The organism is Aquimarina sp. EL_43, assembly GCF_943422735.1.
Taxonomy (GTDB): Bacteria; Bacteroidota; Bacteroidia; order Flavobacteriales; family Flavobacteriaceae; genus Aquimarina; species Aquimarina megaterium.
On the sequence record NZ_CALSBR010000001.1, the window covers coordinates 4,556,046 to 4,613,716 of the forward strand.

Consider the following 57,671-nt stretch of genomic DNA (forward strand, 5'->3'; position numbering starts at 1 on the left):
AGATCACTTAGAAAAGGTTCAGACCGATCGAGAACACCCTGTACTACCTTTTCGCAATCCAGAAGAGGAACTATCCTACTGGAAACAAGATTTTGCATCAGATTCGGGAACACTAGATGTATTTAAAAACATTTTAGATCACTCGGTTCAGGTACATCACCCAAGATATATTGGTCATCAAGTTGCAGTTCCTGCATTGGTTTCAACTTTGGCAGGACTGATGTCTGATTTATTAAGTAATGGTACTGGTGTATATGAAATGGGAATGGCGGCTAATGCAATTGAAAAGATCGTTACTGATTTTGTAGCGCAAAGAATTGGATATACTGCAGAAACTTCTGGTTTTCTTACTTCTGGAGGTACTTTGGCTAATCTTACTGCACTATTAGCAGCACGTAAAGCTAAAGCTCCATCTGCTGTTTGGGAACAGGGGCATCAAGAAAAATTGGCGGTTATGGTTTCTGAAGAAGCACATTATTGTATTGATAGAGCAGCCAGAATTCTTGGTTTAGGAAGTGAAGGAATTATTAAAGTACCAGTAGATATAGATTTTAAAATAGATACAAGTGTGTTAGATACATATTTGGATAAAGCTAAATCTGATGGGTTTCATGTGATTGCACTTATCGGTTGTGCATGTTCTACAGCCACAGGATCATATGATGATTTAGAAGCATTAGCTGATTTTGCAGAACTAAATAACTTGTGGTTTCACATTGATGGAGCACATGGTGGAGGAGTGGTATTCTCAAAAAAATATCAACATCTAACCAATGGAATATCTCGTGCTGATTCTGTAGTTATAGATTTTCATAAAATGTTAATGACTCCAGCTTTAAACACAGCGTTAATTTTTAAGAAAGGAGAAAATGCATATCAGACATTTGCTCAAAAAGCTCAATATCTTTGGGATTCTCAGCATACCAAAGAATGGTACAATTCGGGGAAACGAACATTTGAATGTACAAAATTAATGATGTCTATTAAGGTATATACCATCCTTAAGACATATGGAGAAGAAATATTCGAGAAGAATATTGATAAACTTTATGATCTGGGTTCGGTCTTTGCAAAAATGGTAAGAGAGCGATCTTCTTTCGAGTTAGCCCTAGAGCCTGAAGCAAATATTATTAATTTCAGATATATCAAAACCGATAATAAAGATCTTAATGCTCTTAATAATGCAATTCGCCAATGGTTAGTGAAATCTGGTAAATTTTATATTGTTCAAACAACAATAGGTGAGCATCGTTATTTAAGAACTACAATTATGAATCCATTAACCGAGAAAGATGACCTGGTAGCTCTTTTGGACGAAATTGAACACATTGCAGAAACTTTGATTTAGTTTGGTTCTGATAAAATGATATGGTTGTATATTTTGATATTTAACATTTGTTAACGCAACGTATACTAAATGTAATTCATCTACTGTTATATAGTAGTAACCAAAAATAATAGAGATGAAACATTTTATTTATGTAGTATCCTTATTTGTCATAATAGGTTGTAGTGGAGATGATGATGATAACCCAGTTAATCCGCCTTCTAATCCATCTGGTTTAACAGGGATTTGGCATTTAGTAAATGTTACAGGAGGATTTTCAGGTATAAATGATGATTTTGAAAAAGGAGTCATAGTTTGGGACTTTGATGATACTAAAGAAAGAGTAGAAGTAACTAATAATAACGCGGCTAATTCTTCTACCGAGGATTTATTTCCAACAGGAATTTATACTTTTTCTATTGTTACCATAAATGGTAATAAAGAACTGATCGTCAACGAAAGAAATTTAGGTAATTTTGAGATTACAACTAATGAATTTATAGTTGACGAGCAGTTTAAAGATGGTTTTCGTTATACATTTCAACGTTAAAGATTAATTTGCTTGTTTTTTTGGGTATTTAACCTGGTAAAAGAATTGTTTTTCTGCTTTTTGGTTAGAAGAAATATTTAGTTTCCAGATCATAATACCGGTTTTGATATTTTACTTTTCGTTTCTCTTTTGATTTAGATAATGCTTCTTTTTAAAGTTGTTCGTTTATGTTTTTAGCAGGGGAAAAACCCCCTGAGCATTCTTAGTTAAAATCCCCTTACGCTGTATCGTTCTTATCTATACATTTGAAGTATCACATAAACACTCATAAAGATGAAACGGCTTTTACTACCCATAGTGCTTATTACCTTCGCTGTAATATGTCTTAGTATCGTACATATTGATAATATTAATAAGTTAGATGCTCAATCAAATGAGCTTAGAAAAAAATATCAAACTGAACATACGGTAAAACATAGAACAAATGATTCTTCGGTTATTATACCGGAGACTAAATGAAGGAATGTAGATAATGATTCAATTACTATTGATCTATAAAAAGAGCGTTGAGTTCTGGGGTTGGAATCATACAACTTTCTTTTTTACCAAACCACTTATATCTGTTTTTGGCAATAATATCGTAAATCCAATCTCTAAAGAATTTAGGTAAAATAAGAAAAACAGAAAGTAGGGGATATATACCAGAGAGTTGTTTTGCAATATGTAGAGCAGCTGTTGATTTATAATAGTAAGCAATATCAGGGTCAATTAATAATATAGAGTCTAATTTTGTAGAATCAATATTTCTCTCTGCGATTAATCTTTTACCAATTTTACTTTGTAATGGAGCATAGCGAAATACATCATTTTTATCTCGTTTAATAGTAAATAAGACTGCAGTGTTGCATAAGTTGCAAACACCATCAAATAATATAATCTTTTTTCCATCTTCAATCATAGTACAAAGATAATTGGAATATGTATTATTAATAACCAATTATCAATATATTAAGAATTATTTCGCAATTACAGAATCAATAACCTGTTGTGTCGTAATTTGAAGATTTTTAGGAAGTTTATTATCTTTTGGTAAAACAGCAAGATAGCGGTCATTATTAGAATCATAGACTTGCTTGAAAACCGGTTCATCTAATTGCAAGGCATCACAAATTTCTTTAATTAGATCGAGATGATAAATAAGATCAGTACTTCCAAGGTGAAAAACTCCTTTCTTATTGCGATTAATGATATAATGTATTTGTTGTGTTAATTTAAATATCGAAGTTGCATTAATAATAACATTAGGAAAAACTTCTATAGGTGCTTTTAGACCATGAAGAGTTTTAAGCTCTTGCACTCTTGGAGTAGTAGAGCCAAAAACCATGGGTACTCGTGCTATTACATACTTATGAGTAGGTAATCGCATTAGTGCGTTTTCAATTTTGATTTTGAATCTGCCAAAAACACTATCACTAAGGGTTTTATCATATTCGTATGATGGGTAATTGCTAAAAGAATCAAATACATTAGCACTGGAGATAAAAACAAGTCGACATTTATGTTTTTGAATCCATTGTATGATACGTTGATGTGCGTCTAATTGTGAATTAAAGTTACCTCTAAGAGCAGTAATAATAATAGTAGGTTTAAGATTATCCAATAAAATAGAGATATCTTCCAGTTCCATATCATACTGAAAAAACTTTTGATTTTTTTCAAAAAAAGGATTATCTGTATGGTATGTACCGTAGGTGTCAAAATAGGAATTAAGCTCTTTATATAGCGCATTTCCTATAAAACCACTGGCTCCTATGATTAAAACTTTCTTCAATGTTAGTTATGTGTAAAAAAAATTAAGTTCCAAATATTACTGCTGTAACTTTGAAACTTAACTATACTATTTTTATTGTAAAACTACCCTTTGTAGAAAGGTAATTTTATTACTGTTGCAGGAATTGCATTTTTACGTACCTGGATATTGATTTTACTTCCCGGTTTTGCAAAAATCGAAGGAACATATCCAAGACCAATACCTTTTCCTAAAGAAGGAGACATAGTACCAGAAGTTACTATCCCAATACTATTTCCGTTTCCGTCTACAATATCATAATCATGACGAGGAATACCGCGTTCATCTAACTCAAAACCAATTAATTTTCGCTCTGCACCATGCTCTTTTTCTTTGGCTAAGGCTTCTGCATTAATAAAATCTTTTGAGAATTTAGTAACCCAACCTAACCCAGCTTCAATAGGAGAGGTGGTATCATTAATATCATTGCCATAAAGACAATATCCCATTTCTAATCTTAATGTATCTCTGGCAGCAAGACCAATAGGTTTAATACCATAATCTGCGCCAGCTTCTAATACTTTACTCCAAATTTGTTCTACTTCAGAATTTTTGCAGTAGATTTCAAAACCACCACTACCTGTATATCCTGTAGCAGAAATAATAACATGTTCGATCCCGGCAAAATCAGACACTTCAAAAGTGTAGAATTTCATTGCTTCAAGATCAACAGAAGTTAAAGATTGCATAGCTACCGCAGCTTTTGGCCCTTGAATAGCTAATAAAGAATACTCATCAGACAGGTCACGCATATCAGCATTCATTGTGTTGTGACTACTTATCCAATCCCAGTCTTTTTTGATATTAGATGCGTTGACCACCATAAGATATTTTTGATCAGCAATTCTATATACGATTAAATCATCTACAATTCCACCTTTATCATTTGGTAAGTAACTATATTGAGCTTTTCCATCTACTAACTTAGAAGCATCATTAGAAGTTACTTTTTGGATAAGATCTAATGCGTTAGGACCAGTAATAAGAAACTCTCCCATATGAGATACGTCAAAAACTCCAACACTTTTACGTACCGTTTCGTGTTCTATATTTACACCTTCATAAGATACAGGCATATTATAACCAGCAAAAGGAACCATTTTAGCTCCCAAGGCAGTATGAATTTCTGTCAAAGCAGTATTTTGCATAATAGATGATTTATGGTTATCAAATAGACGCCGAATGTAAAAAACTTTGTGTCGGTATCCAATGCTTTTTTGTATAATCCTAATAAATTATTGATTAGACATTATAATGAGGATTAAAAATTTGAAAAGATAAAAGGTACAAAATAATTCAAAGAGCATTTCTGTTCTGGGTATTTAGTAACTTTGAATAGTGTCATTAATGTATTGTAAACACATTTTAATTATGCCAACAGGATATTCGGGTACACCTCTAGCCAAAAAATTAGGGATTAAGGATGATGATATATTAATGCTTTATAAACAACCAAATTATTATTATAGCCTTTTTTCAGATATACCAAAAAGAATTAGAGAGGTACAGCAGCCAAAAAATGAAAGTGTAGATTTTATTCATATTTTTTGTACCACTTTTGCAGAATTAAAGGAAGTAGCAGTTATATATAAGGCGGCTTTAAAAAAGAACGGAATGTTATGGGTAAGCTGGCCAAAAGGAAGCTCAGTAATTCCTACAGATCTTAAAAGAGATCCTATAAGAAATTATCTAATTAGTATTGGGCTGGTTGATGTAAAAGTGGCTGCAATAGATAAGGATTGGAGTGGATTAAAATTTGTATACAGAATCAGGGACAGAAATTAACGAGGTAAAAATTTCTTAATATATCTATTTTTGAAGATTTTATACCCAAATAATAAACTAATAAAATCCTTGGATATATGTATATATATCAAGGGTTTGTAGTTTATTTTGTGATAATGAAATTTTTAGTGTTAATTATTTGTTGTAGTATCGTTAAAAAAAAATATTTACCTTTATCATGAATTATTGTACTAGTGAAAAAGGAATCACAAATAACACAAAGCTTTTTCATTAAGAATATAAATGAAGGAAATGAAGAAGCCTTCAAGATTCTTTTTGAACTTTATTATAGTAAGTTATTATATGTAGCTCGAAGCTATGTTTCTAATAAGGAAGAAGCAGAAGAGATAGTACAGGATGTATTTGTGAAAATCTGGAAAAACAAAAAAAATATTACTACTAATATTAATGGGTACCTGTTTAAGAGTACCAAAAATTCCTGCCTAGATTATTTACGATCCAAAAAATATAAGCTTAATAGCTCAAATAATATAGTACAACTTGAAGCTTTCATAAACCATAATGCACTTGCAGATAAGGATGCTTCTTCTATACTAGAGAAAGAATTAGAACAAAGAATACAGACAGGTATTGAATTACTTCCGAAGAAATGTAAAAAAGTTTTTGTTAAAAGCCGAATTGAAGGTTTAAAGAATAGAGAAATATCTGATGAATTAGATATTTCGATTAAAACTGTAGAGAATCATATGTCTAAGGCAATAAAACATATGAGGCTACATTTACGAGAATTCTTATCTTTTTTTTAAAAAAACCAAAATTTTATTGGGGGGTAATCCATATTTGTACGTCTGTATAAATATAAGATTGTAATTAATGCAAGAAAAAGACCTTATAAAGTTTATAAAGGGAGATGCTAATCCTGATGAAAAGAAAGTAGTAATCGAATGGATTAAAAAAGATAGTGAGCATCAAAAACAGTTCAATTTACTTAAGGCAGAATATGTTGCCTCTAATTTGGATTCACTAAGTAATATGGATGTTAATGCTCAGTACCAACGTTTTTCTTCAAAGAGAACTAAGAAGAAAAGATACTATTACACAGCTATTGCAGCATCGATAGTAGTCCCTTTTATGATGTGGTATATATTTACACCTTTTCCTAATAACAATTCGGTTGTTGATACTACAGAAATCCTTAATTCTAATACTAAGCATGTAGCTACGAGCCATGGAGGGTACAAAACAGTAGTGTTACCAGATGGTTCTACGATTGTATTAAATGCCAATAGTAGTCTTACTTATCCCAATACATTTACAGATAGTATTAGAAAAGTTACTTTGGTAGGAGAAGCATTTTTTGATATAAAGAGGGATGTAACCAAACCTTTTATAGTAACTACAGATCATATCAATATTAGAGTTTTGGGTACATCATTTAATGTAAAATCCTACCCAAAAGACGAAAAAATTGAAACTACATTGGTAACAGGAAAAGTTGAAGTTTTTCAACAACAAAAAGAAGAACCCATCGTTTTGGAACCATCGCAGAGGGCAATTTTTGATAAAGAAAAAAGTGATATTAAAGTGGATAGAGTGGATTCTAAAAATATAGTTGCCTGGCAAGAAGGTAAATTAATTTTTGACAAAACCCCATTAAAACAAGTTGTATTAGATCTAAACAGAAAATATAATGTAGAGTTTACAATTAAATCTGATTCACTTCTACAATACAAGTATACAGGAGAGTTTGATAACCTTACCCTAAAAGAGGTTTTAGAACTCATCAAAATGTCTTCACCAATTAATTATAAATATGTAAACAACAAAGTCATGCTCAATTCAGAATAATATAATAAATAGAGAAGAGGATGCGGTAACATCCTCTTCTGTTAATCATTTAATTAGACTCAGAATTAGAATAATTAAAATCACACAAAATTATGAAAAAAAACCTTTCCGGAGTTTTCTTATCCAGAAAACATCTTATAAGAATTATGAAAATTTATTCTTTACTTATATGTATTACCATTTCAAAACTATTTTCATTTAATACATATTCTCAAAATATCTCAATCTCACTTGAGGAAGTTACACTACAAACTGCTATTGAAGAGATTGAACAAAAAAGCGAATTTCGTTTCTTTTATAATAATAATTTGGTCGATATTTCAAGAAAAGTGTCTCTTGTTGCGACTAATGAACGAGTAAAAAAAGTGTTGTACGGGCTATTTGATGATACTAATATAAATTTTAAGATATATAAAAATCAAATCGTTTTATTTCCAAGAAATGTAAAAACATCAGGTCTAGCTCTTAAAAATCTATTGGATTATATTGAAGAAAAGTCAATAGAGCAAACCAATAAAAACACAATTGATAATAAAACCAAAACACAGCAAAATTTTGTAAGTGGTACAATACAAAGTGAAGAAGGCTACCCTTTACCAGGAGTTAACGTAATTATTAAAGGAACAAATAAAGGAACGTTAACAGATTTTGATGGTAATTATAAATTAGAAGCTAACCAAGGTGATGCCCTGGTATTTTCTTATGTAGGTTTTGAAACACAGGAAATTATAGTTGCTAAGAATATTATTGATGTAGTCCTAAAAGAGGATATTAGTAATCTAGAAGAAGTTATTGTAACTGGATATGGTGTTCAGCGAAAATCTAGACTTACAGGTTCGGCGTTAAATATAGATGTAAAATCAATTACTGCCACACCCAGAGCAGCTATACAGGAGAGTATTCAAGGTAATATTGCAGGTGTACAGGTAACGGCTAGCAGTGGGCAACCTGGAGCATCTCCCAATGTGAGAATACGTGGAGTTGGATCATTTGAATCTGCATTTCCTCTATATGTTATTGATGGTTTTCAGACTACAAACTCTGCTGTGGTAACATCACTTAATCCAAATGATATTGAGGCAATGTCTATCCTAAAAGATGCTGCCGCTACTTCAATTTATGGAGTAAGAGGAGCTAATGGGGTAATCGTTATAAAAACCAAATCTGGGGTTTCTGGTAAGACTCAGGTTTCATATAGTGTACAATCTGGTTTGTCATCAGCGACTGTCGCAGAACGATTTAAACCATTAAACACCTCAGAATTACAAGAATTATTGGTAGAAGGAGTGCAAAATGCAGGAATACGTGATAATGATGCTGATGCACTAACTTTTTTAACCGATAATGGATTTAATCCTAATGTAAATACAGATTGGTATGATGAACTTACCAGAGATGGATTATACCAACAGCATAATCTTTCTGTGAGAGGAGGAGGAGAAAACACAAAATTTTACCTTTCTGGTGGATATTTTAATCAAGAAGGAATTATTCTAAATTCGCAGTTAGAGCGAATGAATACTAGGTTAAAGATCGACCATAAATTTACAGATCGTTTAAAACTAGATGTTAATATCTCTTATAATAAATCAATTTCCAAAGAAAGACCAAGAGGTGGTACATTTGCTAATCCCGTACGTTCAATATACAGAATTCGACCAGATATATCTCCTTATAATGAAGACGGAACATTTAATTTTGGGTTTAATAGTACCCATAACCCAATTGCACAGGCGCAAGATGAGATACGAAAAGATATAGATCATAGAATACTGGCTGGTGCAGGATTATCATATGAAATTGCAAAAGGTCTATCTTTTGAATCTTTGATCAACATGAATCAAACCTTTCAGGACGAATTTGTAAGATTGCCAGCTGGTTATGGAGATGGAAGACCTTTAGGTCGAGGAGAACAGGATTCTAATTTTTTGTTTTCCTGGTTGTTTAGAAACCTATTACGTTATAATCTGAATTGGAATAACAACAGTTTAACCGCATTCGGAGGGTACGAATTACAAAAAACCAGAAACAAATTTAGTGATCTTACAGTAGAAAATATTCCAGATGGTTTTGAAGATCTTAATAATGGTAGTACTCCAACCTTGGCTTCTACCAATAAAGCACAAAGTGGTTTAAACTCTGTATTTCTTAATGCAGAATATTCACAAAATGACAAATATTTGATAAGCGGTTCTGTACGACGTGATGGATCCTCAAGTTTTGGAGAAAATAATCAATTTGCAATATTTTGGTCAGCAGGTCTGGGATGGAATATTGCCAATGAGTCATTTATGGAGTCTGTTGGTTTTATAAACGACCTAAAATTAAGATCAAGTTATGGTGTAAATGGTAATGATCCTGAGACAGGAATATTTAACCTGTTCAGAGTTAATGATAGTGATGGTAATCCTGGTTTGATTTTTACATCAGTAGGGAATCCTGATATAAAATGGGAGTTAAATAAAGCGTTCAATGTAGGGTTAGATTATTCCTTATTAAATAATAGAATACAAGGTAGTGTTGATTGGTACACAAGAGAAACAACAGATCTATTAAGACAGAGACCTATTTCTGCAGCTAATGGAGATGGAGGAGAGAATGGTGGCCAAGGAAATAATATCGCAGAAAATATTGGATCTATGGAAAACACAGGGATAGAATTCGATATTACTTCTCGTAATGTAGTTTCGAATACTAATGGATTTACCTGGACAACAAATTTTAATTTTACAGCAAATAGAAATGAAGTTACCAAATTAAGTAGGGGTGGTGATCCTATAGTAGGTGGTACTAGTATTGTAGCAATAGGAGAGGATATAGAAACATTTTACCTGCCTAGATATGCTGGAGTAGATCCGGCAAATGGTAATGCTCTTTGGTATGTTGATAATACTAGAACAGAAGTAACTTCAAACTATAATAATGCAGAGCAGGTAATTATAGGAAATGCCACTCCAGATTTTTATGCAGGCCTTAGAAACTCTTTTTCGTATAAAGGAATTACTCTTAATTTTCAATTATATACAGCCTGGGGAGGTTTAGTGTATGATACATGGAATAGATTTACTAATAGTGATGGTTCTCGACGATTATCGTCTACCGGAAATGTAAGCCGTGGTACCTACGAAAGAAGATGGCAAAAACCAGGAGATATTACAGATGTTCCTGCTTTTGTATATGGAAATGGACAATCAGGAAGCTCTGCACTACGATCAAGTAGATTTGTGTATGATGGAAGCTATATAAGATTAAGAGAAGTAGCGCTTTCTTATGACCTTCCTTTAACTTCTATAGAAAGAATTGGGCTTTCTACGGCTCGAGTGTATATAAAAGGAAACAACTTATACACTTTTATCAAAGATGATCGATTAGAACGAGATCCCGAAGCCGGATCAGACGGTAGATTAAATCAGGAAATACCTATTTCAAGTACATTGTTTTTAGGTTTAGATATCACATTTTAAACGAATTATCATGAAAAAATACATTTATATATTTATTGCCGCAATACTCACCTTATTGTCGTGTGAGGATACTTTAGAGCAACGCTTTTCTGATGCTGTCGAAGTAGAAAATGCTATTACAGATATTAATTCTCTGAAACTGGCTACTAGTGGAGCATATAGTTTCTTAGCAAATTCAGCTCTATATAACAGAACTTTTACGCTATTGCCCGAAATTATGTCGGATAATGCTTTTATTGATGCTTTTGATAACACAGGAAGGTATTTAGAATTTGATGATTACATAGTTACCTCGAATGATGCCCGAACTAACGAGGCATGGAATATTATGTCTCGGATAATTGCCACCACTTCAATTGTAATTCGTGAAGCCAAGAAATTATCTTTTCCAGAGACAGTACAAGAAGATGCAGATCAGTATATAGGAGAAATGTATGCATTGAGAGCACTGGCTTTTCATAATTTTCAACTATTATTTGCTCAACCTTATAATTTTACTACAGATGCCTCTCATTTAGGGGTTCCAATACCAGATTTTGCACTGCTAGGTGATGGAGCAAACTTGCAAGAGCCTCCACGAAGTTCAACAGCAGCTGTTTATCAGCAAATAATTAGTGATTTACAAGAAGCTATTAATCTTATGCGTACAGAATCCAGGCCAACAAGGTTGGATATCAATGCTGCAAAAGCATTATTGGCGAGAGTATATTTACATCAAGAGAATTGGTCAGGAGCAAGAGATATGGCTACCGATGTTATTAATACTAGCGGTAAAAATTTACTAACAAGAGATAATTATATTACCGCTTGGGCAGAGGACTTTAGTTCAGAAAGTTTATTTGTTGTTGCTAATAATGAAACCGATAATTCGGGATCAAATTCAATTAGCCATTTTTATCTTAATTATAAAGATGCATTTGCTACAGATAATTTTAAAAATAATTTATCTGATACAGATATTAGAAAAGAGTTGTATCCAGCAGATGGAGCAGTAAATTTGATACAAAAATTCCCTCGTAATGACACTCAGGATGATAATGTACATGTTTTACGACTTTCAGAGATGTATTTGATAAAAGCAGAAGCGCATGCACAATTAAATGAAGATTCAGACGCTCAGCAAGCATTAGATATCATTATTCATCGCGCATTAGAAGCACCCATTCCTCCAGATACATTACCAGTATCGACAGAGACAGGGCAGGCATTGCTTGATAAAATTTTATTAGAAAGAAGAAAAGAACTGGCTTTTGAAGGGTTTAGGCTTTTTGACCTTACCAGACATGGTGTCACTTTTAATAAATACAGACAAGATGGGGATCCAATCGAGATTAATGCACCTGCGAATAGAACGATTTTACCCATACCTATCGATGAAATCAATGTAAACCCTAGTATTGCTAATCAACAAAATCCAGGATACTAAAAACAAAACAAAAATGAAAAGTATAAAATTTATATACCTCATAGGTTTAGTAAGTATCCTAGGTTGTGATACTGAAAACGATGTACTATTACCTTCAGAATTTAATTATATTTCTTTTAAAACTAATGAGATCAATGTCCTTGAGTCTGATATGGGAGCTGTTACTACTACGTTTACCTACTCAGGAGAGCTTCTTGCTACAGACCTGACTGTAAATTATACTGTGACATTTCCGGATCAGGATGCGGCTCAAGAAGGAGTTGATTTTATGCTTCCGGCAAGTTCAGGAAGTTTTGTTTTACCTGCCGGACAGTCAACAGTAGATGTAACATTGCTCGAATCTTTGGTTAATGATGAGCTTTCTAAAGGATCAAGAGCAGTAACATTTAGTCTTCAACCTATACAAGGCTATATTTTAGGAGAGCCAGATCAAAGAGAAAATAAAAGTGTAACCATAAATATAGGAGAAGATGATCTTTTCGAATTTGGATATACTAGTTTTGAAGAAATACCAACTTTCGGAACTTTAACCAGGTATCCGCGTCCGGCAGCAACACAAGATCCGTTACCAAATATTCAAGATACAGACCCGGGATCAGAAGTGCCTTATGTAAGTTATATAAGTACAGGTGATGAGCTGGGTTTTACAGCATCCTTTTTAGCTGCTAGCGTTAGTGCAATTGAACAAGAAATAATGGGAGTCTATAATACTACAGTTACTTCTGCAAACCCAGATAGTTTCGAAACTAATTTTATAGACGGTAATCAAGGATATGTTACATCTGATCTCGATGGTTTTGTAACGTTAACCTTTGATGAAATTACAGGTTTAAATCCTGATGTTACTAATGCTGTTTTAGATGTAAAACTATTTTTTAGAACTACTTCCTGGGAGACAGAAGATGGAATTGTGGTTTATTTTGAAACAGCTGATGGTTTAGGAGACCCTATCCTTTCTATTTTTGATGATGATGTTGAAGCAGTAGAAGGAACATGGCAAGAATTGAGAATACCAATACCAGATAACAAATTAGCTACAGGAAGATTGGTAGTAACATTTAGAAATGGAGCAGGTACAGAAATGATTATACTAGATTCTATATCGATAAAAGGAATTTTATAAAAAAAGTAAAGGGATTTGAGTTAGTCATTGGTAATGGGCTCGATTAATATTAAAAATTAGTCGAGCCCATTTAATATAAAGACCTGTTTGATCATTATATTTCCGTTTAAAAATCCATATCTTGGCAATAACAAAATGTAATATTTTGTACGCCTAATTCTGAATGGATGAATTATAAAATTCTTGATGAAGATTTGGTTTATGATGGCTTTTTAAAAATTAAAAAAGCTGTAGTTACTCATGACCGATTTCATAAAAGTACTCCGGTGACATATTCCCGAGAAATGGTAGATCGAGGAGATTCTGTCGCAATTTTATTGTATGAGAAAGACACCAATCATTTGATATTGATTAATCAATTTCGTTACCCTACTACAAAAAATGATAATGGCTGGCTTATTGAAATTCCGGCGGGAGGCTTAGAAGAAAATGAAGACCCTGTTGCATGTGCTATTCGCGAAACCGAAGAAGAAACGGGATATCAGGTAAATGATTTAAGACATATTACTACATTTTATGCTACACCAGGCGGTTCTTCTGAAAGAATGTATCTGTATTATGCCGAAGTTTCTGAGAAAGACAAAATATATATAGGTGGGGGATTAAAGGAGGAGGAGGAAGATATAGAGCTATGTAAATACCATATCTCAGAAATAGATGATTTGTTAATATCCGGAAAGGTAAACGATGCAAAAACCATTATAGCACTACAATGGTTTAAAATAACCTATAAGTAAAGTTTACCAATTATAAATAAGCTTGTTATTTACAATTGGTATTAACAGTAATCTTTTTTAATTTTTTCCAGATTTGATGTTCTAGGGGCTGCGGAGATAAATTAAACAATACAAGGTGCTTATTTTGTGATTCACATGTACTATGATTTACTGTAATATTTAAATTCAGCTCTTTTTTTGTAGTAAAAGCATCATAAGTAAGTATTTTTCCTACATATACAGAATCATTTACTTTTTCAAAAAAAGCTTTAGACTTAGGTATTTTGTTCTTTTGTTTAGAATCCATTTTGGATACCAAACGCATTAAGCCATCAAAATAATCTTCCATTTCGGATTCAATTTTTTTGGGAGATAGCCGTGGATCGTCATTTAAATCCCATAAAAATGCATATGAAAAATAGTCAGAAGCACCTTCTTTTCCCCATCCTGGAGCAAAACGAACATATTCTATACCCGAATATTGTAAAGAATTGGCAAATTCTAAAGGAAATTCAATAACTTCGCTCCTCCAATTTTCTGAAGCACTTAATAAATTTTTGATTTTGGTATTATTGTCACATTGAACAAATAATAACGTTATTATAATAAAAGGTATGGTTTTTGCAAAAGACATATTAAAATGTTATTTTAAGCAATAAAAATACAAAATTGTATAATTACAGATTTTTCATAAATTTGTGTTAAAGGGAATAGAATACAAAACCTACAAAATGAATTATTATAGAGAATTTTTACTATTATTTATTTTCGTAATTCAGATGGCCCCAGCTCAGACTGAACAAGATCGAAAAGAAGCAGAGATTATTAATGTCCAAAAAGGAATTGTTGCCAAACTTACAGGTCATGAACCTATTAAAGGCAGAAAAAAATTAAAAAGTAGAGAAAGCGCTTCCGAAAGGAAAGCTTCTGCAGACTTTTTATATAATTCTTTAAAGGATATAGGACTTAAGCCTGAAAGGCATTCTTATAATGTGAAGGATAAAAAAGGAAACTTATTTAATGGTACAAACGTTTTTGCCGAGATTCCTGCTACCAATGGCAATGATGAATACGTGGTAATAGCTGCGCATTTTGATACTGTTAAAGATAGCCCTGGTGCCGTTCATAATGCCACGGGAGTTGCGATAGCATATTATGTTGCTAAGAAACTAACAGAACTAAAAGAGCGTAACAGAAATTTTATGGTTGTGTTCTTTGACCATTGGAAAAGCAATATGGTTGGTACAAGGATGTTTACCAAAAAATTGAAAGATGAAGAATATAAAATTCATTCAATGCATCGATCTGATTATATGGGATGGGATAATGATGAAGATAGAGCAATCGAAATGTTGGCATCCAGCCTTAGTTTAGAGTCATTATATCGTATAGAATCTCCGGTGCCTATTTATAAGAGAGAAGTAGCTACACCAGAAAGTAGATTTTTTGCTAATTTTGGTTTTGAAACCGTTACGCTTACAGCAGAATTGAAAAATGCTGATAACTCACCTTATGCACGTCAGAGTGAAGATAAGTATACTACAGTAAATTTTAAATACTTAGCATCTACTACGGATATTGTTCATGGAGTAATGAAATCCCTGGCTAAATAAAGATTGAAAAAATAAAACTATATTTTTAAAAGAGTTCTTACCGAAGTAAGAACTCTTTTAGTTTTTCATAACTATTCACCATTATGCTATGTTTTTCTTTACCCATCACTTTTTGGATTTGATTAGGGATTTCTATAGTTGTATCGAGAGTTTCTTCGACTATATTTAGAAATTTAACCGGGTGAGCCGTTTCAAGAAATATTCCATATTGATCATTAGTTACCTCGTACTTTTTAAGACCTAGATACCCAACAGCACCATGAGGATCTGCAATATATCCTGTTTCATCATAAATCATTTTCATAGTTTCTCTAGTCTGATCATCATTAAAACTATATGCAGAGAAATTATTCTTAAGCTCAGCAAAACTATGATTAAAAAGCTGTTGTATTCTGATAAAATTACTAGGGTTACCTACATCCATCGCATTAGAAATTGTAGCTTTTGATGGTTTTGGTTGATATTCAGAAGTTTCTAAATACCTAACAACAGTATCATTTATATTGGTCGAGGCTACAAATTGTTTAACAGGCAGTCCTAATTTGTGAGCAACAATTCCTGCACAAATATTACCAAAATTACCACTAGGTACAGAAAATACAATACCCTTTTTCTTATGTTTAACTTGTTTATAAGCAAATAAGAAATAAAATAATTGAGGAAGCCATCTGGCTACATTGATAGAATTTGCCGATGTTAATTGCTTGTGATTAGTAATACTTACATCTAGAAATGCAGTTTTCACCATTTCCTGGCAGTCATCAAATACTCCGTCGACTTCTAAAGCTGTTATATTTTGCCCTAGTGTAGTTAATTGTTTCTCTTGTATTTCGCTTACTTTTCCGCTTGGATAGAGAATAACTACATTCACACCTTTTACTCCTAAAAATCCGTTTGCGACTGCACCACCTGTATCCCCAGAAGTAGCAACCAAAACAGTAACCTGATTTTCGTTATTTCTATTAAAATATCCTAAGCATCGTGCCATAAAACGGGCTCCAACATCTTTAAAAGCCATAGTTGGGCCATGAAATAACTCTAATGTCCCAATATTGTTTTCGACTTCTACTACAGGGAAATCAAAACTTAAAACATCTGCCAAAATATCCCGTAGTTCTGGTTCAGGAATTTCATCCCCAACAAATTGTTGTATGGCCTGATAGGCAATTTCAATGTTATCCAGGTGTTCTATGTTCTCAAAAAACGAACTGGGTAACGGAGTTATATTTTCTGGAAAGTATAATCCTCTATCTGGAGCTAAACCTTTTATGACAGCTTCAGAAAAAGATACTTTAGGTGCATTATTATTTAAACTATAGTATTGCATTATTTTTTATTTTCTGTATTCAGTTTCTTCTATTATCTTGATTCCTGTGCTATTAATTTTTGAGATGTGTATATCAAAATCAATTCCTGTTTTGTCGTAAATATCTTGTATCGCACCTGCTACGTCGTTTGCAACCTTCATACCTTTACTAAGTGCAAAAATTGATGGTCCCGAACCAGATATTCCTGACCCCAAAGCGCCTTTTGCTATTGCTGCGTTTTTAACATTGTTAAATTCAGGAATTAAAATAGATCGTAATGGCTCGATAATTACATCATCTAAACTTCTACCGATCAAATCATAATCTTCTGTGAACAATCCAGCAACAAATCCTCCTACATTTCCCCATTGGTGAATTGCTTTTTTTAAGGTTACCTTATGTTTGATTACTGATCGTGAATCTGATGTTTTTACTTCTATTTGTGGATGAATAACTGTCATTACCAGGTCTTTTGGAGAATGTAGTTTTATAATATCCAATGGGTCATAACTACGTACCAAAGTAAATCCACCAAGAAGGGCAGGGGCAACATTATCTGCATGCGCGTTACCGCTTGCTAATTTTTCTCCTTCCATTGCAAACTTTACCAATTCATGTGTGGTAAATGGATTGCCTAATAAATGATTTATAGCCCAAACAGCACCAGAGCTACTGGCAGCACTACTTCCTATTCCGCTACCTGCTTTTATCTTTTTGTAAATTTCAATAGCAACTCCAATATTCTTCCCATATGCTTTAAGAAAAGCTTCAACAGCGACACCAGCAACATTTTTGTGAGCCTCCATAGGAAGGTTAGCTCCTTCAATCTTTGTTATTTTTACACCAGGATCTGAGGTGATAGAAATTATCATTTCGTCACCAACATTATCCAAGCAACATCCTAATACATCAAATCCACAAGAAAGATTAGCAACCGTAGCAGGAGCAAATATTTTGATACTTTTCATTTGTTGTTTTTTTAGTACGTTTTATTTGTCAGACTGACATTTTAGACTACTTACTTTTACCAATCCTTATAATATCTGCAAAGATACCAGAAGCAGTAACTTCGGCTCCGGCACCAGCTCCTTTAACAATTAGAGGTTGTTTAGGGTATCTATCAGTATAAAAAAGTACAATATTATCACTTCCTTCGAGATTATAAAAGGGATGATCAACCGGTATGTGTTGCAATCCTACTTTTGCACTTTCTTCTTCATATTGTGCTACATATTTTAATCGACATTGTTTTTTGTTGGCCTCTGCCAGAATTTCTTTAAAATGATCCTCGTTTTGAGCTAGTGAATTAAAAAATTCATCTACACTTTTGGTTTCTAAACTTTCCTGAGGAAGAAATGCTTCGTTCTCTATATTTTCTAATTCCATAACTTTTTCACTTTCACGAGCGAGGATCAAGATTTTTCTGGCTACATCAACACCGCTTAAATCTATTTTTGGATCGGGTTCGGTGTATCCTTCTTGCTGAGCCTGTTTTACGATATCATGAAAAGTAACTTCTTCGGTATAATTATTAAATACAAAATTAAGACTGCCAGATAATACAGCTTGTATTTTATGAATATTATCTCCAGAAGCAATTAAGTTATTAAGTGTATCTATTATTGGTAAACCTGCTCCAACATTGGTTTCATATAAAAACGGAGCATTAAATTTTCTGGCGAGATCTTGCAGTTCTTCATAATTAGAATATTCATCGGCACATGCAATTTTATTACAAGTTACTACAGCCATACTTTCTGCCAAATAGTGTTTGTAAATCTTAGCAATATTAGGATTTGCAGTATTGTCTACAAAGATAGAATTACGTAGATTCATTTCTTTTGCTTTCGCAAAAAATGATTCTGCATTAGCTTTTTCTCCCTGCGTAAGGATTTCTTGCCACTCATCAAGATCAATTCCATTTTCATTAAAGGCCATTGTTTTGGAGTTTGACATCCCGACCACACGAATTTTTAAACGTAATTTATCTTTAAGATATTTATTTTGTTGCTGAAGCTGTTCAAGTAATTTACTCCCTACGTTTCCTACACCAGTGATAAATAAATTGAGCTGTTTCGTTTTTACTTCAAAAAATCGTTCATGTAATATGTTTAAGGCTTTTTTGATGTCTTTTTTTGCAATTACTACAGAGATATTTTTTTCTGAAGCACCTTGCGCAATAGCTCTTATATTTACATTGTTTTTACCCAATGTACTAAACATTTTACCACTCAACCCTTGGTGATGGTACATATTGTCACCAACCAATGCGACAATGGCTACATCGTTTTCTATTTTAACAGGATCTAGCTTATGTTTAGAAATCTCAAATTCGAATGTAGCATCCAAAATGGTTTTAGCTTTCTCTGCTTCAGAAGCTTCGACAGCAAGACATATAGAATGCTCAGACGAAGCTTGTGTAATAAGGATTACATTTATATTTTCTAAAAATAAAGCTTCAAATAAACGTTTTGAAAATCCAGGAATGCCAACCATGCCACTTCCTTCCAGAGAAATGATCGAGATACTATCTATATGACTAATTCCGGTTACTGGTTTTTTTTCGTTCTTCTACCTTTCGAGTAATAAAAGTTCCTTGATCTTTAGGTTTAAAAGTATTTTTGATCACTATAGGAATATTCTTTTCTAATACAGGATGTATAGTAGGAGGGTAGATTACTTTAGCTCCAAAATGAGAAAGCTCCATGGCTTCCTGATATGAAATGTGATATACTGGTTTCGCCTGTTTTACCAATTTTGGATTGGCAGTATATAGTCCGCTTACATCTGTCCAGATTTGTAATTCGTTGGCATCGATAGCCGAGGCTAGAATAGCCGCAGTAAAATCAGATCCACCTCTTCCTAATGTTGTAGGTTCACCATCCTTCGTTCTTGCAACAAAACCAGGGAAAAGACTTACTTTGTGCGTATTGCTATTTGCAAATTCTTTAATTCTGGCATTGGTTTCTTTATAATCTATTACAACTTTAGAGTTAATGGTTTTAACAATAAGCTCTCTAGAGTCTTTTAAAACAATATCTAAGCCTTTTATTTTGGCTGTTTCTGAAATAATATAAGAAGAGAGCATCTCTCCAAAACTTGCGATTACGGCAGCAGTTTTGGGAGATAATTCACTTAGTAAATATACTCCTTCGCACAATGATTCTAAGGTATTAAGCTCTGCTTTAACTTTACTTATTATTGCACTTTGGGATACGACAGGAATAAGAGTTTTTACAGCCTCAAAATGTCTTTTTTCGATTTCTGCCAGTGTATTTTTATAATTCTCATTATTAGCAGAAGCTTCCTCTCCCGCTTGTAACAACAAATCGGTAATTCCACCCATTGCAGAAACGACTACATATAAGGATTGATTTTTCGATTGTTGTTTTATGATTTCTATTACACTTTCTATGGTCGATGCATTAGCGACAGAAGAACCTCCAAATTTTAGAACGTTCATAATATATTATATTTTTTTAGTTGAAATTATTAATAAAAGTTTCGTTAGTAATTCTTTTTTTGTGAATTACATACGTGGTCCGGTGGTAATATATGAATGAACTAACCCCTAAGGGTAATAATAGTAATAGTACCTGTTGTAATAGAAGAAGCCTCAGATACGATAATCGTTCCTAAGGTAAATAATAAAGCCAATAAGAAAATGGTACTAAACATTTGTTTGCTTTACTTTGCGTGTTCAAATGTATAATTTTTTACTTTTAAAGAAAATTAAATTAACGGCATTCTTAAACTTTTGCTAATTCAATAATTAATAACTTATTTCATTGTGTAATTCATAAAAAAAATATGAAACTGGCTAGATTAAAATTGTATTTAGTGATTTTGAGAAAGGATTATTTAATTTGTTAAAAACTCTTAGCATAGAGTTTCTAATATAAAAGCATGAAGTATATAGAATACATATTAATACATATAGATAGATGAAAATATTTTCTGCGCAACAAATGCGTATGGCAGATGAAGCTACAATGGTTTCAGCTAAGATCACATCATTAGAATTGATGGAACGTGCTGCAACACAAATTTTTAATTTGATTCATAGCAGACTACAAGGGTCTCCAATTATGATCCATGTTTTTTGCGGTATTGGAAATAATGGAGGAGACGGATTAGTAGTTTCGAGATTATTACTGGAACATGGGTATAATGTGAAGACTTATATTGTAAATTTTAGTGATAACAGATCAAAGGAATTTCTATCTAACTATGATCGATTAAAAGAAATAGCCAAGGATTGGCCTATCCAGCTTAAATGTGAAGAAGATTTTCCTCAACTCAAGCGTGAGGATATGATTATCGATGCCATTTTTGGTATCGGACTTAACAGACCATTGGTGCCTTGGGTAGTTTCTTTGATCAAACATCTTAATACTTCAAGATGTTTTAAACTTTCTATAGATATTCCATCGGGCTTATATTCTGATAAAGCACCAGATAACCCCGAAGGAGTTATTTTTGCCAATGTTACGGTTACGTTTCAATTACCAAAACTTGTTTTCTTTTTACCAGAAACGGGTATGTATACACAAGATCTGGAGGTGATTGATATTGGATTAGATCGCAATTTTTTAATGCAAAACCCTGGTGTCGGCGTCTTAATTAATAAAAACGAAGTATTGCCATTATATCGACCAAGACATAAATTTAGCCATAAAGGCACTTATGGCCATTGTGTAGTGATAGGAGGAAGTTACGGTAAGATAGGAAGTGTGGTCTTGGCTACTAAAGCAGCCTTAAAGACAGGAGCTGGTTTGGTTACTGCATATATTCCAGAATGTGGATATGAAGTACTTCAGACTGCTGTTCCGGAAGCTATGGTAATTGCAGATAGTGATGACGAATTAGAAGAGATCACTCTGGATTTTAAACCCGCAGCTATAGGAATTGGAATTGGTCTTGGAACTGGAGAAAAAACCATTAGTGCATTTGAAGAGTTTTTAAAAGAGAATACATCTCCTCTTGTAATAGATGCCGACGGGATTAATATCCTATCAAAAAGACCTGAGTTTCTTGAAAAACTTCCGAAGAAAACTATTTTAACACCACATCCTAAGGAGTTAGAACGATTAGTAGGTAAATGGAAAGATGATTTTGATAAAATTAAAAAAACAAAAGCATTTTCTAAACAATATGATTGTGTTGTAATAATTAAAGGAGCCAACTCTATAACAGTATTTGAAGATCAATTGTATGTGAATAATACAGGAAACCCGGGAATGGCCACAGCAGGAAGCGGTGATGTGCTTACAGGGATGATTACCGGTTTACTGTCTCAAGGTTATGATCCTCTGCATGCTGCTGTTTTTGGAGTCTATCTGCATGGAAGCTCGGGAGACATAGGTGTTCAAAAAACTGGTTTTGAAGGATTGATTGCGGGTGAAATCATATCACATATAGGTCCAGCTTTTATAGAATTATTTAAAACACCCAATGTTGAAGGGCAACAAGGGACATAACGAATACATTTTAACATAGAAAGAATATGTTTTCGTACACAATTTTGTAAGTGTTTTGGAGTTAATTTTAGTGTAATCTAATTACATTTGAAAGATAATTAAAAAGCAAAATGATGACAAAAACAAAATTATTAATAGCTGCTCTACTTTTTGGAGTGCTATTGAATTCGTGCTCTAATGATGATGACGGTCCAGCGGTTGCCACAATAGAATTAGAGACGATCGGATTAAAGCCTCTTACAGGAGGAACTGCTTATCAAGGATGGATTATTGTTAACGGACAACCAGTTAGTACTAATAAGTTTACTAACCCTGCAGGAGTTATTCGTTTAGACGTATTTGCATCTGATCTTGCAAGTGCAACTCAGTTTATATTGACAGTAGAACCAGTGGGAGATATTGATAATGGACCTTCTGACACAAAAATTTTGACTGGTAATTTTAATGGTAATTCTGCACAGCTTAGCTTTCAACCAGTAGTTGCTGATCTTTCTAATACATCGGGTCAGTTTTTCTTAGCAACTCCTACAGATAATGTTGGAGGAGTGGATAATGGTAATGATGAATTTGGTGTATGGTTTATGAATGGTGCTAATGCTCCTGGCTTATCTCTTCCTGCTCTGTCTAGCGGATGGAAGTATGAAGGTTGGGTAGATTTTGGTACTCAAATTTTATCTACAGGGACTTTTTCTAATGTTAGCGGTGTTGATGACGGAAATTTCTTTAAAGGTGCAGGAGGAACTGTTCCTGCATTTCCTGGAGAAGATTTTCTTGTCTTACCAACCCAAGTTCCTATTACTGGAATTACACTTCCTGCTGCTGTAACGAGCAAAAAAGTGTTTATTACAGTTGAGCCAATAGCAGATGGTGATCCTAAACCATTTTTTATATCACCGCTTAGCGCAACTGCAGGAATTACAACTGGATCTGGGAATCCTGTAACAATGTTGTCTGATACTGTTGTTCCTTCAGGAATTGTAAAGAGACCGAATTAATCTTTTAAAATAGATATAGTATACTAAAAAGGCTGTTTGAAATACTATTTTTCAAACAGCCTTTTATTATTTTAAATTTTTTAGGAAATAAGTGTACATATTATCTCCTTGGATGAAAACTATGTATAACTTCGCTTAAATGACTTCGATCGATATGCATGTATATTTCTGTAGTCGTAATGCTTTCATGACCCAACATTAATTGAATAGCTCTTAAATCGGCACCATTTTCTAAAAGATGAGTAGCGAAGGAGTGTCTAAAAGTATGTGGACTAACCTGTTTATGGATTCCTGCTTTTTCTACCAGTCGTTTTATGATCGTAAAAATCATCGCCCGGGTGAGTTGTCTACCTCTTCGGTTTAAAAATAAGGTGTCTTCATGCCCTTTTTTGATATCAATATGATTACGGATTTCGGAAGTGTAAATATTGATATATTTTTGAGTGGTTTCTCCTATAGGTACAAAACGTTGTTTATCACCTTTTCCGGTAACACTAATGTACCCTTCATCAAAAAAAAGACTGGATTTTTTTAAGGTGATAAGCTCACTTACTCGTAAGCCACATCCATAAAGAGTTTCAATAATTGCACGATTACGTTCTCCTTCTGGTTTACCAAGATCAATTTGGGCAATAATGAGATCTATTTCTTCAACAGATAGCGTATCGGGTAGTTTTCTACCTATTTTTGGAGATTCTATAAGTTCCATTGGATTAGATTCTCTATAATCTTCAAAAACAAGATAATTAAAGAAACTTTTTAATCCAGAAATAATTCTTGATTGCGAACGAGGATTAACCAGTTTTGCTATTTCAAAAATAAATTGTTGAAGTATTTCTTTTTCAATAGAAAGGGGAGTAGTTGCTATGTCTTGATGTTCTAGAAATTTTAATAATCGCTGAATATCAAGAGTGTAGTTAATAATTGAGTTTTCAGACAATCCTCTTTCAATTTTCAGGTAATGTTTGTAGTCTTTTATCGCGTGATCCCATTTCATTACTACTAAGATATAATATAAAAGAAAACCATCCCAATTTACTTATAGATGGTTTAGAAATAATAAATCAATGTTCTTATAGATGTATGACAAATCCTATGTTGAATTGGAAAGCATCTTTATGAAACCGATCATCTAAGCTAAAATTATATCGTAATCCAGGTTCAATACTTACCATATCTCCTAGAAAAAATGCATACCCTCCCTGAACACCAAAATAGGATGGATCTTGATTTAGATCTGTACTTGCACCATTATAATCGATTTGTACAGGGATTACTCCAATAATATAATATTTGGCACCTATTTTATATGAAAAAGAGTCAAATGATTCAGAATCCCCACCTTTATCAGTAGATCCATAGCCTAAACCTACTTTTAGAGATAAATCATCCATAATAAAATAACCTACTTCGGTACCGATATTAAAGGTTGATCCCCCATCATCAGAAAAACTTATAAATTGAATACTTGTATTAGAAGCACTTGCTGCTCCAAAATTTGTATTAGCTTCGATTAGCCATTTTCCCTTAATGGTTTGACCATTGTTTTGAGCATTTGCAAAGACAAAACTTATTCCTGCTAAAACAAATAATATTATTTTTTTCATACTCTATTATTGGTTTAAAATTGGTTGCTAAACTATCTAATTTGTCAATACAAAAAGTTAATTAGTTATTAATATTTTAGAGACTCATTTGGTAAGTATATTCTTTGATTAAGTAAATAATAAAAAAGCATCAACTTATGGTAGAACATAAATTCTAAAATCATATTAATAATAACTTCTAAGAGTATTCTAAAATATTGAAGTGCATTTTTTGTTTGTAGATTCAGGTTTTTTAAAAAATAAAACTACTTTTGAGTAGTAATAGTATTTATTATATGATGAAGAAGTTTTTTCTTATTGTTTCTGCCCTAATGATGATCACATCTTTAACCGCTCAGCAAGAGAGTGAAGAATTATATACTCGTGCAGGGTTTAAATTTGGGCTTAATTATGCAAATATAACCGGAGATATAAAAAATACAGATGCGCGAGTGCGAATGCATCTGGGAGCTGTTATAGAATTTCCTGTATCTCAACGATTTTTTGTACAGGCAGAAGTATTGTATACAGCACAAGGATATAAAGTTGATGATAATGGAGAAGAAAACAAGATCAGCTTAAATTATTTAACATTGCCTATTATTGCCAAATATTATTTCACAAATAAATTTAGTCTGGAAACTGGCCCACAACTGGCTATATTGGCAAATGCAACAGAATCTGCAGAGGATACTCCTGATGAGTTCTTTGATTCTTTTAATAGTTTTGATTTTAGCTGGGGATTAGGAGCTGGTTATAAGACAGAATCTGGTTTGTTTTTCCAATTACGATATAATCTAGGCCTAACAAATATTAATGATATCGATACATTAGATATAGATTTTAAACATTCTGTAGCACAATTATCGGTTGGGTATTTGTTTAAAACCAAGAATAACCGAAGACAGGATTCTAATATTGAATAATAAGCATGCAATGTATAATTGTTTGATATGAGTTAAATTACTAAAAAAATAGACGTGTGAAATTACTAATCATAAATGGCCCTAATCTAAATCTTCTTGGGAAAAGAGAACCAGAAGTGTATGGAAGTCAAACTTTTGATGAATTCTTTGCTCAATTACAATCTGACTTTTCTAGACTAGAATTATCTTACTATCAATCTAATATAGAAGGGGAGTTGATCACTAAAATACAGGAAGCAGATGATTGGTGTGATGGAGTTATCCTTAATGCAGGTGCGTATACTCATACTTCTATTGGTATAGGAGATGCTATAAAGGCAATATCAATTCCTGTTGTAGAAGTTCATATATCAAATACTTTTGGCAGAGAAGAGTTTAGACATCAATCTTATATATCACCTAATGCAAAAGGTGTTATTCTTGGGTTTGGTTTACAAAGCTATATACTGGCAATACAAAGTTTTTCTACAAAATAGTTGAGAATAAAAACACCTGTTTTTAAAATAATTAATATAAAAAAACGCCTTATTATCTTAGATAATAAGGCGTTTTTTAGGATATATAATTTATTTATAAATGAATTACTTCGTCGTATGCATCTGCTACTGCTTCCATTACAGCCTCACTCATTGTTGGGTGAGGATGGATAGCTTTTAATACTTCGTGACCAGTAGTTTCTAATTTTCTACCTAATACAGCTTCTGCAATCATATCGGTAACTCCGGCACCAATCATATGGCAACCTAGCCACTCACCATATTTTGCATCAAAAATCACCTTTACAAAACCATCTTTGGTTCCTGCTGCACTCGCTTTACCAGAGGCAGAAAAAGGGAATTTTCCTACTTTTAATTCGTAACCAGCTTCTTTGGCTTGTTTTTCGGTCATTCCTACACTGGCAATTTCTGGAGAAGCATATGTACAACCAGGGATATTTCCATAATCGATTGGTTCTACATGCATTCCTGCGATTTTTTCAACACAGGTAATTCCTTCTGCAGAGGCAACATGAGCCAGGGCAGGGCCAGAGACTACATCACCAATTGCATAAATTCCCGGAATATTGGTTTGGTACCAATCGTTTACTACAATTTTATCTCTATCTGTAGCTATACCTAATTCTTCTAAGCCTATGTTTTCTATATTGGTTTTAATACCTACTGCAGATAATACAATATCTGCTTCGAGAATTTCTTCTCCTTTTTTAGTTTTAACAGTTGCTTTTACTCCATCACCACTTGTATCTACACTTTCTACAGAAGAATTGGTCATTACCTTAATTCCTGCTTTTTTGAAATTACGCTCAAACTGTTTTGATACTTCTTCATCTTCAAGAGGAACGAGGTTAGGTAAAAATTCTACGATAGTAACTTCTGTACCCATTGCATTATAGAAATGTGCAAATTCGACTCCAATTGCTCCAGATCCAACCACAATCATCTTTTTTGGTTGAGATTCTAGGGTCATTGCCTGTCTGTATCCAATTACTTTTTTACCATCTTGAGGTAAATTAGGTAGCTCTCTAGATCTAGCTCCTGTAGCTACAATAATATGTTTTGCTTCATAATCAGTTGCTTTTCCATCTGCATCTGTTACTGTTATTTTATTACTGGCTTTTAATTTGCCAAAACCTTCAAGAACATCGATTTTATTTTTCTTCATAAGAAACTGAACTCCTTTGCTCATTCCTTCTGCTACACCACGACTACGTTTTACAACTGCATCAAAATCTTTGTCAAATTTATCTACAGTAAGACCATAATCAGAAGCATGTTTTAAGTATTCAAATACTTGAGCACTTTTTAATAGTGCTTTTGTAGGGATACATCCCCAGTTTAAGCATACTCCGCCTAAACTTTCTTTTTCAATTACTGCGGTTTTAAACCCTAATTGCGAAGCTCTAATTGCAGTTACATATCCCCCAGGACCACTTCCTAAAACGATGATATCATATGTGTTCATAAATGTCGATTTTTTGAAGTCACGAATTTAAGGATAATTCGGCTAACCAAAAAAGGATTTAAGTATTCCCTAAGAATAAGATTTTCATTAAAAAGGACAAAAAAACACCACGTTATATAAACGTGGTGTTAATTTTTAGTAGTTCTTATTATAATTAGTACGTATTATAAAATATAATTGAATTATGTATTTCTTTAAAAATCTAATTTAAGTGCTCTTTTTACAGCTTTAAAATCAGAGAAATCTATTTTTGAATTTTTTGCAAAGGTTGAAGGTATAACTACAATCCTGAAAGATTGATTGTCTGTAATGTCAGCAGCCAATGCATTTAGATCATCACTCTCTAAAAATATATCAATACTTGCAATATTTTGTGCTTCATTAAAAATAAAATTGAATTGAAATTGAGCAAATTCACCAGGAGCAAAGAAAAAAGTTCTTGGTAGTGGTTCCCACACATCAACCTGAGCTGTTGATTTTTCAGGGTCTAGTATATAAACCAACGCAACATCCGAGTCTAACACATTAACATTATCTGGTACTACAGCTTCTATTCGAAAGTTATTAGCTGTATTAAATGTTCCTGTTACTTCAAAGGTATTTGCTATAGTATCAAAATCTGTATCATCATCGTTAGAACAAGATGTAAATATAAATGTGGCTAGACATAGTAGTGCGAAAATTTTTCTCATGAATTCTAAATTTTATTTATTATCGATTTATTTTTTATTAAAGTCTATACTAACAGAGTTTACACAATAACGTTGACCTGTAGTTGTTGGGCCATCATTAAATACATGACCTAAGTGACTACCGCAGTTTGCACATAATATTTCTGTACGTATCATACCGTGCGATGTATCTTTTATATATTCTACTCTTCCTTCTATTGATTCATCAAAACTTGGCCAGCCACATCCCGAATCAAATTTAGAAACACTTTTAAATAAAGGTGTATCACAAGCCATGCAGGTATATGCTCCATCTTCAAAATGCATATTATATTCTCCGGTAAATGGTCTTTCGGTTCCTTTTTGTCTCAATACTCTATATTGTTCTTCTGTTAGCTTCTTTTTCCATTCGGCTTCAGATTTTTGTATCGGATATTTGCTCATTTTTTTACTCATTAGATTTAAATACTAGAGCATCACCATTAATGCAATGTCTCATTCCTGTTGTTTCTTTGGGTCCATCACTAAATACATGGCCTAAATGTCCACCACATGTAGCACATAAGAGTTCAGATCGAGCATATCCTAATTTGTGATCAATATCCTTATCTATGCTTCCTTCTATTGCACGGTCAAAACTTGGCCAACCTGTTCCGCTATCAAATTTGTATTTACTTTCGTATAGCGGAGTATTACATGCAGCGCAATAAAATGTACCATGAGCATATAATTTATTTAAAGGGCTAGAAAATGGTCTTTCTGTTCCGGCCTGTCTAAGAATATAGTATTGTTCGGATGTTAGAATCTTTTTCCATTCAGCATCCGTTTTAGAAACAGCATATACTTTACTCTCTTTTTTATCCTCTTTTTGCGCTGTACTTGTGCAACTTATTGCCAGAATACTAATACATAATACAATAAAACGTTTCATAGTTTTTTCTAATTTTAATTAAAGTTATACCTAAGTAGTCGTATAAACTGGCTTAGAATAACTAATCAATAACTATTCCAAAATAAATTCTATGATTTTGGATATTACTTTTGGGTCTCCCAAAATTTTTCTGTGACCTAATTGTTCAGTAAGAAGCAGTTGTCCGTTTTCTAGATTATTAATGATTTCATGAGCTGCACTATAATGTACATCAACATCATTTTTATCATGTACTACTAGAGTTGGTATGTTAACTCCGACAGCAGAGGTTGCTCCAGAGTAATTGTCAAGATCTTCTCCATACCTTTTATCAAAGTATGTTTTTAATAAACGACCCACTTTTTGGTTTAATTGTAAATTTTTTGCAAAATTTTTAGTGATTGCAGTAATACTATTGGCGGTACCAATAATAACCAGGGATTTAATTTGTAATCCAAACCGGGTAGTTCTTAATAATGACATTCCACCTAATGAATGTCCTATTGCTGCTTCAAATGGACCATGAGTTTTTTCTAATTGGTGTATTGTTTCGATAAAAAAGGGTAGCATACTTCTTTTTCCCGGAGCATGCCCATGTGCTGGAGCATCAAAACTTACAGTGCTATATCCATGTTCTAATAATTGATCTGCAATTTTAGAAAGTTGCGTTCCACTTCCAGACCAACCGTGAGCTAAAAGAATTTTTTTATCAGAATTTCCATAGTTATAGACGATAACCTCTCGGTTAATTTTTTTAATTCGAATTCTTTCTTTTTTACTTTTTTCATACATTTCTTTCTCTCTATCGGGCATTTTGTAACCAAAAGGAGTTAAGAATATTCTAGCAGCAAATCTTGAAGCCAGAAGAGGGGATATCCAATTCAATACTTTTGCTGTATATACAATAGATTTAGGAATTAAAAGTGCCTGTACAGGGATTAGATCTTTGTCTGCTTTAGCCATTAAATAGGTATTTATTGAAAAGATAAAAGTAAAATAACAACTGTTCTTGAAATTTACAATGATGATAAATTAATAGTATACAAAAAAACGTAAAGAAACAAAAAATGTCTAGTTTTTACATACAGATTAGGACTTATATGAATTCTGATAAGATAGTAAAAATAAAATGTAAATAGATTAAATATATCTTCTCAATTCTTTCATATAACCTTTAAAAGTGTTTAATTTTGTAGTTTATTTTTTTAATAGGAATTACATGGGATTACAACCCAAGAGGGTAGATAAAAAAGAACAAAAAGTACTTTACGATTATCAGAAACGGGATATAGATAAGATATTTAATCGTCTAAAAGAATTTTCCCAAAAATATAATCTGTTGTATCAACTTCCTACTGGAGGAGGAAAGACAGTTATTTTTTCTGAAATTGTTAGAAGATATATAGAATCCACTCGAAAAAAAGTCGTTGTTCTTACACATCGAATTGAACTCTGTGGTCAAACCTCAAAAATGCTAACCGAGTTTGGGGTAAAGAATAAAATCATAAATAGCTCTGTTAAGGAACTCGATGATCAAAACGAATATATGTGTTTTGTTGCAATGGTAGAAACCCTTAATAACAGGCTTAATGAGGATCATCTAGAGCTTCATAATGTAGGAATGGTTATTATCGATGAAGCTCACTATAATTCGTTTAGAAAGCTTTTTAAATTTTTTAGCAATTGTTTTATCCTTGGGGTTACTGCTACACCACTTAGTTCTAATATGAAACTCCCGATGAAGGATAATTATAATGAATTGATTGTAGGTGATACAATTGGTTCATTAATTAATAGCGGGTTTTTAGCTAAACCTGTAATTTATACCTATGATGTTGGATTAGGATCATTAAAAATAGGGATGAATGGAGATTATACTGTAAAATCTTCAGAAGATCTGTATACCAACATGTTAATGCAGGATAAGCTATTGCATGCTTATGAGGAAAGATCAAAAGGTAAAAAAACATTGATTTTTAATAACGGAATCAATACTTCTATTTATGTTTATGAAACTTTTAAAAAAGCCGGATATCCCATTCGTCACCTTGATAATACAAATAGTAAGCAAGAAAGAGAAGATATTTTGGTATGGTTTAAAAATACGAGTGATGCAATACTTACTTCTGTGAGCATTCTTACTACAGGATTCGATGAACCCACAGTAGAGAGTATTATACTTAATAGAGCGACAAAATCACTTACATTATATTTTCAGATGATTGGTAGGGGGTCCCGTATATTACCTACTAAGCCAGAATTTTCAATAATCGATTTAGGAAATAATACGGCAAGATTTGGATTATGGAATTCTGATGTTGACTGGCAATCTATTTTTAGGTCGCCAGATTTCTATTATGATAACCTGGTAGGGGATGAGGAAATAGAACGTAATTTTAGGTATGTATTACCAGAGGAGTTAAGAAAAGAGTTTTTAAAATCTGAAGATATCGAGTTTGATATCGAAGCCGAATATGCAAAAACCAAACGTTATGGACATAGAAGTTTAACGGTTCTTGAAAAATCTATAGAGCAGCATGCTATAATGTGCGTACAAAATAGCGAAGACGTTTTTGATGCACGAATTCTAAGTAAACTTTTGGATCAGGACATAGAGTATCGTGTACGCAGATATTCTTATTGTATTAGTAAAAGTACTAAGAATTATAGAGATTGGTTAGAAGAAGATTATAAACGAAAATTGAGATCTAAAATCAATCAGCTATTTATGGATGATTAATAGTAATTATATTTTTACAATTAATTTTCCCATGTTTTTCCCGTAGAAAAGCATATTTAAAGCATTGGGTAGGTTTTCAAATCCTTCAATGATTGTTTCTTTGTATTTTATTGACTTATTAATTACCCATGGAGTCATTTCTTTAAGCATTTCATCCATTTTATGATTATAATCTCTTGCTAATACTCCTTGTATTGTTGCTCTCTTATATAGTAATTTATGTAAAAACCTAGGGCCTAATTCTGGATTATCCAACCCGCCCGAATATTGAGAAATTTGACCACAAATTATGATCCTTGCATTAGTATTTATTAATTCGAATATAGCATCGGTGATAAACCCTCCTACATTATCATAATATATATCTATTCCTTCTGGGCATATTTTAGAAAGTTCATTTTTCATTTCTATTGCAGAGGGGTGTTTTTTATAGTTGATTATAGCATCTACTTTCAGCTCATCTTGTAGATATTTGGTCTTTTTATCTGATCCTGCAATACCTACCACTTTACACCTTTTTAATTTTGCTATCTGTACAACAATTTGCCCAACCGCTCCAGAGGCACCGGACACGACAATAGTTTCTCCTGTTTTAGGTTTTCCAGCTTCAATTAATCCAAAATATGCAATACGCGCAGGCATTCCTAAGACTCCTAATGCAGTGGTTACAGGAGTTTGGTTTGGGTCTAATTTCCGAAGATTATTAGCTTCAGTAATAGCATATTCTTGCCAACCAGTGTATGACAATACCCAATCACCAGTTTTAAGAGAAGTGTTAGAGCCGTTTATAGCTATTATTTGACCAACTACTGCTCCGCCTTGAATAGTATTTAAAGGATGAGGGCTTTCCCAGGTGTTTTTACTGGATTGCTGAATACGCATATATGGATCTAGACTAAAATATTCTGATTTTATCAATGCTTCACCAGGTTTAAGATATAACTTAGAAATGGTCGTTTCTTTTATGATATAATGACTATTGTCTACTAATTTCTCAGGTCTTTTAGTATAAATCCATTGCCTGTTTCTTAATGTTGTCATGATAAGTATTACTAATATGATAGTATACCGTGTTAATTTTGTAAAACCAAATAGCAGTATTTGGTTTTACAAAATTACACTTTCTATAAATTATATTTCTATTTCTCCAATAAGGTATGGAACCGAATGTCCGCTAAGGAAAACACGGTTTCCATCTAATTTGCAATCTAATTCTCCTCTGCGAGCAGATAGTTGCTGAGCTTTAAGATTATTTTTACCTAGTTTTTTAGCCCAAAATGGGACCAGAGAAGCATGAGCAGAGCCTGTAACCGGGTCTTCGGGTTGAATAATCCCATTTGCATCAAATACACGAGAAACAAAATCTGCATGTTTTCCTTCGGCAGTGATTACAATACATAAGTAGGGCAGGTCTTTAAGTAAATCGAGTTTAGGATTCTCGTTTAATATTTCTTCTTCAGACGAAAGTGTGATCACCAAATCACGAGCAGCAAAAGTAGCAATAGGTTTTGCGTTTAGAGCCTGATAAATTTCGGATGGAATTTCAACAGGCTCCGGAGGTCTCGAAGGAAAATCTAATGTGATTGTTCCGTTAGTCTCTTTTTTGGCCTTTAGAATTCCACTTTTTGAAGAAAACGTAATTTCGTTGATAGAAGTGTCAAGAAAGTTGAAAATTACATATGCCGATGCAAGTGTAGCATGACCACATAAGTCAATTTCTGCATGAGGCATAAACCATCTTATTTCGTAGATATTATCTTTTTTTACAAAAAAACCTGTTTCTGCCAAATTGTTTTCTACTGCAATGTTCTGTAGAGTTTGGTCCTCTAACCAATGTGGTAAATGACATATTGCAGCAGGATTACCCCCAAATAGCGTTTTGGTAAAAGCATCGATCTGATACATTGAAATTTTCATGATTTTATGTGTTTTGTTATTTAATATTTTTTACAAATAGTACCAGTGTTGCTGTTGTTAAATAGTTGTTTGTAACTATCTACTACATCTGTAATATTAACAGGGTAGTATCCAGCAAATTTTTGATCTTCGGGAAAATCTCCTGCAATAGCACCAGGAGCCACAACATTTAACCGAATCCCACGATCTAATTCTTTTGATGCTGCACTAACAAAACTGTGTAGAGCACCATTTACAAGTGATAACCCAACAGCATTAGGTTCATAATGTTCTGCCAGAATACCAGTTGTTAAGGTTATTGAGGCATTGTCATTTATATAATCTTTTGCTACATGTACAAGGTTGACTTGGCCCATTAATTTACTACGTATCCCTATATAATAATCATCTTCTGTTAATTCTGATAATGGTTTCCAGGAAGCAGTGCCTGCGGCATTAATTACTGCGTCTATTTTTGGTAGTTTTTCAAATAACGCTTTTATAGATGTTTTGTCCGTAATGTCTACAGGGTAGGATTTACTATTTCGATGAGCACCAAATACATCATTATACTCATTCTTAAGGGTGTCATAAATTGCACTGCCTATTGTACCAGTAGCACCAATAACTAAGATTTTCATACATTTTCTTTTTAGATGGTTTCTAATTTATCTCGCGTTAAATTTCCAGGAGTGTTCCCGGTATTGATTGTAGTGTTTGGCTCGAAGAGCATTACAGAAACTTCTTGTTCTGCCACTGGTCTATGCTCTGTTCCTTTTGGAATAATCAAAAACTCATTGGCTTTTAAATGTACCGTTCGATCGCGAAACTCCATTTTAAATTCACCATTTACAACATAAAACATTTCATCTTCATTATCATGTTTATGCCATACAAATTCACCTTTAAACTTTACTAATTTTACATGTTGCCCATTAAGTTCTCCAACAATTCGAGGATTCCAATGATCAGAAAAGAGAGAGAACTTGTCGTCGATGTTTATTTTTTCTATGTTCATTTTGATATTAGTATAATTATATATTTAATTTTATAAATATGTATAACTAAATTTTTTTATAACTCCTTATTTATGGTTTCTAAAAATTCTTTAATTACAGATTCATTCCTTTTAAAATATGTCCATTTCCCATGTCTAGTGGTAATTAACAGACCAGCTTTATACATGCCAGTTAGATAGTGTGATATAGTAGGTTGAGATAATCCTGATTTATCCTTAATATGTTGTCCGCATACACCATCGTTGAAATGCCCAAGTTCTTCATGAGGAGGGAAATTAGCCTCTGGATCTTTTAACCACTTAAGTATATCTAAACGTGTTGCATTCGATAAAGCTTTATTTATTTCAAGTATTCTTGCATTATTCATATAACAAATATACATATTTAATTTTATAAATATGATAAAAATCTTTTTATAACATTCATTTATAACAAATGATTATTATTTTTTATTATAATGTGTTGTTAATCAGTGTTTTGTAAAATAATTCAGTTTTATTGTGTAACAAAAATAAAGAATGTTCGTCTAGTAAGTATAGGCAGTAAAGAAATGAATAATTTCTTGAAGATAAGCAAATTAGTTTTAACGATACCTATAGGGCGCGTATCTTGATATATCTTGAGATGAGTGCTTTAAAAAAAGGTTTATTTGCTTTAAACCAATCATAGAATTGAGTTTTTAATTAAAAGAATTCTTGATTCAAACAATATAAATAAGAGCGTTTATCCTGATACATCTTGGGATGGATGCTTTTTTTATGGTCATTCTGATAATTAAACAGTACTTTTTTTGAGTTTTTCCTGTATCCAAATACAGCGTAATTATATTACTTTTACTGAGATTAGTATTCTATGAATTTAGAACTTGTTATAAAAACTATATTCTATTGATCAACAGAAGACTAATCAAATAAATACTATGAAATCTCAATTAACCACAAATATTTACACAAATGAAAATTATCTTAAACCTAGATGGCGTAAAAGCTCTCAGTAAAGAGGAGCAAAGCAAAATCTCTGGGGCAGGACGTTATGCCTGCACACAAAGAGGTAGAATGTGTTGTGAACTTGCTCCTGGAGGTCCGTTCTGTGATGCTGGTATCTGTACTGGTATTGGCGGATCTGGAGGTTGTCTCTGGTATTGATCATTACTCGAAAAACAAGTTTAAAAACGAGACTGTACTAAAACAGTCTCGTTTTTTGTTTCTGTTATAATTAGTTTTGTCCTCCTTTTCGGTTTGGGCTTCTTAATTCTGGCCAGATGCGTTGTTTTTTTGTACGTTTATTTACGGGTAATACACTTTTTTCTCTCGAAGTTTTCTTTGGGTCTTCACTAGCTTTATATGCCAGAATCGCAGTTAAAATTACATTATTAAGTACATCATCGAATATAATTTTATCATATGTATCACGATTTGTATGCCAAGTATAATTCCAGTACGACCAATTAAGTGAACTTAATGAAAACGCGGGAGCTCCGGCTGATACGAAAGAAGCGTAATCCGAACCGCCTCCGCCAGGAGTACCTGGGAACGTAGTTTCTATATGCTTAGTGATGTTTTCGGGAACAGCTTCTAACCATCTTCCTACATAATCATAAGAATGTAGGAACCCTTGCCCAGATAGACGAACCACACGTCCTGTACCATTATCCTGATTAAATAAAGCTTGTACACCCGATACAATTTTTGGATGATCTTCTACAAAAGCTCTGGATCCATTTAAACCTTGTTCTTCACTTCCCCAAAGTCCTATAAGTATAGTACGTTTTGGATTTGGATATATTTTTTTAAGGATACGTGCAGCTTCCATCATAGTTATGGTTCCGGTACCGTTATCTGTAGCTCCGGTACCGCCATCCCATGAATCAAAATGTGCAGAAAGAATAATATATTCATCAGGTTTTTCGGTTCCTTTTATTTCTGCAATTGTATTAAATGTAGGCATCATTCCTAATTCTTTAGATTCTGATACAATTTTTATTTTTGGATTAGAACCATGTTTTACCAAACGATATAACATTCCGTAATCTTCTAATGACAGGTCTACTGTTGGTATTTTTTTTGTTCGTGCACTAAATATTTTGTTCACTCCAAACCCCTTAGACCAATTACTTTGTGCTATACCTACAGCACCGGCTTGTTCTAAAGCAGGAGCAAGAGTTCGACGATTATATCCAGTTTTTTTTTATGTTTTCTCTCCATGCTTTTGTTTGCTTACTTCTTTGTTCTTTCATTTTTTTGAAAGATTCCTCTGTAGCGAATTCTTCCCAGTTATAATCAGGCCTTCCTGTAGGTTGATTCATAGATATCATTACAATTTTACCTTTTACATTTGGTAACCATTTTTGAAAAGCAATTGAATCTTTTACTTCTGGAATAACAATTAACTCGGCTACAATACCGGTGCTACCAGTACCAGGACTCCACGCTAGTTGAGTCCCTTCAAGAGATTTTACCCAAGGGGATACCATATCAATGTGAGTAATTCCTCGTTCCCATCCTCGCCATTCTCCCCATTTTTCATTTCTGGCATCAATTCCCCAGGTTTTGTATTTGGCTACAGCCCAATCATGAGCTTGTTGCATTTGTGGAGTACCAACCAATCTAGGTCCAATACCATCCATAAGTTCATGTGCCAGTTCTTTTAATTTAGAATTTTCTGTGGCTTCTTTAATAATTTTTTCAATTAATGGATCTTTACCCTGCGCCGATGTGACAAAACAAGAAAGATACGTTACAATAGTGATAAGTGTGAGTATGCGTTTCATATGGATTGATTTTTATTTCTACAATTTAAACATATCAATATTTTCGTGGTTTTTATTTAACAAAATCTTAATTCATTTGACATAATTATTTTAGGAAAACAAAATAATCACTATTCTTGCATACGATGAATATTGTTCCTGAAATAACAACTAAAAGGCTTGCTGTTAAGGTAAGGCCTTCGGCCGAAAAGATAATAAAACAAAGACATCCTTGGGTTTTTGAAGATAGTATTATAAAGCAAAATGTAGAAGGAGAAGCAGGTGATTTGGTGATCGTTTATGATACCAAAAAGAATACTTTTTTGGCTTGTGGTTTATATGACCCATATTCTCCTATACGTATTAAATTAATTCAATTTAGGAAAACAGCACAGATTAATACAACATGGTTTGCTGAAAAAATTTCTGAGGCATACGAAAAAAGAATACCTTTATTAGAAACAGATACCAATAGTTACCGATTGTTATTTGGAGAGAATGACCATCTTCCCGGATGTATTGCAGATGTGTATGACCAGGTTCTGGTAATTAAGCTATATTCACATATTTGGTTTCCTTATCTAAACTGGATCATAGAGCATTTGGTTGCTGTGTCGGGTTGTAAATGTGTTGTGCTTAGATTAAGTAGGTTGTTACAATCTAAAGGTGAAGTGTATGATCTAAAAGATGGTCAAGTAATTTATGGAACCCTGAAAAATGAGGTTGTGGTTTTTAGAGAACATGGAGTTTTATTTTCTGCAAATGTAATTAAAGGTCATAAAACAGGATATTTTCTTGATCACCGTCATAATAGAAAAAGAGTAGGGGAGCTTGCTTATGATAAAACTCTTTTGGATGTGTTTTCTTATGCTGGTGGGTTTTCGGTTCATGCTTTAAAAGGCGGCGCAAGGAAAGTTGTAAGTTTGGATATTAGTAAACAAGCTTTGGATATGGCTAAAGAGAACGTTGCTTTAAACGTACATAAAGGAAAACATGATGTTATTGTAGCCGATGCTTTTGATGGATTACAGAAATTAATAGATCAAAAAATTGTATTTGACATTGTAGTTATAGATCCTCCTTCTTTTGCGAAAAAGGCAAGCGAAATTCATAAAGCTATGATTAGTTATGCTCGATTAGCAGAACTGGGTTCATATCTGGTATCTCCTAACGGGATTTTGGTTTTGGCTTCTTGTTCTTCTAGGATTTTGGCCGAGGATTTTTTTAAAATTTCTGAGGAGAGTATTCTTAAATCTGGAAGAAAGTTTAATATGTTAGAAAAAACCAATCATGATATTGATCATCCCATTTCCTTTCCTGAAGGAGCTTATCTTAAATGCGGATATTATAGACTTGATTAAATAATACCAGATTTATCTAAACAAACCTGGTATCATATTATTTTTAATGCTTTCCAAAGACATGAACCTTTGCCTTTTTTCTAGATAAATTTTTAGTATCATAAAAAAAGGTAATATCTCTAATTATGCGTTTTCCACCTTTAAGGTCTATTATTCTTGTTTCGCTTTTACGAGAAAAATTGTGTTTTAATTGGATTAGATCTTTTTTCCCGTTACCATATTGGATAACCATTTTGTGCATGTTTAAAGAGCCTCCTGTAACTTTAACTTTAAGTTTTTTGAACCCTCCTTTTCTTGCCGTTACCTTTATAACATCTTTATCTAATCTATAATTTACTGTTCTTGAGCCAAGGTGTTCCCAACTATTTATAGTAGAAGTAAAACTACTTGTTATTAGTAGCGTTATTAGTAAGAATAAAAAAGCAGGGATTTTTTGTAGTGTTATATTTTTCATAGTTTTTAAATGTTTTGATTTATTACTAAGACACTCTAACCATAAAAAGGTTTAATCCGTATTCTTTATATGATAAAAATTAAAAACGAGATGAATATGATGATCCATCTCGTTTTAAAAAATAACGTAGTTGTTATTTAAAAGGTATGATTAGTTAGAAGATAGCATTGCAAAAAACTTATCCATATTTGGTAATAGTACGATTCTTGTACGTCTGTTGATTGCCATATTTTCTTCACTATCATTCTCTACAAGAGGTTTATAACTACTTCTTCCAGAAGCGATTAATTTAGCAGGATCAACATTGTAATTAGATTGTAGTTTTCTAATAATAGATGTTGCTCTTTTTACACTTAAGTCCCAGTTATCTTGCACAACTGCATTACTAATGGTTCGTGGATCGGTATGACCTTCTATCATTACTTCAATACTTGGCTCAGAATTAATTACATCTGCTAATTTTTTTAATACTTCATCAGCTTTATTACTTATTCTGTAACTACCGCTTTTGAATAACATTTTATCAGAAATAGATATCATAACTACAGTATTATCGATATCTATAGAAATATCTTCATCTTGTTTTAGATCATCTGATAAAGAATTTTTTAAATTATGAGATACTGCCAAATTCATCGAATCTTTTAAGGATTTAGCTCCCTGAAGTTTTTGTTGATCAACCTTGGCTAAGGTTTCTTTCATTTTCTCTTTGGTTTTGTTAGATATTGCTGCAACATCTTCTACCATTACCATTTTTTCATCATTAGAGTCTTTTAAAGAACTGATCTTAGCATTATAATCAGCTACTCTAGCTTCAATTTTAGCAAACTTGCCTTCCAATTCATCTTTTTCTACTGCAGTCTTTTGCAACGTACTACGAGTGTCTTGCAATTCTTGCTCTAATGCAACATACTTCTTCTTTGACACACACGATGTCATGATTAATGCCCCTGACAAAGCAATAAATGTGAATGATCTTTTCATGGTTATTTAATTAATAATTAGTGTTATTTTAAACTACTACTAGGGCCATTTATTGTTGTACTAATTACTAATGTTTTCATATCAATTTCTTAAAAAGTGTTAATAGTTTTTTGAATACATATTATCCCGTAAAATACCTACGGAAAGCCTGTATAGCTTATGTTTTGTAACGTGTTGATTATCAAAATTCTAAAGGGATTGTCGAAAAAAACATGGCAGATGTTAAAAAATAAATTATTAACTTATTGTAATAACGTATTATTTTTACAGTTATATTGTAGAAAATAAACCCACTACCCAGGTCTACTTTAATTACTAAAAAAGTATAACAATAATTGATGTTTTTAATTAAAAAAAGACTTGTATTTTGCTTCCTGATATTTTCACCATTCCTGATGATAGTCGCACAGGAAACTTTGGAGCAAACAGAAAATATTCCAGTTGATCATAAAAAATTAGTCGTACAAGGTGAGATTATCTGTCTACCCATTTATCCTAAAAAGAATAATAATTATTTTCCTGATGAAAATGATGTATCAGAAAATTTAGAGGCCTATAATACAAAATGGGATAACCAACAATTTAACCCATATTGGAATGAGAACCTTACATTTCCCTTTCAATTAGCATTTCAGGATGAAGATTTTTCACCACCGGTTGATCGTAAAATGGTAATTACATCTCGTTATGGTTGGAGAAGAGGACGGCCACATCAAGGTATAGATATTGATCTTCAGGTCGGAGATAGTGTAAAATCAATATTAGAAGGTAAAATTCGATATGTTGGATATCATGGTGGACATGGAAATACAGTAGTGGTAAGGCATTATAATGGATTAGAGACTGTATATGCTCATCTTTCTAAGTCGTTAGTAAAAGAGAACGACGAGGTAAAAAAAGGACAAACTATTGGCACAGGAGGGGTAACAGGAAATGCAAGAGGAAGCCATTTACATTTAGAAGTACGATATCATGGTAAAAGTATTAATCCAGAGTATTTGTTTGAGTTTGCCAGTGATACAAAAATTAGATCAGATACTCTTTTTGTAACAAAGAAATGGATGACGCCCAGATATCATAGATCGACTCGTATGAGCAAAATAGTTATTCATAAAACTATGGAGGATATCGCCAGGATTAAAGAAGAACAAAAAAAGATTTATACGGTGCGTAAAGGAGATACTCTTCATCGAATAGCCAATAAGTACGGATTGGCAGTTTCTGAAATATGTAAAACCAATTCGCTAAAATATAATTCGGTGCTAAAAATTGGGCAACAAATAATTATAAACTAATTAGTTCAGTGGGTATGTATTGGATTATCTACATGTCTGTGGATCATTTCTAATAAATGATTTTTGTTATAAGGTTTTAATATGTAATCGTTTAGCCCTGCTTGTACAATCTGCCTGTTTAATTGGGTAACATCTACTGCGGTTAAAGCAATAATTGGTGTTTTTGTATCAAACTCACGTATCCTCTTTGTAGTACCAATTCCATTTAGTTTTGGCATATTAATATCCATAAGTATTACATTATACTCATTTTCTCTAACTAATTCTATGGCATCAAAACCATTATCAATAGTCGTACAGTCAAAGTTTTCTTTAGATAGTATTTTGTCTGCAACCAGGAGGTTTAATTTATTGTCATCTACAATTAATACTTTAAGCTTTGAAGTATTAGAATTGTTAAACGAAGTGTTGTGGTTTATACCTTCTTTATTAACTTGTGACTTAAAATCAATAACCAATGCATACTCAGACCCTACATGAGAATTATTTTGGATAATAATTTCGCCATCTAGAGCCGAAGCAAGTCTATTTATTATTTTTGAATTAATTCCTGTACCCAGGTATGTTTTTTTGGCATTTCCAACGTTAATAAACTCTTGGTAGATAGATTTTTTGTCTTCTTTTGAAAGCTCATCTCCATCGTGATTAATTTTAAAAGAAATAGTAGATATATTTTCTTTTTTCTTAATTAAAATTACTGAGAAATATACATTTCCATTTTTGGTAAAACGTAAGGCATTACTTATTAAATTCATCAGTATTTGAGAAAGAATACCAGGATCTCCATAAATCATTTGATCAATTTCTGGATCAAACTCAAAATGCAATATGTTATCACTATTCTCTGTAGCATAACTAAAAGAATGTGTAAGGTTTTGAGTAACCTCTTTTATATCAAATAATACATTTTGTACAGTAATTTCTTCAGAATCTAAAAAATTAACATGTAAAACATTATTGATAAGTGTAAAAAGATAATCCCCAGAAAATTTTAATGATTTCAGGTTTTTATCATTTTTAAGATCAGGATATTCTTCTTCTAGGAGATTAGTAAGCCCCATTATTCCATACAAAGGTGTTCTCAACTCTTGACTAAGAATAGAAATAAGGTTTTGTTGCAATTGAAACTGTTTCTCCGTTTCCTTGCTTAAAGATTTTAATTCTATATTCTTTTTTTTAAGTTTTTTGGTAACTTTTTTGTACTGTATATACAGAAAAAGGAGCATAACCAGAAGTACTCCCCCGATAGCATAATAGATCATACCTATTTTTAATAACAAAATAATAAATATAAGGTTTATCTTACAAGTTTGTAGGTGTATTTTTTTACATATTTCTAATAATTTATGGTTTACCGTAAAATTATTGGAGTAATAAGAACAAATTTAGTTATTTAGACATCAAAACACATGGTATTTTATAGGGGGTATTCTCCAAAATCAACATAAAAAGATTTTCAAATATGATCAATTAGTTATTGATAGGCATAACTAATACTGTTGGAAATTGTAATTATTACAGATTTATAACGTCTTTATTAGTATAAATGATGGACAGGAAATAAGATTTTATAGTGAATTAACAGTCATAAAAGACCTATAATATTTATCTTTACTTAAAATTAATAGGAGGCATAAAAGAGATGAAAGCTAATTTTTGTATAGTTTTTTTGTTATGTATGGGAATGGTAATGCATGCTCAAATAGAAAATTCTACTTCTTTGCGAATTGATGCCAAAAGTGATCTTAATACAAATAAGTATAGTCTGTCTAAAGGTTTAAACCCAAATTTTAATAGCGATTCGTCTTTATATAAAACTCCAGAAGCATTATCTGAGTATGCTCGTAGTAAGCCAACTTTTGATATGACAGGTAATGATGGTTTTTTTAAACCCAAAGCAGATGCTGTTCCAAAATGGTTCAAAAAAGATAATGAAATCAAAGACGAGTATAGAAGTGATCAATATCTTGGCGATTTTAAAAGTAACGGGGAATTTGTAAGATTGATGTATAGAGATCATCAGTTTGTAGATGGTGATGTGGTTAGAATTTATCTTAATGATGCTGTTATTGTTTCAAAAATATTTCTTACCGGAGATTTTAAAGGTATCTCGGTTGATCTTGCTAAAGGATTTAATAAAATAGACATACAGGCATTAAATCAAGGAGAATCAGGGCCTAATACTGCAGAATTTCATCTTTATGATGACAAAGGCAACATGCTTACAAGTAGCGAATGGAATCTTACCACTGGTGTTAAAGCTACATTGATTGTGGTAAAAGATTAAAAGACTTACCTTTTTAGAGCTACTCATTATTATCTATGATAGCTTATTTTTAGTAAATTTTAAGAGTATAATTAAGAGCTCATATAATATGTATAAAATATTCTGTGATTTTTTTGATATGTCTCATACTAATAAGGAAAAAGTAGGCCTATATGAGTAAAGAATACGAGTTTACTCGAATTATTAAAGAAAATGAAGGAGTTATTTTTAAGATAACTACCATTTATACCAATAATTACGAGGATCAAAAAGATCTCTACCAGGAAATTGTTTACCAATTATGGAAATCATATGATAGTTTTAAAGGAGATTCTAAAATTAGTACCTGGATGTATCGCGTAGGTCTTAATACTGCTATTACAAGATTAAAAAAAGAAAAACGAAGGGGAAATCAAATAGAAATATATGATGTGATCATGCGGCAAACCGAACAATATGACACAGGATTTGAAGAACGATTGAAAAAATTATATGCCCATATACATAACCTCAATGAGCTAGATAAAGGGTTGATTTTACTGCTTTTAGAAGGTAAGAAGTATGAAGAAATAGCAGCGATAACGGGTTTATCTCCAACAAATGTTGGAACTAAAATTTCTAGGATTAAGCAAAAATTGAAAACGCAAATTGTAAAAAAATAAGAGAGATGGAATTGGAAGAAATGCAAACAGTTTGGTCTCAGATGAGTGACCAGATAGAAAAACAAAAAAAGTTAACCGATAAAATGATCATTATGATGACACAAGAACAATACAGGCAAAAATTAAATAAAATAGCATATCCAGAGATGATAGGAGCTATTATATGTTATGGTACGGCAATATTGATATTAATTAATGTTAACAAGTTAGATAACTGGTACACTTTGTTATCAGGAATAGTATCTACAGTTATTCTATTAGTTTTACCAGTGTTATCGTTAAGATCAATTTATCAAATGAAAAAAGTAAATATTGCTGTAAATAATTATAAGGAAACATTACTGGAGTATAGTAAAGGTAAAAAACGATTTCAAACAGTTACCAAAATAGGGCTCTATCTAGGTTTCTTTTTAATGTTTGCTATCCTGCCAGTAGCTACAAAGATTCTTAATAATAAAGATTTGTTTTCTGGTACCAAATCTATTTGGCCATTTGTAATATCGATACCGATCGCCATTATAGTCTTTATTACCTTTTCAAAATGGGTGGCCAAGTGTTATAATAACAATATGAATTCTGCAGAGGCATTATTTAAAGAACTTAAGGATGTTGATATATCATAAAGACAATACTTCAAACGTACTATAATATAAAAAAGGTTGTCATTAGACAGCCTTTTTTATATTAATCTAAGGCAAAAAAAGATTTATGAACCGCAACGTCCACCATTGCTCCATCTTCCATTGGTTCCTAGTATATATAAAAACCCGTTATAGGTTACTTTATCTCCGGCGGTATAGCTGTTATTTCTACTATATTCGTTAACTCCTTCACAAATATCTGCACTTGGAGTAGTGTCTTTACATTCTGCAATTCGATTCCATCTTGTAAAATCTCTTTCGTATAAGAATCCGCGGTATGTTACTTTATCTCCTACAGAATAGCTTTGTCCGCTTACCCATTCTGCAATACCATCACATGGGTTTGTTCCTACAGGAGGGGTACCATCAGATGGATATGCTTTGTTTGTTCCTTCGATATCAAGAGCAGAAAGTGCAGCTTGTCTTCTTGGTAAAACATTTCCGTTAAGGTCTGTTATGGTAGGTTTTCCGTTTTTACTAAATGTATAACTACCATACATCATTGTAGATTTAATATCAAAATCTCTGGTTAGCAAAGTAGCAGAATTACTTTTGTAAAACTGATCCTTAGCTCCATTCTGGATATTGTCAAAATTGATAATAATATGATTATCTCTATCCGAACGGTTTTGCTCATGAATATACCCTAAAGTATGTCCGATTTCATGAATGATCACAACAGCTGTTGTACGAGTACCTAAACGAATAAATCCTCTTGATCCATTCATTCCCAGAGTCGCAACGCCACAATTACAGTTATCTCCATTACTACTAATCGTAACATAGTTTGATTCATTAGTACGCTCTTTAAAACGAACATTAGTTTTGCTTGTCCATTCATCCATCGATTTTTGAAGTTCACTTCTCACAGATTGGCTCAGTCCATTAATTACATAGACTATAGTATTATTTGTCCATTTACGAACACCACCACCAAGTCCTAACTTTGCATTTATTCCTGCATCTGGCTCTAGTTTATCAGAGAGAGGAACTTGTGTATCGGTTAACTGATCTTCAAATAATCTGGCATCAGTTCCTTGAAGACTATAAGTTCCATCATCTTCTTTTTTTACAAGAACACGTTCTCCCAGGAAATATTTTTCGATAAATTGATCTTGCCCTCCAATAGTATCTGGATTTTGATCAAAATCTTCATTTTTTTGACAGGATGCAAAAGATAGAGCAACTGCCAAAGCTCCGATTTTAAATCGGTTTAATACGGTTTTCGTTTTCATTAAGTTTAATTTTGAGTTTATGATTTTAATTTAATCTGTGCACAATGTTTAAACTGGTGACACACCTGATTAGTCTTTAAGACTGAGTTAAAAAAACCGTTAAACTTTCTTAAAATTAATGACACGACTCGAATATTTGATGAAATCGATCTGATATGATTTTATTCTTTATATAAAATAAATTCATAAAAAAACCTGAATCTATAATCGTGATTCAGGTAGTAATATGGTGTATAGTAAAATGTTTTTTATTACGAAATCAATCCTTTAGCTATAGAGTTTCTCGAAAACCAAACTAAAAAGATAGCGACGATTATAATCATGATTGGCATTATAACTCGGCTGCCTGATAATACCACAAAATCCTGTAAAAAGAAATTATATGTAGCTTGTGCAATAACGGCAATGAGTGAAAGAAGTAGGAGAGGAGAAGCCCATTTTTTTCTAAGGAGTAATGCAAGGCAACCTAAAGCTCCTGCAAATACAGCTATGGCAAAAGCAGCAGTTACCCAAGCAGGTGTATTATTATAAAAATTTTGCTCTCCTTCTGGCAAAGTGGCCAATACTTCATCTGTCATAAAAGCTTGAGCAATATATGCCATTACCCCCATGATATTCCATAAAAGTGCTAAGACACTAATAATCCAAAACCATACGGGTGTTTTTGTTTTTGTTTCCATAATCTATTGATATTAAGTTGTTTTGCTGTAACAATGTAGTTAGAAACTCAATGAAATACAAATTGAGAGTTTTATGGATACTAATTTTTTAAAGCACAATAGATGAAAGAGATACCTTTTCACATAAAGTGATATAATTCTAGTAACTACAAAATACCGATAATTATTAGTACTTTTAATATAGGCTTGCTTGGTTTTATAAGTTGAAATATATAGAATTAACAAGTTTTAATCAGAGGAAAACGAAAAACTAGGTAATTTCTAAAGCTCATTAAAAAAGTAGAAACGTTTGTATTCTGATTTTTTTACTCTAAAACCTGAATATTAAATATGTCAAACCCTATAAAGAATGACAAACTTATTAAACAATATGATCTTGAGCTAGGTAAAGTTTTTTTCTATGTAAATTATCTGATCATTGAGGTGGCAGAAGGTGTTTGTTTTGATTATGAAAAAGCAAAGACATTATCTCTATTAACAAACTTACATTTTGGTAATCGCTCTTTTGGTTATATCTCTCATAGAATAAATTCATATTCATTAGAAGCTACAGATTATATGAAAATAAAGGATGTATTTCCTAATATAAAGGCTTTTGCTGCAGTTACGTACAACGAAACTCAAAAGACAAGTATAAGAATAGAAAATATGTTTTACCAAGAAGGTATCGTGTCTTTCGAGAATATTGAAGAAGCAATTAGGTGGGTTACAGAACAATTAAAAAACGATTCTAGTACTTAACTATTCAATACATTATAATATTAAGACATATTGTCTAAATATTTACTTAAATCATCTAGAGCACCATCCCAGAATTGTTCGTAAAATTTTAACCATTGATTTACTTCTTTCAATGGATTGGCATTGGCCTGGCAAAAACGTTCTCTTCCTTTAGTATCTATATTAATCAAACCTGCTCCTTCTAGGGTTTTTAGATGTTTGGTAATACCCTGGCGACTAATATCGAATTGACTTGATATCTGAGTTATAGGTAGGGCAGTAGCTGCAACCACCAAAGCGTGAAAAATTTCACGTCTGGTGGGATCCGCAACAGCTTTTAATATTGTGGTGATTCTATCCTGCATGAACCATTTGTTTAAGGTAATCGGTTAATCCCGAAATACAATTATCCCATCCGCCATTAAAACTATTAAACATTTCAACAGCAGTTTCTCCTTTGTAACCAGAAATACCAGAATGCTCTAGGTATAGTTTAGTTCCTCCTTCGGTTTCTTCTAATACCCATTTAACAGTAGTTTCTATTGGTTTTTCTGTTACAATCCACGAATATACTAAAGTATAGGGATTTGCTTGTTTTACTTCACCTTTTATAGGAGAGCAATCTCCTCCAGAAGCGTTAAAGATATATTGATATCCTTTTTCAGCTTTAAAATCTGCTTCTATAAACCAGGTCGAAATCTCTTTGGCATCGGTTATAGCGTTCCATACTTTATCGATAGGGTGATTAAGTATTTTCTCTTTGATTATTACATCTTTCATATGTATTAAGTTTTTAGATTAATATGCAACTATATGGTTGCAAATATAAATAAAAATATTTAATACGCAACTTTTTGGTTGCTTATTAAGCAAACCACCATTATATCCACCACATTTATAGAAAAACAATTGTCTAATTATTAAAAATAGAATATTTTGTGTGTATGGAAAGTATAATTAATTATTTTGAAACGATACCATCATCTCATCGTAGTTTAATTTTAGTAGGAGGGATTACTTTTTTCTGGCTTATAGAATATGCTATGCCTTTGTTTAAATTTAATTATAAAAAGTTTAGACATGCATGGCCCAATATATTTTTTACACTAACAACTATAGTTATCAATTTTGTATTGGCTTTCATATTACTTAAAACTAGTGATTGGACAGTGGTTAATCAATTTGGAGTATTACAATGGTTAGCATTACCGTTATGGGCTACAATAATACTAGGTATTGCTTTACTAGATCTAATAGGGGCCTGGTTGGCACATTATGTTCAACATATCATAAAACCATTATGGATGTTTCATCTTATACATCATACCGATAATCATGTAGATACCACAACAGCTAATAGGCATCATCCTGGAGAAAGCATTATTCGATTTTTATTTACCACTTTGGCCGTATTTATTGTAGGAGCGCCTATAGGTATAATTATGTTGTATCAATCTTTATCTGTAGTATTATCTCAATTTAATCACGCTAATATATCCTTACCAAAAAAAGTAGATGATATGATAAGTTGGATTATAGTTTCTCCAGATATGCATAAAGTACACCATCACTATGTATTGCCATATACAGATACAAATTATGGGAATATCTTTTCTATCTGGGATAGAATTTTCGGCACTTTTGCCAAAATACAAAATGAGGATTTGATATATGGGGTAGATACCTATCCGGATGTGGATTCAAATGCAAATGTGGGTAAATTATTAAAACTCCCTTTTTCAGGATATCGTGCACCTACAGGAGCAAAGTTTGAATCCGAAAAATCGTAATCTAATTCGCTAAAAAAGAAATTCATGAACGTTATATCCATTATTTGTTGTTTTATCATTTCAACAGGGCTTTTTGCACAAACTAAAAATGCAATTCTGGATTTTGAGCCCGATCGGGACTATGATAATATACTAGTTAAGAAAGTGTATACCGATACACATACTTCGACTTTTGTAATATGGATTAAAAAGAATGTCAAACCCCATAAACATATAAAACATACCGAACAAGTATTAGTTTTAGAAGGTAAAGCAAGTGTACAATTAAATGATAAAGAAATTATAGTACAAAAAGGGGATTGGGTTACTATACCAGAACAAACTATACATGCTGTAAAAGTCTTATCCAAAATACCGTTGAAAGTAATTTCTGTGCAAACTCCCGAATTTAAAGGAGAAGATCGAGTGTTTATAGACTAATATCGAAGTGTTTAAAACACAAAATTTTCATAAAATGAGCCTACTGTATCCAATTAAAAAGTATTTTGAAAACTAAAGCAGTTGTAAAAATATTTAGTATGCGACAACAAAGAGTACAGTTTTTGGTTTTGTTAGTTTTAATATCGATAGTAGAGATGAGTTATGCCCAATACAAAAAAACAGATTGGGAAGAAAGAGATACCTGGATGAATGTACCAGAAATCTTTAAACTTGCAGGAGTAGAGCAAGGTAATGCAGTTGCAGATGTTGGTTGTCACGAAGGGTATTTTACGATGCATCTGGCTCAAAAAGTAGGGGAATCAGGAAAAGTCTATGCGGTAGATGTACGAGAAGATAGGATCGAAAAATTAAATAAGTATATTAAAGATCGTAAACTTCGAAATATAAAAACTGTAGTTGGAGATTATGATAACCCTAAATTACCAAATGAAGCATTAGATGTAGTTGTTGTAATGGATACATATCATGAGATGGATGATTATATGAAAATTCTGGATCATATAAAAAATGCACTAAAACAAGGAGGAAGGATTGTAATCATTGAGAAATTTAAAAAACATATGCTTAATACATCAAGGGCAGAGCAGACCGAAGCACATACGTTGTCTTTAAAATATGTGAAGAAGGAATTACAAAAAGCAGGGTTTTTGATCTCTAAAGAAATTAAGGATTTTGGAAAATGGAAAAATGAAACAGATAAAACGATTTGGATTTTGGTAGGAACTAAAAACAAGTAGCTTTATCGGTTATATCTTTGATTCGTATGTTAGAAGATGTTCGTACTTGTCCAAAACACTCATTATAGATTTGTAATGCCTGTAATCTTCTTTTGTAACAATAGCCGTATTTATTACTAATATCTTACCTGTTCCGGTTTTGGAGTTAAAAAACATATAGGTCTCTGTTCCAGGATCACTACCAGTATGTCCTATATAGCCAACAGGAGTTATCCCCATAAAAAGACCACTATTATACTCTTCATTGTATGGGTTTTTTGTATTTCTGTTTGGTAAGTTTTTAGAAGATAGCTGTTCTTTAAATAGTTCTGTATAACTGTTTTTATCAAGTAAAGTGCCTGCTCCATAATATCCTTTAATGAGTTCGATAAGATACTTGCTGAAATCAGTTATATCTGTTAATAAACCTCCATCGGGATATGTAATAAGAGAATATTTTGGTAAACTATCATTACTACTTGAATAAAGTACAGAGTGGTTATCCATATCTATGGTATCAAATGACCAACCTGATGCATCCATACCTAATGGTTTTAAGATATGCGCAATAGTATACTCATTATACGGAATCCCCGTTACACGCTCTATAATATAAGCAGCCAAAGTAGCTCCTATATTGCTATATTTAAAAATAGATCCAGGCTTATTTTTGAGATAGTTTCTCTTTTTGTACCATTCTCCATCTATAGAAAGTAAATTTTTCAAAAAAATCGGTAGAGCAATAGTTTCTTCGGGATCATTAAAAATTCGATATTTTTTCATGAGTATACCTTTATCTGTTCCTTTATTATTTTTCAGAATATAAGATTTGTCATAGTATTTGGTGTCTAGTATTGTTGATGTATGCGTAGCTAAATGCCTAATTGTTATTGGTGTTTGAGGGTAGTGAGGATTGATCACATTAAAAGGTAAATGTATGTTTACAGGATCATCAAGATTAAGTTTTCCTTGTTCCTGAACTTTCATTAAAGCAATACCAATTAATGTTTTAGAAACCGAAGCAATATTTTGTATGGTATGAGATGTATATTCCTTTTTCTTTGACACATCTGCATACCCAAACCCTTTTTTATATAAAACAGCATCTTTATTTACAATAGCAACAGAAAAACCATTAATATACCCTTGTTTTTGTAACATTTTTAATTCGCAGGTCAAAGAGTTAATATGCTCTTCATTATCATTATTCTGTGAATATATCTGATTTAGCACAAACAGGGCTATTATTAGAATTATCTTTATCATGTATTAGAATATTTTCTACCACAAATCAAAAAATAAAATAAGTATCAAGCGTTCCAATGGATACATTGGAACCAATTTTTATAAAAATAAAGAATGATTAAAGGCTATTTTTATATTCTGAAGGAGAAACCCCCGTTTCTTTTTTAAATATCCTGTAAAAACTGGTTTTAGAACTAAAACCACATTCATAAGCGATTCCTAAAAGTGTATAGTTTTCGTATTTAGCAGAATTTATTTTTTCTTTTATAGCGTTTACACGATAGGTATTAATAATATCGTAGAAAGAGACATTCATATACTGGTTTAAAAGAGCAGAAAGTTTTTTATCTGTAGTGGGGATGAGTTGAGCTAATTTTATAAGAGTAAGTTCTTCATCCAGATATGGTTTTTCATTTTTTAGTACCTGTTCTAGCTTTAATCTTAGTTCAGAAAGTTCTGCATCAGTCGAATTTGATAAGTGATGAATACGTTCTTTTTTGGTAGTTTCGAGAGTATCTTCAAGGATTAAAAAATCTGGCAACAATACTTTTGATTGATTTATACCATAGTATCCTAAGTATGAAATGAGAAGTATCATTGCTATAACCGTGATATAGCCATGATCTGTATCTGGATAATCAAAAATATGCTGAAAGAGCAATATTAGTAAATCAATACTAATAACTATCCCACTACCTAATAATAAATGTTTAATCCACCCAACATCTTTCTCGGTAAGATTAGAATAATTAGATTTCATGGCTTTTCTATAGCGGGAAAATAATTTGAAAGATAATAATAAGTAAAAAATAGTATATACATTAGAGAGTTCTGCTTCTATAATCGAATGTTTGAAATAAAAATCTAAATAATTAAATACTGGTTTTTTAATGATATCTGATATTAGTTCAGGAATTGAAATAAGCGCAAGATAAATACCAAACGGGATAAAGTGTACTATGGTGTTCCTTATCAATTTTTCCTTTTTATGAAACAAAGATTTAATGTATAAAAATAATAATGGCCCTATTAACCACTGCGTAATATCGAAAGGAACAAAGCTTATCCATTGTAATACATGGATGTCGTGTAAATCGGCGTAAAAAAATATAGAAACAAATAGTAGAAAAACAAATAAAACGATAAGAATATACTTAGGTAATTGCTTTTCTTTTGATTTTATTAATAAAAATAGAATTAAAACAGTAATAGTAATACCAACTACTAAGATAAAATCCAGAATTAAGGTCATTCATTCATTTTTTTATTAATCTTTTTACCAGAGATTGCTCTCATTTTTAATATAGACTAATATAAATAATTAATGTTACTATCATGTTATATCGAATAGTAGATATCACTTGCTGTTTGATCATCTATATTTCACCAATGTGGATAGCGCTTAGCTCTTTCATTTCTTGTTCAGTATATATTCTTGATTTGATTACAAAACGAATTCCCATAGGGATTTCGAGTGAAAAACTAGATCCTCTACCTTTTACAGTATCTATTGTTAATTGTGTATGTTTCCAATATTCGAATTGGTCTTCAGACATATAAAAATCACAACCATGGATATTGCCCAGCCAGATGTCTGTTTCATTAATCATTAATTCCCCTTTTTGAAAACACATCGGGGAGGAGCCATCACAGCATCCTCCACTTTGATGAAACATCAACTCCCCGTGTTTTGCAGTAAGGGTATCGATTACAGCTTTTGCTGCATCGGTAATCTTAATACGTGATATCATTTTTTCATTTTTTAGAAGAAGCCCATCGCTTTTTTATCGTAAGATATGAGCATATTTTTAGTTTGGCGGTAGTGATTAAGCATCATTTTGTGAGTTTCTCTACCAATTCCAGATTTTTTATACCCTCCAAAAGGAGCATGTGCTGGGTAGGTATGATAGCAATTTACCCAAACACGACCTGCCTGTACTGCTCTCGAAACCTGATATGCCTGATGAGTATCACGAGTCCATACTCCGGCACCTAATCCATATAATGTATCGTTAGCTATCTCAATAGCTTCTGCCTGATCTTTAAACGTAGTAACACATGCTACAGGACCAAAGATTTCTTCCTGAAATACGCGCATTTTGTTATTCCCTTTTAGAAGTGTAGGTTTTATATAGTAACCATTTTCGAGCCCTTCGATATAAGCAGATTCTCCTCCTGTTAATACTTCGCATCCTTCTTCTTTTCCAATAGAAAGATAGTTTAGTATTTTTTCATATTGATCATTAGAAGCCTGAGCTCCCATCATCGTTTCGGGGTCTAATGGATGTCCTAATTTAATAGCTTCTGTACGCTCAATAACACGTTCTATAAATTGGTCATATATACTTTCCTGAATTAAAATTCTGGAAGGGCAAGTACATACTTCTCCCTGATTGAGAGCAAACATTACTGCTCCTTCTAAAGACTTATCAAAAAACTCATCATCAGCCTCCATGATACTTTCAAAAAAGATATTTGGCGATTTCCCTCCAAGTTCCAGAGTTACCGGAATTATATTTTTTGATGCATATTGCATGATAAGCTGCCCTGTAGTAGTTTCTCCGGTAAAGGCTATTTTATTAATACGTGGACTTGATGCTAACGGTTTACCTGCTTCAACTCCAAAACCATTTACTACATTAAGAACACCAGCAGGAAGTATACCTTCGATAAGTTCCATTAAAATCATAATCCCTACAGGAGTTTGTTCTGCTGGTTTTAAAATAACACAGTTTCCTGCTGCCAGTGCTGGGGCAATTTTCCAAGTGGCCATTAATAAAGGGAAATTCCATGGGATAATTTGCCCAACAACTCCCAGAGGTTCTGGTACATTTATAGAGACCGTATTGGCGTCGAGTTCACTAACCGAACCTTCTTCTGCACGAATTACTCCTGCAAAATATCTAAAATGATCAATCGCCAATGGAAGATCTGCAGCAAGAGTTTCGCGTAATGCTTTTCCATTATCCCAGGTTTCTGCCCGGGCTAATACTTCTAGATTTTCTTCTAATACCGTTGCAATTTTTAATAAACAGTTACTACGATATGTGGCAGAAGAATTGTTCCACTCTGGTGCAGCAGCCCATGCAGCGTCAATTGCAAGTTCTATATCTTCACTGGTAGAACGAGCCACTTTGGTAAAGCTAACTCCGTCAACCGGAGAGATGTTTTCAAAATATAGGCCTTTTACTGGTGAGGTCCATTTTCCTCCAATATAATTATCATATTGGTCCTTAAAGTTTGGTCTTTCCATTTTACTTTTAGGGGATGCTTGTGAGATACTCATAATTTTAGATTTAAAGGTTTTTAAGTAATAAAATGTGTGTGTATTGTCTACATGTGTAATGTGTTGACAAGAAGAGATCTATCCTTAAATATACGGCATTTTGGTCATATTACTTTAGCAAACACTGTTAATATTACTGTAGATTTTTAAGGAGTATAACACCCATATATTTATGGGGTGTTTACCTTATGTTTTATAGTTGTAAAACTCTGTTTTACAATTGATTGTGTGAGTATTTTTATGTGATTAATAATTAAAACACAAAAAAAGATGAAAAGTAATCAAAGAGTGGGAAGAGGGGCAGTAAGATTATCAATCCCAGCAAAAGTTGCATATGATGCAAAAGCCTTTCAAAATAGTATTTATGAGCTGTTAGATGAATTGGGATGTCCAAAATGTTTCTCTGGTGTAGATTGCTATTTTCAGACGATTAGAGATTATGTTTTAGACCCGAGAGAAAATGTAGTTTCACGATCACTGGCTTTTAGAGATCCTTCTCCACAACCTAGTAAATTAATAGCAACAAAAACTCTAAATGTTGGGGTGTCCCCGGCAGTATCTTATGATATTGGTAAGATTGATGAAGCTATAAAAAGTATTTTTGAAGAAATAGGATGCTTGGCATGTTGTTCTGGGAATGATATATTCTTTCAAAACCAGTTTGATTTTAATTTTTAAAACAAATCATGGGTGTAATTGAAAAAACGCTAGAATTAGAATGCCTACCACAATTAGGGGTAGGCATTATTTACTCGCCTACAGTGGCCAATATTAATTTCCCTAGCGGGCTAATTGATACGTTTGAAATAGAACCTCAAACATTGTGCATCAGAGATGAAAATGACAATTTGAAGGTGCCAACAGAAGTTTTTGAAGAAATACATAAACTACCACATCATAAATTAGTACATAGCATAGGAGCGCCCGTAGGAGGAAGCTTACTGCCCAAAAATGATCAGTTAGCATTAATAAAATATGCTACAACTCTTTTTGAGAGCCCCTGGGTAACAGAGCATCTTAGTTTTAATGCCACTACCGAATTTAATACTGGTTTTTTTCTTCCACCTTGCCAAACAAAAAAAGGACTGAAATTAGCCATACGAAACATAAAATATCTTCAAGATAAAATAGGAAAACCAATAGCTATTGAAACTGGGGTAAATTATTTAAAACCCAATAGTTATGAAATGAATGATGGAAGTTTTGTTGCAGAATTATGTAGAGAAACAGGATGTGGAATACTACTGGATATTCATAATATTTTTGCTAACCAATTAAATGGTCGTCAAAGTATTACAGACTTCTTAAAAGAAATACCACTAGAACATGTAGTAGAAATGCATATTGCAGGAGGAACCGAATTAAATAATTTATGGATGGATTCTCATTCTGGACCTATAGATAAAAGGTTACTTGCTATAACAAAAGAAATTTTACCAGACCTTACTAATTTAAAGGCTGTTACTTATGAAATATTTGATTCTTATATTCCTGTAGTTGGTGATGCCCTTATTATTTCTGAAATGGAAAAAGTAAGAGAGCTTTGGGAAAACAGAAAAGAGCTGTATCATATTTCTGAAGAAGAAAAATTGCCTAAGACGGTGTGTAATATTCAAAAACTTAGCCAGGAATTTGATCCTATCGCATGGGAAAATATGCTAGGTAATCATGTTATTGGTCGAGTAGATGAACATGATGTGCTAAAGAATGAAGATAGAATTAAAATATATCAAAAGCTAATAAAAGAATTTAGAGCTTCTATGGTAGCTCGAATTTTTAAGCTTACAACACGATATATGATGTTAGTGTTAGGGATGGAAGTATTTGCTGCTATTCTTAATGATTTTTGGAAACATTATCCTCCCGAACAACTAAGTCATAAAGAAGCTAAGAATTTTGCTGCTTATCTAATACATAAAGATTATAAGCTTCCTTGGTTAGATCGATTACTTAATTATGAAGTTGCTGTACTAGATACTCTAATGGATGAAACTCTTAGAGTAGTTACATTCGATGCCGATCCTACACCTATGTTTAATGCGCTTTCTCAAG

At 32.5% G+C, this 57,671-nt stretch carries 58 protein-coding genes and 2 pseudogenes (2 of these 60 cut by a window edge); 28 read left to right on the plus strand and 32 right to left on the minus strand.

Going from position 1 to position 57,671, the window contains the following annotated elements:
• A protein-coding gene (locus tag NNL09_RS19565; protein ID WP_196910206.1) for an aminotransferase class I/II-fold pyridoxal phosphate-dependent enzyme crosses the window boundary here: on the plus strand, positions 1–1,348 show its 3' portion. It extends 95 nt beyond the left edge of the window; 1,348 of the gene's 1,443 nt are visible here — the last part of the coding sequence; its start codon lies off the left edge, out of view; the stop codon is at positions 1,346–1,348.
• Between the two features lie 115 nt (positions 1,349–1,463).
• Entirely contained in the window at positions 1,464–1,877 is a 414-nt protein-coding gene (locus tag NNL09_RS19570; RefSeq protein WP_025663766.1) for a hypothetical protein, read from the plus strand.
• Positions 1,878–1,880: 3 nt separating this feature from the next.
• Here the strand turns inward: NNL09_RS19570 and NNL09_RS19575 are convergent, their stop codons facing one another.
• Positions 1,881–1,970 carry a DUF4139 domain-containing protein gene (locus NNL09_RS19575; protein WP_231389113.1) on the minus strand — a complete coding sequence of 30 codons (90 nt, stop codon included), beginning with the start codon at positions 1,968–1,970 and terminating at the stop codon, positions 1,881–1,883.
• A 180-nt stretch (positions 1,971–2,150) separates the two neighbouring features.
• Between NNL09_RS19575 and NNL09_RS19580 the strand changes: the two genes are divergently transcribed.
• The gene (locus NNL09_RS19580; protein WP_025663767.1) at positions 2,151–2,336 is read left to right on the plus strand and encodes a hypothetical protein; all 186 of its coding nucleotides are present in this window, start codon (positions 2,151–2,153) and stop codon (positions 2,334–2,336) included.
• A 25-nt stretch (positions 2,337–2,361) separates the two neighbouring features.
• On the opposite strand, the gene NNL09_RS19585 is transcribed toward NNL09_RS19580, so the two are convergent.
• The 3 genes from NNL09_RS19585 to gcvT form a co-directional block, all read right to left on the minus strand.
• On the minus strand, positions 2,362–2,775 hold the full coding sequence (locus NNL09_RS19585) for a thiol-disulfide oxidoreductase DCC family protein (RefSeq protein WP_035094933.1): 414 nt from the start codon (positions 2,773–2,775) through the stop codon (positions 2,362–2,364).
• 57 nt (positions 2,776–2,832) lie between these two features.
• Complete coding sequence (locus tag NNL09_RS19590) at positions 2,833–3,648, minus strand: sugar nucleotide-binding protein (protein WP_196910205.1); 816 nt, start codon at positions 3,646–3,648, stop codon at positions 2,833–2,835.
• An 83-nt stretch (positions 3,649–3,731) separates the two neighbouring features.
• A complete protein-coding gene (gene gcvT / locus NNL09_RS19595; RefSeq protein ID WP_025663770.1) occupies positions 3,732–4,814 on the minus strand; it encodes a glycine cleavage system aminomethyltransferase GcvT in 1,083 nt (360 codons plus the stop codon).
• Positions 4,815–5,037: 223 nt separating this feature from the next.
• Between gcvT and NNL09_RS19600 the strand changes: the two genes are divergently transcribed.
• The 7 genes from NNL09_RS19600 to NNL09_RS19630 all read left to right on the plus strand — a co-directional run bounded on the left by NNL09_RS19600 (position 5,038) and on the right by NNL09_RS19630 (position 14,010).
• Positions 5,038–5,451, plus strand: coding sequence for a hypothetical protein (locus tag NNL09_RS19600; protein WP_025663771.1), 414 nt, complete (start codon positions 5,038–5,040; stop codon positions 5,449–5,451).
• A gap of 194 nt (positions 5,452–5,645) precedes the next feature.
• Positions 5,646–6,218, plus strand: coding sequence for an RNA polymerase sigma-70 factor (locus NNL09_RS19605; RefSeq protein WP_025663772.1), 573 nt, complete (start codon positions 5,646–5,648; stop codon positions 6,216–6,218).
• Positions 6,219–6,285: 67 nt separating this feature from the next.
• A complete protein-coding gene (locus NNL09_RS19610) occupies positions 6,286–7,260 on the plus strand; it encodes a FecR family protein (protein WP_025663773.1) in 975 nt (324 codons plus the stop codon).
• 92 nt (positions 7,261–7,352) lie between these two features.
• A complete protein-coding gene (locus NNL09_RS19615) occupies positions 7,353–10,724 on the plus strand; it encodes a TonB-dependent receptor (protein ID WP_196910204.1) in 3,372 nt (1,123 codons plus the stop codon).
• Between the two features lie 10 nt (positions 10,725–10,734).
• Positions 10,735–12,150 (plus strand): RagB/SusD family nutrient uptake outer membrane protein, encoded by a 1,416-nt coding sequence (locus tag NNL09_RS19620; RefSeq protein WP_196910203.1) that lies wholly within the window; start codon positions 10,735–10,737, stop codon positions 12,148–12,150.
• Between the two features lie 13 nt (positions 12,151–12,163).
• Positions 12,164–13,273: a hypothetical protein gene (locus tag NNL09_RS19625; protein WP_035094936.1), complete on the plus strand. Its 1,110-nt coding sequence runs from the start codon at positions 12,164–12,166 to the stop codon at positions 13,271–13,273.
• A 167-nt stretch (positions 13,274–13,440) separates the two neighbouring features.
• Positions 13,441–14,010, plus strand: coding sequence for an NUDIX hydrolase (locus NNL09_RS19630; protein ID WP_025663777.1), 570 nt, complete (start codon positions 13,441–13,443; stop codon positions 14,008–14,010).
• 25 nt (positions 14,011–14,035) lie between these two features.
• On the opposite strand, the gene NNL09_RS19635 is transcribed toward NNL09_RS19630, so the two are convergent.
• Positions 14,036–14,623 carry a hypothetical protein gene (locus tag NNL09_RS19635; protein ID WP_196910202.1) on the minus strand — a complete coding sequence of 196 codons (588 nt, stop codon included), beginning with the start codon at positions 14,621–14,623 and terminating at the stop codon, positions 14,036–14,038.
• A gap of 97 nt (positions 14,624–14,720) precedes the next feature.
• Between NNL09_RS19635 and NNL09_RS19640 the strand changes: the two genes are divergently transcribed.
• Positions 14,721–15,602: a M28 family metallopeptidase gene (locus NNL09_RS19640; RefSeq protein WP_025663779.1), complete on the plus strand. Its 882-nt coding sequence runs from the start codon at positions 14,721–14,723 to the stop codon at positions 15,600–15,602.
• 37 nt (positions 15,603–15,639) lie between these two features.
• On the opposite strand, the gene thrC is transcribed toward NNL09_RS19640, so the two are convergent.
• The 3 genes and pseudogenes from thrC to thrA form a co-directional block, all read right to left on the minus strand.
• Entirely contained in the window at positions 15,640–16,929 is a 1,290-nt protein-coding gene (gene thrC, locus NNL09_RS19645) for a threonine synthase (RefSeq protein WP_196910201.1), read from the minus strand.
• Positions 16,930–16,935: 6 nt separating this feature from the next.
• Positions 16,936–17,877 (minus strand): homoserine kinase, encoded by a 942-nt coding sequence (locus NNL09_RS19650; protein ID WP_025663781.1) that lies wholly within the window; start codon positions 17,875–17,877, stop codon positions 16,936–16,938.
• Between the two features lie 46 nt (positions 17,878–17,923).
• A pseudogene (gene thrA, locus NNL09_RS19655) lies at positions 17,924–20,372 on the minus strand (bifunctional aspartate kinase/homoserine dehydrogenase I).
• 481 nt (positions 20,373–20,853) lie between these two features.
• On the opposite strand from thrA, the gene NNL09_RS19660 reads away from it, so the two are divergent.
• Positions 20,854–22,389, plus strand: coding sequence for a bifunctional ADP-dependent NAD(P)H-hydrate dehydratase/NAD(P)H-hydrate epimerase (locus NNL09_RS19660; protein ID WP_025663783.1), 1,536 nt, complete (start codon positions 20,854–20,856; stop codon positions 22,387–22,389).
• 113 nt (positions 22,390–22,502) lie between these two features.
• A complete protein-coding gene (locus NNL09_RS19665) occupies positions 22,503–23,384 on the plus strand; it encodes an anti-sigma factor (RefSeq protein ID WP_196910199.1) in 882 nt (293 codons plus the stop codon).
• 100 nt (positions 23,385–23,484) lie between these two features.
• Here the strand turns inward: NNL09_RS19665 and xerD are convergent, their stop codons facing one another.
• Positions 23,485–24,381, minus strand: coding sequence for a site-specific tyrosine recombinase XerD (gene xerD, locus NNL09_RS19670; protein ID WP_025663785.1), 897 nt, complete (start codon positions 24,379–24,381; stop codon positions 23,485–23,487).
• A 76-nt stretch (positions 24,382–24,457) separates the two neighbouring features.
• Positions 24,458–24,991, minus strand: coding sequence for a hypothetical protein (locus tag NNL09_RS19675; RefSeq protein WP_196910198.1), 534 nt, complete (start codon positions 24,989–24,991; stop codon positions 24,458–24,460).
• 275 nt (positions 24,992–25,266) lie between these two features.
• Between NNL09_RS19675 and NNL09_RS19680 the strand changes: the two genes are divergently transcribed.
• A complete protein-coding gene (locus tag NNL09_RS19680; RefSeq protein WP_081748210.1) occupies positions 25,267–25,896 on the plus strand; it encodes a porin family protein in 630 nt (209 codons plus the stop codon).
• A 56-nt stretch (positions 25,897–25,952) separates the two neighbouring features.
• A complete protein-coding gene (gene aroQ / locus NNL09_RS19685; protein WP_196910197.1) occupies positions 25,953–26,372 on the plus strand; it encodes a type II 3-dehydroquinate dehydratase in 420 nt (139 codons plus the stop codon).
• Between the two features lie 94 nt (positions 26,373–26,466).
• Here aroQ and lpdA read toward each other — a convergent pair whose 3' ends face one another.
• The 5 genes from lpdA to NNL09_RS19710 form a co-directional block, all read right to left on the minus strand.
• Complete coding sequence (gene lpdA / locus NNL09_RS19690; RefSeq protein WP_025663789.1) at positions 26,467–27,858, minus strand: dihydrolipoyl dehydrogenase; 1,392 nt, start codon at positions 27,856–27,858, stop codon at positions 26,467–26,469.
• 194 nt (positions 27,859–28,052) lie between these two features.
• Positions 28,053–28,550 carry a hypothetical protein gene (locus NNL09_RS19695; protein WP_025663790.1) on the minus strand — a complete coding sequence of 166 codons (498 nt, stop codon included), beginning with the start codon at positions 28,548–28,550 and terminating at the stop codon, positions 28,053–28,055.
• Positions 28,551–28,577: 27 nt separating this feature from the next.
• Positions 28,578–28,973, minus strand: a complete 396-nt coding sequence (gene msrB / locus NNL09_RS19700; RefSeq protein ID WP_025663791.1) for a peptide-methionine (R)-S-oxide reductase MsrB — start codon at positions 28,971–28,973, stop codon at positions 28,578–28,580.
• A 4-nt stretch (positions 28,974–28,977) separates the two neighbouring features.
• Positions 28,978–29,460, minus strand: a complete 483-nt coding sequence (gene msrB, locus NNL09_RS19705; protein WP_025663792.1) for a peptide-methionine (R)-S-oxide reductase MsrB — start codon at positions 29,458–29,460, stop codon at positions 28,978–28,980.
• A gap of 72 nt (positions 29,461–29,532) precedes the next feature.
• A complete protein-coding gene (locus NNL09_RS19710; RefSeq protein WP_025663793.1) occupies positions 29,533–30,402 on the minus strand; it encodes an alpha/beta hydrolase in 870 nt (289 codons plus the stop codon).
• Positions 30,403–30,658: 256 nt separating this feature from the next.
• Here NNL09_RS19710 and NNL09_RS19715 point away from each other — a divergent pair, with 256 nt between their 5' ends.
• Complete coding sequence (locus NNL09_RS19715; RefSeq protein WP_196910196.1) at positions 30,659–32,179, plus strand: DEAD/DEAH box helicase; 1,521 nt, start codon at positions 30,659–30,661, stop codon at positions 32,177–32,179.
• A gap of 6 nt (positions 32,180–32,185) precedes the next feature.
• Here the strand turns inward: NNL09_RS19715 and NNL09_RS19720 are convergent, their stop codons facing one another.
• The 5 genes from NNL09_RS19720 to NNL09_RS19740 all read right to left on the minus strand — a co-directional run bounded on the left by NNL09_RS19720 (position 32,186) and on the right by NNL09_RS19740 (position 35,461).
• A complete protein-coding gene (locus tag NNL09_RS19720) occupies positions 32,186–33,220 on the minus strand; it encodes an NADP-dependent oxidoreductase (RefSeq protein ID WP_196910195.1) in 1,035 nt (344 codons plus the stop codon).
• Between the two features lie 90 nt (positions 33,221–33,310).
• The gene (locus NNL09_RS19725) at positions 33,311–34,096 is read right to left on the minus strand and encodes a PhzF family phenazine biosynthesis protein (RefSeq protein WP_196910194.1); all 786 of its coding nucleotides are present in this window, start codon (positions 34,094–34,096) and stop codon (positions 33,311–33,313) included.
• Between the two features lie 20 nt (positions 34,097–34,116).
• Positions 34,117–34,716, minus strand: coding sequence for a short chain dehydrogenase (locus tag NNL09_RS19730; RefSeq protein ID WP_196910193.1), 600 nt, complete (start codon positions 34,714–34,716; stop codon positions 34,117–34,119).
• 11 nt (positions 34,717–34,727) lie between these two features.
• The gene (locus NNL09_RS19735; RefSeq protein ID WP_196910192.1) at positions 34,728–35,093 is read right to left on the minus strand and encodes a cupin domain-containing protein; all 366 of its coding nucleotides are present in this window, start codon (positions 35,091–35,093) and stop codon (positions 34,728–34,730) included.
• A 56-nt stretch (positions 35,094–35,149) separates the two neighbouring features.
• Complete coding sequence (locus NNL09_RS19740; protein WP_025663799.1) at positions 35,150–35,461, minus strand: helix-turn-helix transcriptional regulator; 312 nt, start codon at positions 35,459–35,461, stop codon at positions 35,150–35,152.
• 586 nt (positions 35,462–36,047) lie between these two features.
• Between NNL09_RS19740 and NNL09_RS19745 the strand changes: the two genes are divergently transcribed.
• Positions 36,048–36,239 (plus strand): hypothetical protein, encoded by a 192-nt coding sequence (locus tag NNL09_RS19745; RefSeq protein WP_025663800.1) that lies wholly within the window; start codon positions 36,048–36,050, stop codon positions 36,237–36,239.
• 70 nt (positions 36,240–36,309) lie between these two features.
• Here NNL09_RS19745 and NNL09_RS19750 read toward each other — a convergent pair.
• Positions 36,310–37,864, minus strand: a pseudogene (locus NNL09_RS19750) (M20/M25/M40 family metallo-hydrolase).
• 125 nt (positions 37,865–37,989) lie between these two features.
• Between NNL09_RS19750 and NNL09_RS19755 the strand changes: the two are divergent.
• Complete coding sequence (locus NNL09_RS19755) at positions 37,990–39,204, plus strand: class I SAM-dependent rRNA methyltransferase (protein WP_196910190.1); 1,215 nt, start codon at positions 37,990–37,992, stop codon at positions 39,202–39,204.
• A 43-nt stretch (positions 39,205–39,247) separates the two neighbouring features.
• Here the strand turns inward: NNL09_RS19755 and NNL09_RS19760 are convergent, their stop codons facing one another.
• Positions 39,248–39,658: a DUF2541 family protein gene (locus NNL09_RS19760; RefSeq protein WP_196910189.1), complete on the minus strand. Its 411-nt coding sequence runs from the start codon at positions 39,656–39,658 to the stop codon at positions 39,248–39,250.
• A gap of 150 nt (positions 39,659–39,808) precedes the next feature.
• The gene (locus tag NNL09_RS19765; protein ID WP_025663804.1) at positions 39,809–40,642 is read right to left on the minus strand and encodes an OmpA family protein; all 834 of its coding nucleotides are present in this window, start codon (positions 40,640–40,642) and stop codon (positions 39,809–39,811) included.
• Positions 40,643–41,037: 395 nt separating this feature from the next.
• On the opposite strand from NNL09_RS19765, the gene NNL09_RS19770 reads away from it, so the two are divergent.
• A complete protein-coding gene (locus NNL09_RS19770; protein ID WP_025663805.1) occupies positions 41,038–41,937 on the plus strand; it encodes a M23 family metallopeptidase in 900 nt (299 codons plus the stop codon).
• A gap of 5 nt (positions 41,938–41,942) precedes the next feature.
• Here NNL09_RS19770 and NNL09_RS19775 read toward each other — a convergent pair whose 3' ends face one another.
• Positions 41,943–43,199 carry a response regulator gene (locus NNL09_RS19775; protein WP_025663806.1) on the minus strand — a complete coding sequence of 419 codons (1,257 nt, stop codon included), beginning with the start codon at positions 43,197–43,199 and terminating at the stop codon, positions 41,943–41,945.
• A 380-nt stretch (positions 43,200–43,579) separates the two neighbouring features.
• Between NNL09_RS19775 and NNL09_RS19780 the strand changes: the two genes are divergently transcribed.
• From NNL09_RS19780 to NNL09_RS19790, 3 genes are all read left to right on the plus strand, one after another.
• A complete protein-coding gene (locus tag NNL09_RS19780; protein ID WP_035094965.1) occupies positions 43,580–44,224 on the plus strand; it encodes a hypothetical protein in 645 nt (214 codons plus the stop codon).
• 152 nt (positions 44,225–44,376) lie between these two features.
• Complete coding sequence (locus NNL09_RS19785; RefSeq protein WP_025663808.1) at positions 44,377–44,865, plus strand: RNA polymerase sigma factor; 489 nt, start codon at positions 44,377–44,379, stop codon at positions 44,863–44,865.
• A gap of 5 nt (positions 44,866–44,870) precedes the next feature.
• The gene (locus NNL09_RS19790; RefSeq protein WP_025663809.1) at positions 44,871–45,488 is read left to right on the plus strand and encodes a hypothetical protein; all 618 of its coding nucleotides are present in this window, start codon (positions 44,871–44,873) and stop codon (positions 45,486–45,488) included.
• An 83-nt stretch (positions 45,489–45,571) separates the two neighbouring features.
• On the opposite strand, the gene NNL09_RS19795 is transcribed toward NNL09_RS19790, so the two are convergent.
• On the minus strand, positions 45,572–46,741 hold the full coding sequence (locus NNL09_RS19795) for a M12 family metallopeptidase (RefSeq protein ID WP_025663810.1): 1,170 nt from the start codon (positions 46,739–46,741) through the stop codon (positions 45,572–45,574).
• A gap of 251 nt (positions 46,742–46,992) precedes the next feature.
• Complete coding sequence (locus NNL09_RS19800; RefSeq protein ID WP_025663811.1) at positions 46,993–47,421, minus strand: hypothetical protein; 429 nt, start codon at positions 47,419–47,421, stop codon at positions 46,993–46,995.
• Positions 47,422–47,751: 330 nt separating this feature from the next.
• On the opposite strand from NNL09_RS19800, the gene NNL09_RS19805 reads away from it, so the two are divergent.
• The gene (locus NNL09_RS19805) at positions 47,752–48,162 is read left to right on the plus strand and encodes a hypothetical protein (RefSeq protein WP_025663812.1); all 411 of its coding nucleotides are present in this window, start codon (positions 47,752–47,754) and stop codon (positions 48,160–48,162) included.
• Positions 48,163–48,182: 20 nt separating this feature from the next.
• Here the strand turns inward: NNL09_RS19805 and NNL09_RS19810 are convergent, their stop codons facing one another.
• Together NNL09_RS19810 and NNL09_RS19815 are read right to left on the minus strand one after the other, a co-directional pair.
• A complete protein-coding gene (locus NNL09_RS19810) occupies positions 48,183–48,506 on the minus strand; it encodes a helix-turn-helix transcriptional regulator (RefSeq protein ID WP_025663813.1) in 324 nt (107 codons plus the stop codon).
• On the minus strand, positions 48,496–48,921 hold the full coding sequence (locus tag NNL09_RS19815; protein ID WP_025663814.1) for an SRPBCC domain-containing protein: 426 nt from the start codon (positions 48,919–48,921) through the stop codon (positions 48,496–48,498). The genes NNL09_RS19810 and NNL09_RS19815 overlap by 11 nt, the downstream gene beginning before the upstream one ends.
• A 164-nt stretch (positions 48,922–49,085) precedes the next feature.
• Between NNL09_RS19815 and NNL09_RS19820 the strand changes: the two genes are divergently transcribed.
• The 3 genes from NNL09_RS19820 to NNL09_RS19830 all read left to right on the plus strand — a co-directional run bounded on the left by NNL09_RS19820 (position 49,086) and on the right by NNL09_RS19830 (position 51,109).
• Positions 49,086–49,931 carry a sterol desaturase family protein gene (locus NNL09_RS19820; RefSeq protein ID WP_025663815.1) on the plus strand — a complete coding sequence of 282 codons (846 nt, stop codon included), beginning with the start codon at positions 49,086–49,088 and terminating at the stop codon, positions 49,929–49,931.
• 24 nt (positions 49,932–49,955) lie between these two features.
• The gene (locus tag NNL09_RS19825; protein ID WP_025663816.1) at positions 49,956–50,351 is read left to right on the plus strand and encodes a cupin domain-containing protein; all 396 of its coding nucleotides are present in this window, start codon (positions 49,956–49,958) and stop codon (positions 50,349–50,351) included.
• Between the two features lie 98 nt (positions 50,352–50,449).
• Complete coding sequence (locus NNL09_RS19830) at positions 50,450–51,109, plus strand: class I SAM-dependent methyltransferase (protein WP_196910188.1); 660 nt, start codon at positions 50,450–50,452, stop codon at positions 51,107–51,109.
• Positions 51,110–51,118: 9 nt separating this feature from the next.
• Here the strand turns inward: NNL09_RS19830 and NNL09_RS19835 are convergent, their stop codons facing one another.
• From NNL09_RS19835 to NNL09_RS19850, 4 genes are all read right to left on the minus strand, one after another.
• Complete coding sequence (locus tag NNL09_RS19835; protein ID WP_196910187.1) at positions 51,119–52,354, minus strand: serine hydrolase; 1,236 nt, start codon at positions 52,352–52,354, stop codon at positions 51,119–51,121.
• A gap of 97 nt (positions 52,355–52,451) precedes the next feature.
• Entirely contained in the window at positions 52,452–53,585 is a 1,134-nt protein-coding gene (locus NNL09_RS19840; RefSeq protein WP_196910186.1) for an AraC family transcriptional regulator, read from the minus strand.
• Positions 53,586–53,709: 124 nt separating this feature from the next.
• A complete protein-coding gene (locus NNL09_RS19845) occupies positions 53,710–54,084 on the minus strand; it encodes a DUF779 domain-containing protein (protein WP_196910185.1) in 375 nt (124 codons plus the stop codon).
• An 11-nt stretch (positions 54,085–54,095) separates the two neighbouring features.
• Entirely contained in the window at positions 54,096–55,619 is a 1,524-nt protein-coding gene (locus NNL09_RS19850; protein WP_025663821.1) for an aldehyde dehydrogenase family protein, read from the minus strand.
• Between the two features lie 270 nt (positions 55,620–55,889).
• Between NNL09_RS19850 and NNL09_RS19855 the strand changes: the two genes are divergently transcribed.
• Positions 55,890–56,297, plus strand: coding sequence for a hypothetical protein (locus NNL09_RS19855; RefSeq protein WP_025663822.1), 408 nt, complete (start codon positions 55,890–55,892; stop codon positions 56,295–56,297).
• Between the two features lie 8 nt (positions 56,298–56,305).
• Positions 56,306–57,671: the 5' portion of a DUF692 family multinuclear iron-containing protein gene (locus tag NNL09_RS19860; RefSeq protein WP_025663823.1), read on the plus strand. 89 nt of this gene lie beyond the right edge of the window; the window shows 1,366 of its 1,455 coding nt (coding positions 1–1,366); it begins with the start codon at positions 56,306–56,308; the stop codon falls past the right edge of the window.

Coding starts and splice junctions, on each gene's coding strand:
- NNL09_RS19710 (WP_025663793.1), bottom strand. CDS start 30,402: ATGGCTAAAGCAGACAAAGATCTAATCCCTGTACAGGCACTTTTAATT.
- NNL09_RS19825 (WP_025663816.1), top strand. CDS start 49,956: ATGAACGTTATATCCATTATTTGTTGTTTTATCATTTCAACAGGGCTT.
- NNL09_RS19600 (WP_025663771.1), top strand. CDS start 5,038: ATGCCAACAGGATATTCGGGTACACCTCTAGCCAAAAAATTAGGGATT.
- NNL09_RS19770 (WP_025663805.1), top strand. CDS start 41,038: ATGATAGTCGCACAGGAAACTTTGGAGCAAACAGAAAATATTCCAGTT.
- NNL09_RS19800 (WP_025663811.1), bottom strand. CDS start 47,421: ATGGAAACAAAAACAAAAACACCCGTATGGTTTTGGATTATTAGTGTC.
- NNL09_RS19840 (WP_196910186.1), bottom strand. CDS start 53,585: ATGACCTTAATTCTGGATTTTATCTTAGTAGTTGGTATTACTATTACT.
- NNL09_RS19585 (WP_035094933.1), bottom strand. CDS start 2,775: ATGATTGAAGATGGAAAAAAGATTATATTATTTGATGGTGTTTGCAAC.
- NNL09_RS19625 (WP_035094936.1), top strand. CDS start 12,164: ATGAAAAGTATAAAATTTATATACCTCATAGGTTTAGTAAGTATCCTA.
- lpdA (WP_025663789.1), bottom strand. CDS start 27,858: ATGAACACATATGATATCATCGTTTTAGGAAGTGGTCCTGGGGGATAT.
- NNL09_RS19805 (WP_025663812.1), top strand. CDS start 47,752: ATGTCAAACCCTATAAAGAATGACAAACTTATTAAACAATATGATCTT.
- NNL09_RS19630 (WP_025663777.1), top strand. CDS start 13,441: ATGAATTATAAAATTCTTGATGAAGATTTGGTTTATGATGGCTTTTTA.
- NNL09_RS19695 (WP_025663790.1), bottom strand. CDS start 28,550: ATGAGAAAAATTTTCGCACTACTATGTCTAGCCACATTTATATTTACA.
- NNL09_RS19635 (WP_196910202.1), bottom strand. CDS start 14,623: ATGTCTTTTGCAAAAACCATACCTTTTATTATAATAACGTTATTATTT.
- NNL09_RS19850 (WP_025663821.1), bottom strand. CDS start 55,619: ATGAGTATCTCACAAGCATCCCCTAAAAGTAAAATGGAAAGACCAAAC.
- NNL09_RS19755 (WP_196910190.1), top strand. CDS start 37,990: ATGAATATTGTTCCTGAAATAACAACTAAAAGGCTTGCTGTTAAGGTA.
- NNL09_RS19620 (WP_196910203.1), top strand. CDS start 10,735: ATGAAAAAATACATTTATATATTTATTGCCGCAATACTCACCTTATTG.
- NNL09_RS19815 (WP_025663814.1), bottom strand. CDS start 48,921: ATGAAAGATGTAATAATCAAAGAGAAAATACTTAATCACCCTATCGAT.
- NNL09_RS19665 (WP_196910199.1), top strand. CDS start 22,503: ATGACAAAAACAAAATTATTAATAGCTGCTCTACTTTTTGGAGTGCTA.
- NNL09_RS19745 (WP_025663800.1), top strand. CDS start 36,048: ATGAAAATTATCTTAAACCTAGATGGCGTAAAAGCTCTCAGTAAAGAG.
- msrB (WP_025663791.1), bottom strand. CDS start 28,973: ATGAGCAAATATCCGATACAAAAATCTGAAGCCGAATGGAAAAAGAAG.
- NNL09_RS19615 (WP_196910204.1), top strand. CDS start 7,353: ATGAAAAAAAACCTTTCCGGAGTTTTCTTATCCAGAAAACATCTTATA.
- NNL09_RS19575 (WP_231389113.1), bottom strand. CDS start 1,970: ATGATCTGGAAACTAAATATTTCTTCTAACCAAAAAGCAGAAAAACAA.
- NNL09_RS19780 (WP_035094965.1), top strand. CDS start 43,580: ATGAAAGCTAATTTTTGTATAGTTTTTTTGTTATGTATGGGAATGGTA.
- NNL09_RS19680 (WP_081748210.1), top strand. CDS start 25,267: ATGATGAAGAAGTTTTTTCTTATTGTTTCTGCCCTAATGATGATCACA.
- NNL09_RS19730 (WP_196910193.1), bottom strand. CDS start 34,716: ATGAAAATCTTAGTTATTGGTGCTACTGGTACAATAGGCAGTGCAATT.
- NNL09_RS19775 (WP_025663806.1), bottom strand. CDS start 43,199: ATGATCTATTATGCTATCGGGGGAGTACTTCTGGTTATGCTCCTTTTT.
- NNL09_RS19650 (WP_025663781.1), bottom strand. CDS start 17,877: ATGAAAAGTATCAAAATATTTGCTCCTGCTACGGTTGCTAATCTTTCT.
- NNL09_RS19570 (WP_025663766.1), top strand. CDS start 1,464: ATGAAACATTTTATTTATGTAGTATCCTTATTTGTCATAATAGGTTGT.
- NNL09_RS19580 (WP_025663767.1), top strand. CDS start 2,151: ATGAAACGGCTTTTACTACCCATAGTGCTTATTACCTTCGCTGTAATA.
- NNL09_RS19675 (WP_196910198.1), bottom strand. CDS start 24,991: ATGAAAAAAATAATATTATTTGTTTTAGCAGGAATAAGTTTTGTCTTT.
- NNL09_RS19760 (WP_196910189.1), bottom strand. CDS start 39,658: ATGAAAAATATAACACTACAAAAAATCCCTGCTTTTTTATTCTTACTA.
- NNL09_RS19820 (WP_025663815.1), top strand. CDS start 49,086: ATGGAAAGTATAATTAATTATTTTGAAACGATACCATCATCTCATCGT.
- NNL09_RS19785 (WP_025663808.1), top strand. CDS start 44,377: ATGAGTAAAGAATACGAGTTTACTCGAATTATTAAAGAAAATGAAGGA.
- NNL09_RS19610 (WP_025663773.1), top strand. CDS start 6,286: ATGCAAGAAAAAGACCTTATAAAGTTTATAAAGGGAGATGCTAATCCT.
- NNL09_RS19830 (WP_196910188.1), top strand. CDS start 50,450: ATGCGACAACAAAGAGTACAGTTTTTGGTTTTGTTAGTTTTAATATCG.
- xerD (WP_025663785.1), bottom strand. CDS start 24,381: ATGAAATGGGATCACGCGATAAAAGACTACAAACATTACCTGAAAATT.
- NNL09_RS19720 (WP_196910195.1), bottom strand. CDS start 33,220: ATGACAACATTAAGAAACAGGCAATGGATTTATACTAAAAGACCTGAG.
- NNL09_RS19845 (WP_196910185.1), bottom strand. CDS start 54,084: ATGATATCACGTATTAAGATTACCGATGCAGCAAAAGCTGTAATCGAT.
- NNL09_RS19810 (WP_025663813.1), bottom strand. CDS start 48,506: ATGCAGGATAGAATCACCACAATATTAAAAGCTGTTGCGGATCCCACC.
- NNL09_RS19735 (WP_196910192.1), bottom strand. CDS start 35,093: ATGAACATAGAAAAAATAAACATCGACGACAAGTTCTCTCTCTTTTCT.
- NNL09_RS19725 (WP_196910194.1), bottom strand. CDS start 34,096: ATGAAAATTTCAATGTATCAGATCGATGCTTTTACCAAAACGCTATTT.
- NNL09_RS19795 (WP_025663810.1), bottom strand. CDS start 46,741: ATGAAAACGAAAACCGTATTAAACCGATTTAAAATCGGAGCTTTGGCA.
- thrC (WP_196910201.1), bottom strand. CDS start 16,929: ATGCAATACTATAGTTTAAATAATAATGCACCTAAAGTATCTTTTTCT.
- NNL09_RS19835 (WP_196910187.1), bottom strand. CDS start 52,354: ATGATAAAGATAATTCTAATAATAGCCCTGTTTGTGCTAAATCAGATA.
- NNL09_RS19855 (WP_025663822.1), top strand. CDS start 55,890: ATGAAAAGTAATCAAAGAGTGGGAAGAGGGGCAGTAAGATTATCAATC.
- NNL09_RS19660 (WP_025663783.1), top strand. CDS start 20,854: ATGAAAATATTTTCTGCGCAACAAATGCGTATGGCAGATGAAGCTACA.
- NNL09_RS19715 (WP_196910196.1), top strand. CDS start 30,659: ATGGGATTACAACCCAAGAGGGTAGATAAAAAAGAACAAAAAGTACTT.
- NNL09_RS19740 (WP_025663799.1), bottom strand. CDS start 35,461: ATGAATAATGCAAGAATACTTGAAATAAATAAAGCTTTATCGAATGCA.
- NNL09_RS19765 (WP_025663804.1), bottom strand. CDS start 40,642: ATGAAAAGATCATTCACATTTATTGCTTTGTCAGGGGCATTAATCATG.
- NNL09_RS19790 (WP_025663809.1), top strand. CDS start 44,871: ATGGAATTGGAAGAAATGCAAACAGTTTGGTCTCAGATGAGTGACCAG.
- msrB (WP_025663792.1), bottom strand. CDS start 29,460: ATGAAACGTTTTATTGTATTATGTATTAGTATTCTGGCAATAAGTTGC.
- gcvT (WP_025663770.1), bottom strand. CDS start 4,814: ATGCAAAATACTGCTTTGACAGAAATTCATACTGCCTTGGGAGCTAAA.
- NNL09_RS19640 (WP_025663779.1), top strand. CDS start 14,721: ATGAATTATTATAGAGAATTTTTACTATTATTTATTTTCGTAATTCAG.